40 protein-coding genes and 1 pseudogene are annotated in these 55,694 nt (G+C 73.1%); 33 read left to right on the top strand and 8 right to left on the bottom strand.

Going from position 1 to position 55,694, the window contains the following annotated elements; genetic code table 11:
* Window positions 1-122 precede the first annotated feature (122 nt).
* On the bottom strand, window positions 123-2,231 hold the full coding sequence (locus tag K304_RS29775; protein ID WP_051308596.1) for a glycogen debranching N-terminal domain-containing protein: 2,109 nt from the start codon (window positions 2,229-2,231) through the stop codon (window positions 123-125).
* Window positions 2,232-2,347: 116 nt separating this feature from the next.
* On the opposite strand from K304_RS29775, the gene K304_RS0118315 reads away from it, so the two are divergent.
* The 5 genes from K304_RS0118315 (at window position 2,348) to K304_RS0118295 (ending at window position 7,640) form a co-directional block, all read left to right on the top strand.
* Window positions 2,348-3,394 carry a LacI family DNA-binding transcriptional regulator gene (locus K304_RS0118315; RefSeq protein ID WP_027764942.1) on the top strand — a complete coding sequence of 349 codons (1,047 nt, stop codon included), beginning with the start codon at window positions 2,348-2,350 and terminating at the stop codon, window positions 3,392-3,394.
* 32 nt (window positions 3,395-3,426) lie between these two features.
* Window positions 3,427-4,662 carry an extracellular solute-binding protein gene (locus K304_RS0118310; protein ID WP_027764941.1) on the top strand — a complete coding sequence of 412 codons (1,236 nt, stop codon included), beginning with the start codon at window positions 3,427-3,429 and terminating at the stop codon, window positions 4,660-4,662.
* On the top strand, window positions 4,659-5,774 hold the full coding sequence (locus tag K304_RS0118305; protein ID WP_027764940.1) for a carbohydrate ABC transporter permease: 1,116 nt from the start codon (window positions 4,659-4,661) through the stop codon (window positions 5,772-5,774). Before K304_RS0118310 ends, K304_RS0118305 begins: the two co-directional genes overlap by 4 nt.
* The gene (locus K304_RS0118300; RefSeq protein WP_027764939.1) at window positions 5,771-6,691 is read left to right on the top strand and encodes a carbohydrate ABC transporter permease; all 921 of its coding nucleotides are present in this window, start codon (window positions 5,771-5,773) and stop codon (window positions 6,689-6,691) included. The genes K304_RS0118305 and K304_RS0118300 overlap by 4 nt, the downstream gene beginning before the upstream one ends.
* Window positions 6,692-6,779: 88 nt before the next feature.
* A complete protein-coding gene (locus K304_RS0118295; RefSeq protein WP_027764938.1) occupies window positions 6,780-7,640 on the top strand; it encodes a methyltransferase domain-containing protein in 861 nt (286 codons plus the stop codon).
* Window positions 7,641-7,667: 27 nt separating this feature from the next.
* Here the strand turns inward: K304_RS0118295 and K304_RS0118290 are convergent, their stop codons facing one another.
* Both K304_RS0118290 and K304_RS0118285 read right to left on the bottom strand, forming a co-directional pair.
* The gene (locus K304_RS0118290; protein ID WP_027764937.1) at window positions 7,668-8,846 is read right to left on the bottom strand and encodes a cysteine desulfurase family protein; all 1,179 of its coding nucleotides are present in this window, start codon (window positions 8,844-8,846) and stop codon (window positions 7,668-7,670) included.
* 96 nt (window positions 8,847-8,942) lie between these two features.
* Entirely contained in the window at window positions 8,943-9,419 is a 477-nt protein-coding gene (locus K304_RS0118285) for a Dps family protein (protein WP_027764936.1), read from the bottom strand.
* A gap of 181 nt (window positions 9,420-9,600) precedes the next feature.
* Here K304_RS0118285 and K304_RS0118280 point away from each other — a divergent pair, with 181 nt between their 5' ends.
* Window positions 9,601-11,322 (top strand): glycine/sarcosine N-methyltransferase, encoded by a 1,722-nt coding sequence (locus tag K304_RS0118280; RefSeq protein ID WP_078529326.1) that lies wholly within the window; start codon window positions 9,601-9,603, stop codon window positions 11,320-11,322.
* Between the two features lie 59 nt (window positions 11,323-11,381).
* On the opposite strand, the gene K304_RS29770 is transcribed toward K304_RS0118280, so the two are convergent.
* Entirely contained in the window at window positions 11,382-13,349 is a 1,968-nt protein-coding gene (locus K304_RS29770; protein WP_078529334.1) for an NAD(P)-binding protein, read from the bottom strand.
* Between the two features lie 94 nt (window positions 13,350-13,443).
* On the opposite strand from K304_RS29770, the gene K304_RS0118270 reads away from it, so the two are divergent.
* The 13 genes from K304_RS0118270 (at window position 13,444) to K304_RS0118210 (ending at window position 31,497) form a co-directional block, all read left to right on the top strand.
* Complete coding sequence (locus K304_RS0118270) at window positions 13,444-13,968, top strand: TIGR00730 family Rossman fold protein (RefSeq protein WP_027764934.1); 525 nt, start codon at window positions 13,444-13,446, stop codon at window positions 13,966-13,968.
* A 14-nt stretch (window positions 13,969-13,982) separates the two neighbouring features.
* Window positions 13,983-14,690, top strand: a complete 708-nt coding sequence (locus tag K304_RS0118265) for an SDR family oxidoreductase (RefSeq protein WP_037790977.1) — start codon at window positions 13,983-13,985, stop codon at window positions 14,688-14,690.
* A complete protein-coding gene (locus K304_RS0118260; protein WP_051308594.1) occupies window positions 14,687-15,733 on the top strand; it encodes a methionine synthase in 1,047 nt (348 codons plus the stop codon). The genes K304_RS0118265 and K304_RS0118260 overlap by 4 nt, the downstream gene beginning before the upstream one ends.
* 32 nt (window positions 15,734-15,765) lie before the next feature.
* A complete protein-coding gene (gene ligA / locus K304_RS0118255) occupies window positions 15,766-17,958 on the top strand; it encodes an NAD-dependent DNA ligase LigA (protein WP_027764931.1) in 2,193 nt (730 codons plus the stop codon).
* A 248-nt stretch (window positions 17,959-18,206) separates the two neighbouring features.
* The gene (locus K304_RS29765; RefSeq protein ID WP_051308593.1) at window positions 18,207-20,306 is read left to right on the top strand and encodes a bifunctional diguanylate cyclase/phosphodiesterase; all 2,100 of its coding nucleotides are present in this window, start codon (window positions 18,207-18,209) and stop codon (window positions 20,304-20,306) included.
* A 252-nt stretch (window positions 20,307-20,558) separates the two neighbouring features.
* The gene (gene gatC, locus K304_RS0118245; protein WP_027764943.1) at window positions 20,559-20,855 is read left to right on the top strand and encodes an Asp-tRNA(Asn)/Glu-tRNA(Gln) amidotransferase subunit GatC; all 297 of its coding nucleotides are present in this window, start codon (window positions 20,559-20,561) and stop codon (window positions 20,853-20,855) included.
* 5 nt (window positions 20,856-20,860) lie between these two features.
* Complete coding sequence (gene gatA / locus K304_RS0118240) at window positions 20,861-22,354, top strand: Asp-tRNA(Asn)/Glu-tRNA(Gln) amidotransferase subunit GatA (RefSeq protein ID WP_106965623.1); 1,494 nt, start codon at window positions 20,861-20,863, stop codon at window positions 22,352-22,354.
* Window positions 22,351-22,602, top strand: coding sequence for a hypothetical protein (locus K304_RS0118235; protein WP_027764929.1), 252 nt, complete (start codon window positions 22,351-22,353; stop codon window positions 22,600-22,602). The genes gatA and K304_RS0118235 overlap by 4 nt, the downstream gene beginning before the upstream one ends.
* Window positions 22,603-22,617: 15 nt before the next feature.
* The gene (gene gatB, locus K304_RS0118230; protein WP_027764928.1) at window positions 22,618-24,126 is read left to right on the top strand and encodes an Asp-tRNA(Asn)/Glu-tRNA(Gln) amidotransferase subunit GatB; all 1,509 of its coding nucleotides are present in this window, start codon (window positions 22,618-22,620) and stop codon (window positions 24,124-24,126) included.
* A 129-nt stretch (window positions 24,127-24,255) separates the two neighbouring features.
* The gene (locus K304_RS0118225; RefSeq protein ID WP_027764927.1) at window positions 24,256-25,515 is read left to right on the top strand and encodes an AAA family ATPase; all 1,260 of its coding nucleotides are present in this window, start codon (window positions 24,256-24,258) and stop codon (window positions 25,513-25,515) included.
* A 188-nt stretch (window positions 25,516-25,703) separates the two neighbouring features.
* Window positions 25,704-27,956, top strand: a complete 2,253-nt coding sequence (locus tag K304_RS29760) for an MMPL family transporter (protein ID WP_051308592.1) — start codon at window positions 25,704-25,706, stop codon at window positions 27,954-27,956.
* A 179-nt stretch (window positions 27,957-28,135) separates the two neighbouring features.
* Window positions 28,136-28,321 (top strand): hypothetical protein, encoded by a 186-nt coding sequence (locus K304_RS0118215; protein ID WP_027764926.1) that lies wholly within the window; start codon window positions 28,136-28,138, stop codon window positions 28,319-28,321.
* Between the two features lie 65 nt (window positions 28,322-28,386).
* A complete protein-coding gene (locus tag K304_RS0118210) occupies window positions 28,387-31,497 on the top strand; it encodes a helix-turn-helix transcriptional regulator (protein WP_486591720.1) in 3,111 nt (1,036 codons plus the stop codon).
* A 114-nt stretch (window positions 31,498-31,611) separates the two neighbouring features.
* On the opposite strand, the gene K304_RS0118205 is transcribed toward K304_RS0118210, so the two are convergent.
* The 3 genes from K304_RS0118205 to K304_RS0118195 form a co-directional block, all read right to left on the bottom strand.
* The gene (locus K304_RS0118205) at window positions 31,612-31,848 is read right to left on the bottom strand and encodes a DUF6191 domain-containing protein (RefSeq protein WP_027764924.1); all 237 of its coding nucleotides are present in this window, start codon (window positions 31,846-31,848) and stop codon (window positions 31,612-31,614) included.
* Between the two features lie 70 nt (window positions 31,849-31,918).
* Window positions 31,919-33,109, bottom strand: a complete 1,191-nt coding sequence (locus K304_RS0118200) for a PQQ-dependent sugar dehydrogenase (protein WP_486591719.1) — start codon at window positions 33,107-33,109, stop codon at window positions 31,919-31,921.
* Between the two features lie 96 nt (window positions 33,110-33,205).
* A complete protein-coding gene (locus tag K304_RS0118195; RefSeq protein ID WP_027764922.1) occupies window positions 33,206-34,201 on the bottom strand; it encodes an aldo/keto reductase in 996 nt (331 codons plus the stop codon).
* Between the two features lie 83 nt (window positions 34,202-34,284).
* Here K304_RS0118195 and K304_RS0118190 point away from each other — a divergent pair, with 83 nt between their 5' ends.
* From K304_RS0118190 to serA, 6 genes and pseudogenes are all read left to right on the top strand, one after another.
* Entirely contained in the window at window positions 34,285-35,274 is a 990-nt protein-coding gene (locus K304_RS0118190; protein WP_051308591.1) for a 2-hydroxyacid dehydrogenase, read from the top strand.
* 284 nt (window positions 35,275-35,558) lie between these two features.
* A pseudogene (locus tag K304_RS29755) lies at window positions 35,559-38,642 on the top strand (putative bifunctional diguanylate cyclase/phosphodiesterase); the annotation flags it as partial.
* Window positions 38,643-39,215: 573 nt separating this feature from the next.
* Window positions 39,216-41,072: an acetolactate synthase large subunit gene (locus K304_RS0118180; RefSeq protein WP_027764920.1), complete on the top strand. Its 1,857-nt coding sequence runs from the start codon at window positions 39,216-39,218 to the stop codon at window positions 41,070-41,072.
* A 20-nt stretch (window positions 41,073-41,092) separates the two neighbouring features.
* Entirely contained in the window at window positions 41,093-41,617 is a 525-nt protein-coding gene (ilvN, locus tag K304_RS0118175; RefSeq protein WP_027764919.1) for an acetolactate synthase small subunit, read from the top strand.
* 122 nt (window positions 41,618-41,739) lie between these two features.
* Window positions 41,740-42,738 (top strand): ketol-acid reductoisomerase, encoded by a 999-nt coding sequence (gene ilvC, locus K304_RS0118170; RefSeq protein ID WP_027764918.1) that lies wholly within the window; start codon window positions 41,740-41,742, stop codon window positions 42,736-42,738.
* Between the two features lie 545 nt (window positions 42,739-43,283).
* Complete coding sequence (gene serA / locus K304_RS0118165; RefSeq protein WP_027764917.1) at window positions 43,284-44,873, top strand: phosphoglycerate dehydrogenase; 1,590 nt, start codon at window positions 43,284-43,286, stop codon at window positions 44,871-44,873.
* A 73-nt stretch (window positions 44,874-44,946) separates the two neighbouring features.
* On the opposite strand, the gene K304_RS0118160 is transcribed toward serA, so the two are convergent.
* Window positions 44,947-46,281 carry a helix-turn-helix domain-containing protein gene (locus K304_RS0118160; protein WP_027764916.1) on the bottom strand — a complete coding sequence of 445 codons (1,335 nt, stop codon included), beginning with the start codon at window positions 46,279-46,281 and terminating at the stop codon, window positions 44,947-44,949.
* A 184-nt stretch (window positions 46,282-46,465) separates the two neighbouring features.
* On the opposite strand from K304_RS0118160, the gene K304_RS0118155 reads away from it, so the two are divergent.
* The 8 genes from K304_RS0118155 to K304_RS29745 form a co-directional block, all read left to right on the top strand.
* Complete coding sequence (locus tag K304_RS0118155) at window positions 46,466-47,392, top strand: proline dehydrogenase family protein (RefSeq protein WP_027764915.1); 927 nt, start codon at window positions 46,466-46,468, stop codon at window positions 47,390-47,392.
* A 114-nt stretch (window positions 47,393-47,506) separates the two neighbouring features.
* Complete coding sequence (gene pruA / locus K304_RS0118150) at window positions 47,507-49,138, top strand: L-glutamate gamma-semialdehyde dehydrogenase (RefSeq protein ID WP_027764914.1); 1,632 nt, start codon at window positions 47,507-47,509, stop codon at window positions 49,136-49,138.
* Window positions 49,139-49,211: 73 nt separating this feature from the next.
* Window positions 49,212-49,913: an HAD family hydrolase gene (locus tag K304_RS0118145; protein ID WP_027764913.1), complete on the top strand. Its 702-nt coding sequence runs from the start codon at window positions 49,212-49,214 to the stop codon at window positions 49,911-49,913.
* 304 nt (window positions 49,914-50,217) lie between these two features.
* Window positions 50,218-50,355 (top strand): hypothetical protein, encoded by a 138-nt coding sequence (locus K304_RS32990; RefSeq protein WP_106965622.1) that lies wholly within the window; start codon window positions 50,218-50,220, stop codon window positions 50,353-50,355.
* 141 nt (window positions 50,356-50,496) lie between these two features.
* Entirely contained in the window at window positions 50,497-51,534 is a 1,038-nt protein-coding gene (locus K304_RS0118135; protein ID WP_027764912.1) for a 3-isopropylmalate dehydrogenase, read from the top strand.
* A gap of 239 nt (window positions 51,535-51,773) precedes the next feature.
* A complete protein-coding gene (locus tag K304_RS0118130; RefSeq protein ID WP_027764911.1) occupies window positions 51,774-52,880 on the top strand; it encodes a branched-chain amino acid aminotransferase in 1,107 nt (368 codons plus the stop codon).
* A 402-nt stretch (window positions 52,881-53,282) separates the two neighbouring features.
* Window positions 53,283-54,926 carry a citramalate synthase gene (cimA, locus tag K304_RS29750; protein ID WP_051308590.1) on the top strand — a complete coding sequence of 548 codons (1,644 nt, stop codon included), beginning with the start codon at window positions 53,283-53,285 and terminating at the stop codon, window positions 54,924-54,926.
* A gap of 245 nt (window positions 54,927-55,171) precedes the next feature.
* The coding region (locus K304_RS29745) for a carboxyl transferase domain-containing protein (protein WP_486591718.1) at window positions 55,172-55,694 on the top strand (523 nt) is incomplete at its 3' end.

Below are 55,694 nucleotides of genomic sequence, written 5' to 3'. Positions count from 1 at the left end.
CGGCCCGTAAATCATGGGTTTCCGGGTCGTCGGCCCGGACCGCAGCCCACGCCCCCGACCCGCACCCACACACACCAGCCACCGCCCCGCGCCCACACCGAGCCCCAACACCCCCACCCCCGTCACCCCCGCCGAGAAGCGGCGGAAACCGGGGCCGCCGTCGTGGCCCGCACCTCACCCCCCACGTCGACAGCCACCGACAATGCGTGGCCCGCCACGGACAACCCCTCGGCCCGCAGCGGACGCCAGCACTCCGCGACGGAGTCCGCCACCCGGAGCGTGCCGCCCGGGACGTCGGCCTCCAGCCCGAGCAGTGCCCGCAGCAGGTGGACGGAGGAGGCGGCCGCCCACGCCTGGGGCCGGCAGGCCGCCGGGTACGGGGCGGGCCCCGTGTCGACTCCGCTGCCGTGTCCGGCGAACAGTTCGGGCAGGCGGGCGTCGAACGTCTCGGACGCCGCGAGCAGGCCGCGTACCAGGGAGTCGGCCTCGTCGGGGAAGCCGGCCCGCGTGAGGCCGTGTACGGCGATGGCCGTGTCGTGGGGCCAGACGCTGCCGATGTGGTAGCCGAGCGGGTTGAAGCCGGTGGCGCCGGTCTCCAGGGTGCGCAGGCCGAAGCCGCAGTCCAGTTCGGGGGAGGCGAGGCGGCGGGCGAGCAGCCCGCTCTCCTCGTTCGTGAGCAGTCCGGTGCCCAGCAGGTGCCCGTGGCTGGAGGTGTCCGTGTCGAGGGGGCGCTTCTGTCCGTCGAGCGCCGCCGCGCAGTAGGGGCCGCGCGCGTCGTCGAGCCAGAAGCGGTCGCGGAAGCGGTCGCGGAGCCGGGCCGCCCACTCCTCCCAGCGGTCCGCCGCCGGCCGTCCGAACGCCCGTAGCAGTGCCGCGCCGCCCACCGCGGCTTCGTGCGCGTAGGCCTGGACCTCGCTCAGGGCGACCGGGGCGACGGCCAGGCGTCCGCTGCGCCAGCGCATCGAGTCGCCGGAGTCCTTCCAGCCCTGGTTGGCCAGGCCCTTGCCGGTGCTGTCGACGTATTCCAGCAGGCCGTCGCCGTCGGCGTCGCCGTGTTCGGCCATCCAGGCCAGGACGCGTTCGGCGTGCGGGAGGAGGGCTTCCACCTCGGTCTCGGCGAGGCCCCAGCGCCACGCGTCGTGCAGCAGGGCGACCCAGAGGGGGCCGGCGTCGACCGTGCCGTAGTAGAGCGGGGGGAGGGTGGTGCCCTCGTCCAGCAGCTGCGACGTGCGGCGGACTTCGTGCAGGATCTTGCCGGGCTGTTCCTCGGTGGCCGGGATGTCGCGGGTGCCCTGGCGGCGGGCGAGTGTGCGGAGCGTGCCGGCCGCCAGGTCGGTGCCGAGCGGCAGCAGCATGCGGGCGGCCCACAGGGCGTCGCGGCCGAAGAGGGTGAGGAACCAGGGCGCGCCGGCGGCGAGGAAGGTGTCCTGCGGGTGTTCGGGGTCGGTGAGCAGGAGGCCGGCGAGGTCGTCGAGGGAGCGGTCGAGGAGGCGGGGGAAGCGGTGGTCCGGAACGCGCAGCCGCGGCCGGCTCCACGGGACCCGGCGGGTGGGTGCCGGGGCGAACGGGAAGCCGTCGCGGTCGACGGCCGCGCAGTCGAGGTCCACGCGGGCACGGCCGCCCGGCGGCAGCGTCAGCCGGTAGTGCGCGCGGACGGCGGTGCCGCCCTCGTGGTCGACGGAGTCGGGGGCGGGGGTGGAGGTGAGGCGGGACTCCCACTCCTGCCAGTGCCAGTGCAGTGCGCCGTCGGCGCGGCGCACGCCGGGGGGCGCGCCCCGACGGCCGGCCTTCACGTCGTCCATGGAGGCGAAGTCGGCGTCGAGGGAGAGGGCCAGGGGCACGGTGACGTCGAGGGGGCCGGCGTTGTGGAACTCGAACGACTCGCGCAGTCCGTCGGCGTGGACGGTGCGGGTGTGGCGGAGCGTCACGGCCGGGTCGGCGGTCTGCTCGCCGACGCCGCGCAGCACGGTGCGGAAGGCGGCCGTGGAGGCGTCGGAGTGTCCCGTGCGCACGGGGGCCAGGGGCACGCCTTCGACGTCGGCTACCAGGCGGGAGAGGAAGCGGCGGTCGCCGCGGAAGAAGCCGTCCGCGCCGGAGCGCATGGCGCCGGCGGGCCGGGAGAGCGCCACGGCGGGCGCGGCCAGCACCACGCAGGCGTCGTGCAGGAAGGGCTGCAGTCCTGACGCGGTGCCGGAACCCGTGGGCGCCTGACTCTTGACAGTGGTGTCCATCGGCGGCCAATCTCTTCGCTCATTGGATCGATCAAACCGCCCTGACGATATTTCCCCGTCCACGTATGGGGGAAGAGGTTTGATCGATCCAATTCAGACCACCGAGGAGGCCGGGCATGCCGAGGGACGACGTGAAGGGCGACGGGGGACCCGTCACGATGGCCACCGTCGCGGCACGGGCGGGTGTCAGCCGGCAGACCGTCTCCAACGCGATCAACACCCCCGAGCTGCTGCGCCCGGAGACCCTGGCGCGCGTCAACGCCACCATCCGCGAGCTGGGTTACCGCCCGCACCGGGCGGCGCGTTCGCTGCGCACCCGGTCGAGCCGGCTCATCGGGTACGCCGTGCGGCCGGTGGCCGCCGCCGTGCCGACCCCGGTGCTGGACCGCTTCCTGCACGCCCTCACCGAAAGCCTCGACGACGCCGGCTACCGGGTGCTGCTCTTCCCCTCGCCCGGCGGCGAGGAGGAGACCGGCACCTACGCCGAACTGCTCCGCGAGGACTCGGTCGACGCCTTCGTGCTGACCAACACCGTGGTCGGCGACCGGCGGCAGAGCTGGCTGCACGAACGCGGAGTCCCGTTCGTCGCGTTCGGCCGGGCCTGGGGCACCCGGGACGCCGGGGACTGGGTGGACGTCGACGGTGCGCACGGCACGACCGCGGCCGTCGACCATCTCGTCGCGCGGGGGCACCGGCACATCGCGTTCCTCGGCTGGCCCGAGGGCTCGGGTGTCGGCGACGACCGCGCGCGGGGCTGGCGCGAGGCCCTGGAGCGGCACGGACTGACGTCGGAGGGCCTGCGCGCCCGGGCGGACGGTTCGATCGAGGCCGCGACCGACGCGGCGCACCGGCTGCTGGACGACACCCCGGCCACGGCCGTCGTCGCCGCCAGCGACTCGCTGGCCATGGGCTGTTACCGCGCGCTGGACGTACGCGGCGAACCGCCCGCCCGGCTGGCCGTCGTCGGCTTCGACGACGCCCCTTTCGCCCCACTGCTGCGGCCCTCCCTGACCACCCTGCGGCAGCCGCTGGAGTTCCTCGGCCGCGAGTGCGTACGGCTCCTGCTGCAGCGCATCGGCGAACCCGACGCCCCCGACCGGCACGCGCTGGTCGCGCCCGAACTGGTCGTGCGCGACAGCTCACCGGCGCCTCCCACCGCCTGAACCGCCCACCCCCTTGTGACGGAGGAAGACCCATGCGACCCCCGATACGCACCGCCGCACTGCTCACCTGTGCCGCGCTCGTCCTCTCCGGCTGCGGATCGCAGTTCGGCAGCAACGAGAAGACCGAACAGGACGACTCGGCCCGGCAGAAGCTGGCGATGATGATCGCCGCCTCCACCGACGCCGAGGCCGACTCCCTCAAGAAGGCCGTCGCCCGCTGGGAGAAGAAGACCGGCCACCGGGTCAGGGTCCAGGTGGCGCAGGATCTCAACCAGCAGCTCGGGCAGGCCCTCGCGGGCGGCGAGCCGCCGGACGTCTTCTACGTCACCTCCGACCAGTTCGCCAACTACGCCGAGGGCGGCTCGCTGTACGCCTACGGCGACCAGGTGGAGGCGGACGGTTTCGTCGAGGGACTGCGCGCCTCGTTCAGCGACGAGGACGAGCTGGTGTGCGTGCCCAAGGACTCCTCCACGCTCGCCCTCGCCATCAACGACGACCTGTGGAAGAAGGCGGGGCTCACCGACGACGACGTCCCCACCGACTGGCAGGAACTGGAGGACGTCGCCGGGAAGCTGACCAAGGGCGACGTCACCGGCCTCGTCTTCGACCCGACCTACAACCGGGTCGGCGCCTTCATGCGGCAGAGCGGCGGCTGGATCACCGGCGACGGGCAGCAGAAGATGGCCGCCGACACCCCGGAGAACCTGCGCGCCCTGACCTACGTCAAGGACATGCTGCGCAGCGGCTCGCTGAAGTACTCCAAGCAGGTCGACTCCGGCTGGGGCGGCGAGGCGTTCGGCAAGGAGCGCGCGGCCATGACCATCGAGGGCAACTGGCTGACCGGCGCGCTGCGCAACGACTACCCGGACCTGGACTACCGGACGGTCGAGCTGCCCGGGGGCCCGGAGGGCAAGGGCACGCTCTCCTTCAGCACCTGCTGGGGCGTCGCCAAGAAGAGCGCCCACCACGAGGCAGCCGTCGAGCTGGTGGAGGCGCTGACCGCCCCGGACCAGCAGATGACGTTCGCCGAGGCGTTCGGCGTGATGCCCTCGCGCACCGAGGCGCTGGGGGAGTACGGGACGGCGTTCCCGGAGAGCGCCGCGTTCGTCGCGGGCACCGAGTACGCCGAAGGGCCGGTGACGCTGCCGGGGTTCGCCAAGGTGCTCCAGCAGTTCGACACCGACCTGGCCGGCCTGCGCACCGGCGATCCGGAGAAGATCCTCGCCGAGCTGCAGCGCAACGGTGAGCAGGCGCTGGCCGACCGATGAGCGCGCTCACCACACCGTCGGCCCGCCGTTCCGGCCCGCTCCCCGGGGGGCGGAACGGCGGCCGCCGCGGCCGCGAGGGCCTGTGGGGCTGGCTGTTCGTCACCCCGGCCGTCACCGTGCTGGGTCTCTTCCTGCTGGCGCCGATCCTGATGGCGCTGTGGGTGAGCCTCCTCGACTGGGACGGGCAGTCCAACCCCTTCACCGGCACGGAGAACTTCGTCGGCCTGGACAACTACGCCGACCTGCTGACCCGGGACGGCCTGGACCGCGAACAGCTGATGACGTCCCTGCGCAACAACTTCTTCTACGTCCTGCTGGTCGTCCCGCTCCAGACGGTGGTCTCGCTGTGCCTCGCCCTCGCGGTCAACCAGCGTGTGCTGAAGGCGAAGAGCGCCTACCGGACGGCCTTCTACTTCCCGTCGGTGACCAGCTCCATCGCCATCTCCACCATCTTCCTGTTCCTCTTCCAGGGCAGCGGTGCGGTCAACACCGTGCTGTCCCACGTCGGTGTGGACGGACCGAACTGGTTCACCGACGCCCGGGGCCTCACCTGGGTCGTCCTGGACGGCCTCGGCCTCGTCGACGCCGCCCGCCCGCCGCAGGCGCTGGCCGGCAACGAGGTGCTGGGGCTGAGCTGGTGGGACTGGCTGGCCGGGCCCTCGGTCGCGATGACCACCATCATCCTGCTCGCCGTCTGGACCACCTCCGGCACTTTCATGCTGATCTTCCTGGCTGCCCTCCAGGACGTTCCCGCCGAGCTGGAGGAGGCCGCCCGCATCGACGGCTGCGGCCGCTGGGGCGTCTTCCGGCACGTCACCCTGCCCGCCCTGCGGCCGGTGACCTTCCTCGTCCTCACCCTCGGACTGATCGCCACCTGGCAGGTCTTCGACCAGGTGTACGTGATGAGCCAGGGCGCCCCCGCCAACACCACCCTCACCCCCGCCTACCTCTCCTACACCGAGGGCTTCGACAACGCGCAGTACGGCAAGGGCGCCGCCATCGCCTTCCTGCTGCTCGCGATCATCCTGGTCTTCACCGCCCTCCAGCGGTACGTGCTGCGCGACCGGGACGCGGAAGGGACGACACGGAAGCAGAGGAGCCGCACCCGGTGAGCACCGACACCCCCACCCGCGCCCGTACGCGCCCGGCGGCCGCCCCCCGTCGCCGCCCCGTCGCCCGCGGCGCCTCCGGACGGCCGCTGCGCCTGGCCGGCTACCTGCTGATCACCCTGGGCGCGCTGCTGTACGTCTTCCCCTTCGCGGTCCAGGTCGCGACGTCCTTCAAGACCACCCCGGAGGCCGCGGCCGACCCGCTGTCCCTGATCCCCGGCGCCGCGACCCTGGACGCGTACCGGCGGCTGTTCGGGCTGGGCGGCGTCGACGGGGTGCCGTTCCTGCGCTGGCTCGGCAACTCGGTGGTCGTCACCCTGCTCGTCACGGCCGGCCGGGTGCTGTTCGACTCCGCGGCCGGATACGCCCTCGCCCGGCTCGACTTCCGCGGCCGCTCGCTGCTCTTCGCCGCGCTGCTGTCGGTGATGGCGGTGCCCGGCGTCGTCCTGCTCATCCCGAAGTTCCTGGTGTTCAACACGCTGGGCATCTTCGACAGCTACCTCGCCATGATCGTGCCGTTGATGGCCGACGCGGCCGGGATCTTCATCATGAAGCAGTTCTTCACGTCCATCCCGCGCGAGATCGAGGACGCGGCCCGGATCGACGGCGCGGGCGTCGTCCGCACCTTCTGGTCCGTCGTGCTGCCCATGGCCCGCCCGGCGCTCATCACGCTGACCATCCTGTCCTTCCAGGGCTCCTGGAACGAGTTCACCCACTTCCTCGCCGCCGCCCAGTCCCCCGAGTACGAGACCCTCACCACCGGCCTCGCACGCTTCGTCGCGGGCGGACTGGGACAGGGCACGCAGTACCCGCTCAAGCTCGCCGCGGCGCTGCTGTCCACGATTCCGGTGGCCCTGCTCTTCCTCTTCTTCCAGCGGCACTTCATCCGTGGCGCCAACGCCGGAGCCGTCAAGCAGTGAGCCCGGCGGCGCCCGTCGGTCTCCTCCGGTTGCCGGTGGCGGCTCAGGTGCCAGGCTGAGAGGAGGGGCCCTCGGCCAAGGAGGAGCCATGACCACCGGAGGAACCAGGGGAGCGGCCGCCGCCCCCGTCGACGACCGGGCGACGAAGGCGGCGCACCGCGAGATGTGGGCCCTGGGCGACTACCCGAAGATCGTTCGCACCGTCATCCACGAGTTCGGCCCGCGCCTGGTCCGCGCCTGCGGGATCGGGCCCGGCATGCGCGTGCTCGACGTCGCCGCCGGCACGGGCAACGTGGCGCTCCGGGCCGCCGAGGCCGGCGCCGACGTCGTCGCGTCCGACCTCACTCCCGCACTGCTGGCGGCCGGCCGGCAGGACGCCGAGGCCCGCGGCCTCACGCTGGAGTGGCGGGAGGCCGACGCGGAGGCGCTGCCCTTCGAGGACGGCGCGTTCGACGTGGTCACCTCGGCGGTCGGCGCCATGTTCGCGCCCCACCACGAGGCCGCCGCCGGCGAGATGCTGCGCGTGTGCCGCCCCGACGGCGTCCTCGGGATGATCAACTGGACGCCCGAGGGCACCATCGGCCGCTTCTTCCGCACCCTCGGCGCGTACGCGCCGCCGCCCCCGCCGGACGCCGAATCGCCGCTGCTCTGGGGCACCGAGGAGCACGTACGCCGGATGCTCGGCGGCCGGGCGCGTGCGGTGGAGACGACGCGCGAGGTGATCACCAGCGGTCCGTTCGAGGACCCGGAGGCGATGTGCGCGTTCTACAAGGAGAACTTCGGACCGGTGATCAACGTCTACCGCAGTCTCGCCGACGACCCGGCGCGCACTGCCGAACTTGACCGCGACTACCTGGAGTACGCCCGGAGCACCAACCGCGGCCGCCCCGGCGAACCGGCCCGCTACGAATTGGAGTACCTGCTGGTCGTGGCCCGCAGGGCGGGCTGAGCGGACGCGCCCCGGCCGCCGCGCGGCTCAGCTCAGGCCCGCGGAACGCGCCCGCTCCACGGCCGGGCCGATCACCGCCGCCAGCGTCTCCACCTCGTCCTTCGTCGAGGTGTGGCCCAGCGAGAAGCGCAGCGTGCCGCGTGCGAGGTCCGGTGCGGCCCCCGCCGCCAGCAGCACGTGACTGGGCTGCGCGATGCCCGCCGTGCACGCCGACCCCGTCGAGCAGGCGATGCCCTGGGCGTCCAGGAGGAGCAGCAGGGAGTCGCCCTCGCAGCCCGGGAAGGAGAAGTGCGCGTTCGCCGGAAGCCGCCCGGCGGGGTCGGGGTCGCCGTTCAGCACCGCGTCCGGCACGGCCTCGGCCACCGCCGCCACCAGCAGGTCCCGCAGCGCGCCGACGTCCCGGGCGAAGTCCGCGGTACGGGCGGTGGCCAGTTCGGCGGCCGTGCCCAGGGCGGCGATCGCCGGCACGTCCAGCGTGCCGGACCGCACGTCCCGCTCCTGCCCCCCGCCGTGCAGCAGCGGCACCGGCGCGTACTCCCGCCCCAGCAGCAGCGCCCCCACTCCGTAGGGGCCGCCGATCTTGTGACCGGTCATGGTCAGCGCGGCGACACCGGATCCGGTGAAGTCGACCGGTACCTGCCCCACCGCCTGCACCGCGTCGGAGTGCAGCGGGACGTCGAACTCGGCGCAGACGGCAGCCAGTTCGGTCACCGGCTGGAGCGTCCCGATCTCGTTGTTCGCCCACATCGCCGTCGCCAGGGCGACATCGGACGGATCGCGGGCGATCGCCTCGCGCAGCGCCTCGGGGTGCACCCGGCCCAGCGAGTCGACCGGCAGCCACTCCACCACCGCGCCCTCGTGGTCGGCCAGCCAGTGCACCGCGTCGAGCACCGCGTGGTGCTCGACCGGGCTCGCCAGCACCCGCGTACGCGCCGCGTCCGCCGCCCGGCGGGCCCAGTACAGGCCCTTCACGGCCAGATTGTCCGACTCGGTACCGCCCGCGGTGAACACCACCTCGCTGGGGCGTGCGCCGAGCGCGGCGGCCACGGTCTCCCGCGCCTCCTCGACGGTGCGGCGCGCCAGCCTTCCGGCGGCGTGCAGCGAGGAGGCGTTGCCGGTCACCGGGAGGTGGTCGGTCATCGTCCGGACCGCCTCCGCGTACATCGGAGTGGTGGCGGCGTGATCGAAGTAGGCGGAGTCAGCCATGATGCCCCCGATTCTACGAGCCACCGGGGGCGTGCCTCCGGCCCCCGGCGGCGGAAGAGTCCGCCACGGGGGCCGGAAGCCGGCAGGAGTGCCCTGTCAGCGCTGGTTCTCGGCCTCGAACATCCAGCGGTGCTTCTCGAGGTCACCGGTGAGCTGGATGAAGATGTCCTCGGTGACCGGGTCCACCTTGCCGACCGCCGTCATCCGCGTGCGCGCCCTGGTGATCACGGCGTAGAGGGCGTCGGCCATCGTCCGTACCGCGTCGGAGTCCTGGAGCCAGCCCTCCTTGACCGTGTCGATGGCGGTGCCCGAGGCGACCGTGGAGGAACGTCCGTCGGGCGCGACGCCGAGCGCGGACGCACGTTCGGCGACGGTGTCGGTGTACTCGCGGGCGTCCGTGACGACCTCGTCGAGCTGGAGGTGGATGGAGCGGAAGCGCGGGCCGACCACGTTCCAGTGGATCTGCTTGGCCACGAGAGAGAGGTCCACCAGGTCGGTGAGGGCACCCTGCAGCGCCTCGCCGACGACCTTGAGGTCTCCCTCCGGGAGCGTGCTCTTGACTGCGTACGACACGATGGTTCACTTTCTCTCGAACTGCACCCTTGGGTCTCTTTCGTCCCCCGGGTGCCCCGGGCGCCGCAGGCCGACACACCAGGGATTCGAAGGCATGGATCCACCCCGCACTGGACAGGGATCGCCTTGGGGCTCCCGGCGTGGTTCCCCGCGGACCTCCGGGTGAGGGCGGGCACGCGCGGTGCTCCCGCCGCCGTCGACAACCGGGAGGTTCGTCATTTCAGCGCGTCCCGCACAGGAATTCGGTGAGAACCCCGTGGAGGTCCGGGACACCGGGCACTACACCGAGGAGTACATTCCCGGTTTCGTCGAGAAATGGGACTCCCTGATCGACTGGGAGAGGAGGAGACAGAGCGAGGGAAGCTTCTTCGTCGACCTGCTGCGGAAACGCGGGGTGAAGAGCATCCTGGACGTGGCCACCGGCACCGGTTTCCATTCCGTGCGACTGCTCGACGCGGGATTCGAGACGGTCAGCGCCGACGGCAGCGCGGACATGCTGGCCCAGGCGTTCGACAACGGCGTACGCTACGGGAACCACATCCTGCGCGTCGTGCAGGCCGACTGGCGCTGGCTCAACCGCGACGTGCACGGCCAGTACGACGCGATCGTGTGTCTCGGCAACTCCTTCACGCACCTCTTCTCCGAACGCGACCGGCGCAGGGCGCTGGCCGAGTTCTACGCCATGCTGAAACACGACGGGATTCTCGTTCTCGACCAGCGCAACTACGACGCGATGCTCGACCGCGGATTCTCCACGAAGCACACCTACTACTACTGCGGCGAGGACGTCGCGGTGGAACCGGAATACCTGGACGACGGACTGTGCCGCATGCGGTACACCTTCCCCGACGATTCGGTCTACCACCTCAACATGTTTCCGCTGCGGAAGGACTACACGCGGCGGCTCATGACGGAGGTCGGATTCCAGCACGTCGAGACGTACGGCGACTTCCAGCACACCTACCGTGAGGAACAGCCCGATTTCTTCGTCCATGTCGCGGAGAAGGAGTACCGGATGGACACCGCGGACCTCGGCGCCGCCTACTCGCCGGCGGTGACCACCGCCCGCAGCTACTACAACTCGGAGGACGCCGACACGTTCTACGCCTCGGTGTGGGGCGGCGAGGACATCCACATCGGCCTCTACGAGCGCCCCGACGAGCCGATAGCCGACGCGAGCCGGCGCACGGTCGCGCGGATGGCCGCGCGGCTGGGCCCGGCCGGGGAGGAGGCGGGAACGGGCCTGGGGGAGAGCACGGTGGTCCTCGACCTCGGCTCCGGGTTCGGGGGCAGCGCGCGCCACCTCGCGTCGGAGTTCGGGTGCCGGGTGCTGGCGCTCAACCTCAGCGAGGTGGAGAACGCGCGGCACCGCGCGCTGAACGCGGAACGCGGCCTCGACGACCGGATCGACGTCGTCGACGGCTCCTTCGAGGCCGTCCCGTTCGAGGACGCGAGCGTCGACGTGGTCTGGTCCCAGGACGCGTTCCTGCACAGCGGCAACCGGCTGCGGGTCCTCCAGGAGGCGGCGCGCGTGCTGCGGCCGGGAGGGCAGCTGATCTTCACGGACCCGATGGCCGCCGACGGCGTGCCCAAGACCCGGCTGCAGCCGGTCCTGGACCGCATCCACCTCGACACGATGGGATCACCCGGCTTCTACCGCCGCGAGCTGGCGAAGCTCGGCTTCACCCCGGTGGGGGACGACGGCGGTTTCGCCGAGTACCGCGAGCAACTGGTCCGCCACTACGCGCGCGTGCTGGAGGAGACCGAACGCCAGGAGGCGGAGGGCCTGGGCACGAAGGTCGGCGCGGACTATCTGACGCGGATGAAGAAGGGGCTCGCCGACTGGGTCCGCGGCGGGCGCGCCGCCGACCTCACCTGGGGCATCCTCCACTTCCGCCGCTGATCCCCGGCCCCGCTCACGCCCTCGCCGTCGCGGTGTCCGGCCACGACGGCGGAGGGCGGTCAGGGCCGGGGCTGGCGGGGGAGGCCAGGAGGCCCCGCCGCGGCTTCGGGAGCCGCTTCGGCAGGCGCCCCCGCGAGCAGCGTCGCCAGGCCCTGCCGCGTGGCCGCCACGACCACCCGGTCGTCCGGCCGCAGCACGTAGCCCGGGTGCAGCCGCCAGGTCAGCTCGCCGACGCCGACCGCGTGCGACGCGCCGTCGTCGCTCGCGCCCGCCGGAGCGGTCCCCGGGGCGTCGGCCGGGCGGGGCGCGCCCTCGCGGGAGCGCTCCATGACGTCGAGCGCCAGCACCCGCCACGCGTCGCGGCGGAAGGCCTCGGCGACCGTTCGGCCCTCCAGGAGCGGGTTGCCCCGGACGTCGACGGCGGCGAAGACCAGGACCCGGCGCCCGACGGGGATCGCCCCGAGCACCTGCCGGCCCATCATGGCGCCGGCGAACGCGGGCGCGGCCAGCGCGGATACGGAGCGGCTCCTGGTCTGCGCCAGCGGGTAGGTGTCGCGCAGCGTCCGGTACACGGTGAGCGCGAAGTCGTCGTCGAACAGCCGCATCGCGACACGCAGTTCGGGCTTGACCTGGCGTGCGTACAGCACGGCCTCCAGGTTCGTGCCGTCGTCGCTGGTGAGCGCGAGCAGCGCGCGGGCGCGCTTTATCCGCGCCTCCTCCAGCACGCCGCCGTCCTCGGTGACGTCCGCGATCAGCGTCGGCACCCGCCGCGACCGGGCGAGCGCGATGCCCCGCGCCTCGGGGTCGCGTTCGATGCAGACGACGGGGATGTCGAGTTCGAGCAGCCGGTCCAGCACCCGGGTGCCGACCTTGCCGAGGCCGAGCAGCACCACGTGGCCGGAGAGCCCGCGCGGGGGACTGCGCAGCGAGGTGGCCCTGCGGAAGGCGCCGTAGCTCTCCAGCACGACCGCCAGCAGCAGCGGCAGCATCATCAGCCCCGCGAAACTGGCGAGGAGTTGCAGGACCTGCTGCGGGTCGGGCTCCTTGACGTTGGGCTCGTTGATGGCCAGGAAGTCGAGCAGCGTGAGGTACGCGGCCTGCAGCGGACCGCCGGTCCCGAAGCGCCAGTTGAGTCCGGCGAGCACCGTGACCAGGAGGGCCATGGTGCCGAGGGAGAACCGCAGCCGCGGGGAGAACAGGGTGCCCAGGTCGCCGACGGCGGGTAACCGGGGGAGGCGCCCGGTGGCCGGGTTGGGCCGGTCGCGGGGCGTGATGGCCTCCAGCACGACGGCGCCGCGGCCGGGCGCGAGGCCCTGCAGTTCGGCCTCGTCGGGCAGCAGGACGGGGCCGATCCCGTCCACGTCCTCCTCGGCCGCGTCCTCCGCGGCGTACTGCCTCGCCCGGGCGCCGCGCCGCCGCCCGCCCTCGGGAAGCAGCGCCAGGGTGCACAGGGGCTCGCGGTCGCCCCGGCCGCCGGGGCGGGAGACGGCCCCCAGCGCGCGTTCCTTGGCCCGCAGGAGCATCCCGTCGGCGTGGACGATCTTGTCGCTGCCGACCACGGCCGCGGCCACCAGCGACGGCGCGGCGGTGTCGGAGTCGGACAGCACGGTGGTGGAGGCGTCGACGGCGGAGGGGTCCAGCTCCGGGTGCGCGACCTCCACGGCGCGGTCCAGGAGCTTCTCCAGGTAGTCGCCCAGCGTCCGGTTGAACATCCGGATGACCAGCCGCAGCCGTGGGTTGAGTCGCCGTGCGCGCAGCGCGATGTGCACGTTGAGCTGGTCGTCGCCCGAGGTGAGGGCGAGTGCGGCGGCCTCCGCGACTCCGGCGGCGCGCAGCGCCGCGTCGTCCGGCACGCGTGCCTCGACGGCGGTGACGGAGGTGGCCGGGTCGCCGACGAGCGCCGCGATCTGCGGCCCGTGGTCACCGCCGCGCAACGACGGCAGCACGACGGTGACCCGCTGCTCGTACACCACGGCGAGTTCCCGGGTGAGCCGCTGGGCCAGCGCGTTGTCGCCGCACACCACCATGTGGCGGCGCTGCGCCGCCGGCACGCCTACGCTGCTGTCCATGGTCTCCACGGACAGTGCCTCCCCCCTGAAGCCCCCGCAGGGTCTGCGGCCGCTGAACATCTGCGTCTTCTGCTCCGCCGCCGAGCTCGACGAGGTCTACACCGACGCGGCACGCGAGTTCGCCGAGCTTATCGGCAAGCGCGGACACACGCTGGTGTGGGGAGGAAGCGACTGCGGCCTGATGAAGGTGGTCGCCGACGGCGTGCAGGGCGCCGGCGGGCGGCTGGTGGGCATCTCGGTGGAGTTCCTCCACCACAAGGCGCGGGACGCCGCCGACGAGATGATCATCACGGCGACGCTGGCGGAACGGAAGGCGCTGCTGCTGGAACGCGCCGACGCCGTGGTGGTGATGGTCGGCGGTACCGGCACCCTGGACGAGGCGACGGACATCCTCGAGCTGAAGAAGCACGGCATGCACGGCAAGCCGGTCGTGGTGCTCAACACCGCCGGCTTCTACGAAGGTCTGCGGCGGCAGATGGAACGGATGGACGCCGAGGGCTTCCTGCCGGTGCCGCTGCCGGGCCTGGTCACCTTCGCCGACGACGCCGAGGCGGCCGTCGCCGCGCTCGGCGCGTGAGGGACGATGTCGGCATGTCGACCCACACCTCCCCCGCCACCCACCTGATCACCGGAGCCGGCTCGGGCATCGGCGCCGCCGTCGCCCGCCGGCTGCTGGACCGCGGCGACGTGCTGTGGCTGCTCGCCCGCGACGCGGGCCGCGCGAAGGAACTGGCCGCCGAGTTCCCCGGCGCGCACACCGTCGTCGGCGACCTGGCCGAGCCGGAGCGGCTGTCCTGGGCGCTGAGCCACCAGACGCTGCCCGACCGGCTGGACTCGCTCCAGCACATCGCCGGAGTGGTCGAGCTGGGGTCGGTCGGCGACCTGACGCCGAAGGTCTGGAACGCCACGCTGGCCGCCAATCTGGTGGCCCCGGCGGAGCTGACCCGGCTACTGCTCCCGCAACTCCGCCTGGCCCAGGGCCACGTGCTGTTCGTCAACTCCGGCGCCGGTCTGCGCACGAACGGCGAGTGGGGGGCGTACGCGGCGAGCAAGCACGGCCTGAAGGCCCTTGCGGACGCGCTGCGCTGGGAGGAGAGCGGCAACGGCCTGCGCGTCACCTCCGTGTACCCCGGCCGCACGGCCACGCCGATGCAGGAGAAGGTGCACCGGCAGGAGGGCAGGGACTACGACCCGGAGCGCTGGATCACCCCGGACGCGGTCGCCACCACCCTGCTCACCGCCCTGGACCTGCCGCGCGGCAGCGAGGTCACCGACCTGTCCGTGCGCCCGACCGCATGAGCGCGCCCGACCGCACCGCCGGACACGTGTGGGGTCCGGGCGCGGCGACCGGCATCGGCTCGATGCCCGGCGGCGACGCGCGCGAGACCGCCAAGGCCGTCACGGGCACGCTGGAGGCGCTGCCGTACCTGCCCGAACTGCCCGCGCGCGGGCCGGGCTCCGACATGACCGGCCGGACCGCCGGGATGCTCGCCGAGCTGTACGCACAGCTGGAGCCCAGCGGCTGGCGCCTGGCCGACCGGCCGGGGCGCGACACCCGCCGGGCCCGCTCCTGGCTGCGCGAGGACCTGGACGCCCTGGAGGAGTTCACCCAGGGCCACACCGGCGCCCTGAAGGTCTCCGTGGTGGGGCCGTGGACGCTCGCCGCCGCCCTCCAGCTGCGCGGGGGCGAGGCCATGCTCACCGACCCCGGTGCCTGCCGGGACCTGGCCGCCTCACTCGCCGAGGGCGTGCGCGCGCACCTCGACGACCTGCGGCGACGCGTGCCGGACGGGCGGCTGGTGCTCCAGCTCGACGAGCCGTCGCTGGCCGCCGTGCTGCGCGGACGGGTGCCCACCGCGAGCGGCTACCGCACCTACCGGGCGGTGGACCGGGCCGTGGTGGAGGGGACGCTGCGCGACCTCGTGGGGGTGCACGACGGGCCGGTGATCGTGCACTCGTGCGCCGCGGAGGTGCCGTTCGCGCTCCTGCGCCGGGCCGGTGCGGCGGGCGTGTCGTTCGACTTCGGCCGGCTCACCTCCGGCGGCACGGACACGGAGAGTGTCGAGGACGCGATCGGCGAGGCCGCCGAGGCGGGCACGGCGCTCTTCGCCGGCGTCGTCCCGGGCGACGGCGCGGATGCCGCCTCGTTGTCAGACCCGGCGAGTAGCGTCATGGGTGTCAGGTCGCTGTGGCGCAGGCTGGGGCTGTCGCCGGCTCTGCTGACGGAGTCGGTGACGGTCACTCCGGCGTGCGGTCTCGCGGGCGCCTCCCCGGCGTACGCGCGGGCCGCCCTGGAGCACTGCGTACGGGCCGCGAGATCACTCGCTGACAACCCTGAGTGACGGGGCTACGGGACGCACGGGAGGACGAGACGGTGGTCGGCGCACAGCAGTCGGAGCAGAGCGGCATCCCCGCCGAAAAGCGGGAGCAGCACCAACTGCTCGCGGAGCAGATCGAGGAACACCGCTTCCGTTACTACGTCAAGGACGCGCCGGTCGTCAGCGACGCCGAGTTCGACCGGCTGCTGCGCACGCTGGAGGCCCTCGAGGAGGAGCACCCGGGGCTGCGCACGCCCGACTCGCCCACGCAGAAGGTCGCCGGGCAGTACGAGACGGAGTTCACCGAGGTCGCGCACCGGGAGCGGATGCTCTCCCTGGACAACGCCTTCGACGCGGACGAGCTGGAGAGCTGGGGCGACCGGCTGGCGCGCGAGCTGGAGGGCGTGCCGTACCGCTTCCTGTGCGAGCTGAAGATCGACGGCCTCGCCGTCAACCTCACCTACGAGCACGGCCGTCTCACGCGTGCCGCGACCCGCGGCGACGGCCGGACCGGCGAGGACATCACGCCGAACGTCCGCACCATCGCGGACATCCCGCAGCGGCTCACCGGCGCGGACGTTCCGGCCCTGGTCGAGGTGCGCGGCGAGGTCTTCTTCCCGATGGAGGGCTTCCAGGAGCTCAACGCCCGGCTGGTGGAGGCCGGTGACAAGCCGTTCGCCAATCCGCGGAACGCCGCGGCCGGCTCGCTGCGGCAGAAGGACCCGCGGGTCACCGCGTCCCGCCCGCTGCACATGGTGGTGCACGGCATCGGCGCCCGCGACGGCTTCCGTATCGACCGGCTCTCCGAGGCGTACGACCTGCTGCGCGGCTGGGGCCTGCCGGTCTCCCCGCACATCCGGGTGGTCGACGACCTGGCGGGGGTGCGGACGTTCATCACCGAGTACGGCGACCGGCGCCACTCCGTCGAACACGAGATCGACGGCGTCGTCGTGAAGCTGGACGAGATCCCGCTCCAGGGCCGGCTCGGCTCCACCTCCCGCGCGCCGCGCTGGGCCATCGCCTGGAAGTTCGCCCCCGAGGAGGTCAACACCAGGCTGCTCGACATCCGGGTGGGCGTCGGCCGCACCGGCCGGGTCACACCGTTCGCCGTGGTCGAACCGGTCACCGTGGCCGGCTCCGAGGTCGAGTTCGCCACCCTGCACAACCAGGACGTGGTGAAGGCCAAGGGCGTCCTCATCGGCGACACCGTGGTGCTGCGCAAGGCCGGTGACGTCATCCCGGAGATCCTCGGCCCGGTCGCCGACCTGCGGGACGGCTCTGAGCGCGCCTTCGTGATGCCCGCCGAGTGCCCGGACTGCGGGACGGCGCTGCGCCCGATGAAGGAGGGCGACGTCGACCTGCGCTGCCCCAACGCCCGGTTCTGCCCGGCCCAGCTCCGCGAGCGGATCTACTACCTCGCGGGCCGCAAGGCGCTGGACATCGAGCACTTCGGCTACGTCGCGGCCACCGCGCTGACGCAGCCGCTGGAGCCGGCCGAGCCGCCGCTGCGCGACGAGTCCGGCCTGTTCGAGCTGACCGTCGAGGAGCTGCTGCCGATCCGGTCGCACGTCCTGGACCAGGACACCGGGCTCCCCAAGCGCGACCCCGACACCGGCGAGGCGAAGGTCGTCACCTTCTTCGCCAACAAGCAGGGCGAGCCGAAGCGCAACACGCTCGCGCTGCTGGAGAAGATCGAGGAGGCGAAGCGGCGGCCGCTGGCCCGCATCATCACCGGGCTGTCCATCCGGCACGTCGGTCCGGTCGCGGCGGAGGCACTGGCCCGCGAGTTCCGGTCGCTGGACCGCGTCATGGCGGCGAGCGAGGAGGAGCTGGCGGCCACCGAGGGCGTCGGGCCGACCATCGCGGCCTCGCTGAAGGACTGGTTCGCGGAGGACTGGCACCGCGAGATCGTGGAGCGCTGGCGCGCCGCGGGCGTGCGGATGGAGGAGGAGCGGCCCGAGGGCGACGAGGGCGTCCGGGCCCTGGAGGGGATCACCGTGGTGGTCACGGGCACTCTCGCCTCGCACACCCGGGACGGTGCCAAGGAGGCCCTGCAGCAGCAGGGCGCCAAGGTGTCCGGGTCGGTCTCCAAGAAGACCGGATTCGTCGTTGTGGGTGATAACCCTGGCTCAAAATATGACAAGGCGGTCCAGTTGAAGGTGCCGATTCTCGATGAGGACGGCTTCGCCGTCCTGTTGGCCCAAGGCGCCGACGCCGCCCGGGAGGCGGCCCAGGCGCCACCCGAATAGCCCGCCCGCAGGCCCGTGCCGCCTGCGCGTTCGCCGGCACGCGGCCCGGCGGGGCGCCGGCAGGCGGCAGCTCGCGCAACGAGGTTTGGACACCACCCGATCGGCCTATACCAGAGGGGAGTCCACGACCGGACGGCATTCGGGCAACCGCGGCAGATCGGTGCCCCTGGCAGCCAGTTCCGGCCTACTGTTGAACGGTGAGCCTGTCGTGGCGGCGTCAGGCGCGGACGGTCGTGAGAGGGACGGGCATGCAGGAACCCCGCGGTGCCGAGACCGTGTCATGGCTACGGCGCGTCTTCCCGTTCGGCATGCCCGGTGCGGCGCCCGCCGTGGTCGGTGTCGCGGCCGTCGCCCTCGCGGCCGGCGTGTACCGGGTGCTGCACGGCGGACACGCCCTCTTCCCCGACGGCGCCGCCGGCTGGTCGTTCGCGATCCTCACCGGCCTCGTGGTGGTGCACCTCGTCGCCCTCGGACGTGACCGGTGGTGGGGCGGCACCGGCTCCGGCGCCGCCCTCACCCTGGCCATCCTGCTGCTGTACGGCTGGGTGCCCTCGGTGCTGGTGTCCCTGGCCGTCGTCACCCTGGTCGGTGCCGCACGCCTGCACCGGTGGCGCCAGGCGCTGGTCCACGGCGCCTCGGACATCTTCGCCGTCGGCGGCGCCGCCCTCACGCTGGGGCTCTTCCAGGTCAGCGCCTCCGTCGAGGAGCCGTGGACGCCGGCAGACTGGGACGCCTACGCGGTGCCCGAACTCGTCGGCGCCGCCACCGTCTACCTGCTCCTCAGCCGGGCCCTGCTGTGGTGCTGCTTCGCCTCCCCGGCCGCCGACCTCGTCGGCTGCGCCCGCACCGCGCTGCTGCGACAGGGCCTCGTCGTCGTCGCGTTACTCGGGATCTCCCCGCTGATCGTGGTCGTCGGCGTCCACATGCCGCTGCTGCTGCCGCTCTTCGCCGTCCCGCTGATCGCCCTCGACTCCACCCTGTGGATCGCCCGCGCCCGCGCCGAGGAGCAACTCCGCGACCCGCTCACCGGTCTCCCCAACCGCCAGTGGCTGATGCAGCGCGCCCGGACCGCGCTCGGCGAGGCCCGCCGCACGGAGACCCGCACCGCACTGCTGCTCATCGACCTCGACCGGTTCCGTTCCGTCAACGACACCCTCGGGCATCCGGCGGGGGACCGGCTGCTGCTCCAGATCGCCGACCGGCTCCGCACCGCCCTGCCGCGCGGAGCCGAGGCGGCCCGGCTCGGCGGCGACGAGTTCGCCGTCCTGCTGCCGAGGGTCGACTCCACCACCAGCGCCCAGCGCGTCGCCCGCCACGTGGTCGGCGCGCTCGGCTCCCCGCTCGACCTGGACGGCCTCACCCTCGTCCTCGAGGCCAGCGCCGGCGTCGCCGTCTTCCCCGAGCACGCCCAGGAGGCCGAGGGGCTGCTGCGGCGCGCCGACGTCGCCATGTACGAGGCCAAGCGCGACCGCTCCGGCGTCGAGGTGTACGAGGCCACCCGCGACGGCAACACCCCCGACCGCCTCGGTCTCCTCGCCGACCTGCGCCGCGCCCTGGACGCCGGCGAGGTCGAACTCCACTACCAGCCCAAGGTCGGCTTCGACGGCCGCGTCCTCGGCCTGGAGGCCCTGGTCCGCTGGACGCACCCGGACCGCGGCCGGGTCCCCCCGGACGAGTTCATAGCGATCGCCGAGACGTCCGGCCTGATGCCGCGGCTCACCGAGTACGTGCTGGAGACCGCGCTGGCGCAGGTCGCCCGCTGGCGCGCCGCCGGCCTCACCGTGCCGGTCGCCGTGAACGTCTCCCCGCGCGACGTGCGCAGCCCCGGCTTCGCCGGCGCCGTCGCCGCCCGCCTCGCCCGGCACGGCGTACCGCCCAGCGCCCTGCAGCTGGAGATCACCGAGCACGTGCTGCTGGAGGAGCCCCAGCGCGCCGCCGACACCCTCGCCGCCCTCGTCGGCCACGGGGTGCGGATGTCGCTCGACGACTTCGGCACCGGCTACTCGTCGCTGGTCCACCTGCGGCGGCTCCCGGTCGGCGAACTCAAGATCGACCGCTCGTTCGTGGCCCGCCTCGCCGTCGACCCGGAGGACGCGGAGATCGTGCGCTGCACGGTCGACCTCGCGCACTCGCTCGGGCTGCAGGTCGTCGCCGAGGGCGTCGAGGACGACGAGACGTGGGAACGGCTGCGTGACCTGCGCTGCGACGCGGTGCAGGGGTGGCTGGTGGCCGCTGCCATGCCGCCCGCGGAGGCCACCGCATGGCTGCGCTCGCGCGGCGCCGGCCCCGCGGAGCCGCGCGCCCTCCCGGCCGTGCCCCTCCGCGGCGCCGACCAGCCGGCCCTCTGAGGGCCCGCGCCCGCCGAGGCGCACCGGCCGGCCGGCGCCAGGCCGACCTGCGCCGGCCGAGCAGCATCCGTGCCCGCACCCGCGCCCGCGCACAGGCCGCGTCCGCAGCCGCCGCCCCGGTGCGCGCCGGCGGCCGACGCGGCCCCCGCCACGTCGGGGAGCCGCCGCCGGGCAAACGGTTTAGGCCACAGGCCGCGGTCGCCATAGGATTGGGCGGAGCCCACCACACGCAACTCACCCTCGAGGATCCGCATGCCTGGCATCACGCGCGAGGAGGTCGCCCACCTCGCCCGGCTGGCACGTCTGGAGCTGAAGGACGAAGAGCTCGACCACTTCGCCGGACAGCTCGACGACATCATCGGCGCCGTCGCCGCCGTGTCCGACGTCGCCGACGAGGACGTACCGCCGACCTCCCACCCGCTGCCGCTGACCAACGTCATGCGCCCGGACGAGATCCGTCCGAGCCTGACGCCCGAGCAGGCGCTCTCCGGCGCGCCCGCGCAGGAGCAGCAGCGTTTCAAGGTGCCGCAGATCCTGGGGGAGGACTGACCGCCATGAGTGAACTGATCAAGCTCACCGCCGCGCAGATCGCCGCGAAGATCGCCTCCGGCGAGGTCACCGCGGTCCAGGTCACCGAGGCCCACCTGGCCCGGATCGACGCCGTGGACGAGAAGGTGCACGCCTTCCTGCACGTGGACCGCGAGGGCGCGCTCGCCCAGGCGCGCGAGGTCGACGCGAAGCGGGAACGCGGCGAGAAGCTCGGCCCGCTGGCCGGCGTGCCCCTCGCCCTGAAGGACATCTTCACCACCGCGGGCATCCCCACGACCGTCGGGTCCAGGATCCTCGAGGGCTGGATCCCGCCGTACGACGCCACCGTGACCCGCCGCCTCAAGGAGGCGGACGTGGTCATCCTCGGCAAGACCAACATGGACGAGTTCGCCATGGGGTCCTCGACCGAGAACAGCGCCTACGGCCCGACCGGCAACCCGTGGGACCTGACCCGCATCCCCGGCGGCTCCGGCGGCGGCTCGTCCGCCTCCCTCGCCTCCTACCAGGCGCCGCTGGCGATCGGCACGGACACCGGCGGCTCGATCCGCCAGCCCGCCGCCGTCACCGGCACGGTCGGCGTCAAGCCGACCTACGGCGGCGTCTCCCGCTACGGCATGGTCGCCTTCTCCTCCTCCCTCGACCAGGGCGGTCCGTGCGCCCGCACGGTGCTGGACGCGGCGCTGCTGCACAGCGTCATCGCGGGCCACGACCCGATGGACTCGACCTCCATCGACCAGCCGGTCCCGGACGTCGTCGAGGCCGCGAGGAACGGCGGCGTCGAGGGCCTGCGCGTCGGCGTGGTGAAGGAGTTCCGCGGCGAGGGCTACCAGGCCGGCGTGATGCAGCGCTTCGACGAGGCCGTCGAACTGCTGAAGGAACTGGGCGCCGACGTCGTCGAGGTGTCCTGCCCGTCCTTCACCAAGGCCCTGGCCGCCTACTACCTGATCGCGCCGAGCGAGTGCTCGTCCAACCTGGCCCGCTTCGACGCGATGCGCTACGGCCTCCGCGTGGGCGACGACGGCACCCGTTCCGCCGAGGACGTGACCGCGCTGACCCGCGAGGCAGGCTTCGGCGACGAGGTGAAGCGCCGCGTGATGCTGGGCACCTACGCGCTCAGCTCCGGCTACTACGACGCCTACTACGGCTCCGCGCAGAAGGTCCGCACCCTCATCACGCGGGACTTCGAGAAGGCGTACGAGCAGGTCGACGTGCTCGTCTCGCCGACGACCCCGACCACCGCCTTCCCGATCGGCGAACGGGCCGACGACCCGATGGCGATGTACCTCGCGGACCTGTGCACCATCCCGTCCAACCTGGCCGGCAACGCCGCGATGTCGCTGCCCTGCGGCCTGGCGCCGGAGGACGGGCTCCCGGTGGGGCTGCAGATCGTCGCACCCGCCATGGCCGATGACCGTCTCTACCGTGTCGGTGCCGCCGTCGAGGCCGCTTACCAGGCACGTTGGGGACACCCGTTGCTCGAGGAGGCTCCGTCGCTGTGAGTGGAAAGCTGCAGAAGGCCAAGGGATTCAAGAAGTCCCGGACCGGCATGTACATCTCCATCGCCACCTCGCTCTTCGGCGTCGTGGGCACCGTGAAGCGTGCCAAGCAGGCCCGCGCGGAGGGTGACACCCTCCAGCTCGTCGACGTGGCCGTGTCGGCCGCCGGCATCGTCACGGGCGTCGCGCTGCTCGTCCGCGAACTGCGCCGCCTGGACCTGGAAGACGTCGTGGACGACGTCCTCGACTGAGAGGCTTGAATTTCCGTGACCGTCACTGAACTGGTGTCCTACGAGGACGCCCTGGCCGACTTCGACCCCGTGATGGGGCTCGAGGTGCACGTCGAGCTCGGCACCAGGACCAAGATGTTCTGCGGGTGCTCCACCGCCCTGGGCGCGGACGCCAACACGCAGACCTGCCCCACCTGTCTGGGGCTGCCCGGCTCGCTGCCGGTCGTCAACGCGACCGGCGTCGAGTCCGCCGTGCGGATCGGTCTCGCGCTGAACTGCGAGATCGCCGAGTGGTGCCGCTTCGCCCGGAAGAACTACTTCTATCCGGACATGCCGAAGAACTTCCAGACCTCCCAGTACGACGAGCCGATCGCCTTCGGCGGCTACCTCGACGTGCAGCTGGAGGACGGCGAGGTCTTCCGCGTGGACATCGAGCGCGCCCACATGGAGGAGGACACCGGCAAGTCCACCCACATCGGCGGCGCGACCGGCCGTATCCACGGCGCCTCGCACTCGCTGCTGGACTACAACCGGGCCGGCATCCCGCTGATCGAGATCGTCACCAAGCCGATCACCGGCGTCGGCGCGCGCGCCCCCGAGGTCGCCAGGGCGTACGTGGCCGAACTGCGCGAACTCATCCGTGCGCTGGACGTCTCCGAGGCCCGCATGGAGATGGGCCAGATGCGCTGCGACGTCAACCTGTCGCTGCGCCCGCACGGCCGGGAGACGTTCGGCACCCGCTCCGAGACCAAGAACGTCAACTCGCTGCGGTCCGTCGAACGGGCGGTCCGCTTCGAGGTGCAGCGGCACGCGGCCGTGCTCGGCGGCGGCCAGGCGATCGTGCAGGAGACCCGCCACTTCCACGAGGAGGACGGTTCCACCACCTCCGGGCGCGTCAAGGAGGAGGCGGAGGACTACCGGTACTTCCCGGAGCCCGACCTCGTCCCGGTCGCCCCGTCCCGCGAGTGGGTGGAGAAGCTCCGCGCCGAGCTGCCCGAACTGCCGCGCGTGCGCCGCAACCGGCTGCGCGAGGAGTGGGGCATCTCCGAGCACGAGATGCAGTCGGTGCTCAACGCGGGCGCGGTCGGCCTGATCGTCGCCACCATCGACGCCGGCGCCCCGTCCGACCAGGCGCGCAAGTGGTGGATGGGCGAACTGGCCCGCCGCGCCAACGAGCAGGAGGCCGAACTCGGCGACCTGCCCATCACGCCCGAGCAGGTCGCCCGGCTCTGCGTGCTGGTCGCCGAGGGGTCCCTCAACGACAAACTCGCGCGGCAGACCATCGAGGGCGTCCTCGCCGGCGAGGGCGGCCCGGACGACGTCGTGGACAAGCGCGGCCTCAAGGTCGTCTCCGACGAGGGCGCACTGGGGAAGGCCGTCGACGAGGCCATCGAGGGCAACCAGGCGATCGCGGACAAGATCCGCGGCGGCAAGGTCGCGGCGGCCGGGGCCCTCGTGGGCGCGGTCATGAAGGCCACCCGTGGCCAGGCCGACGCCGCGCGCGTGCGCGAGCTCATCCTCGAGCGGCTCGGCGTCGAGGGCTGAGCACCGCCGCGGGCATGTGAGCAGGACGGTGAAGGGCGGTTCCGCAGCAGCGGAGCCGCCCTTCCGCCACTCCGGGGGGCTAGGGTGGCGGTGGCTGTCCGCGCAGGTCCGTAAGGAGGAGGTGGAAACGTGATCACCCGGGTGGAGATCGACGGGTTCAAGTCGTTTCTGAATTTCGAGTTGGACGTACACCCGTGCACGGTGCTCATGGGCACCAACGGTTCGGGGAAGTCCAACCTGCTGGACGCCCTGGACTTCGTCCGCAAGGCCGTCACCAGCGGCTTCCCCTCGTCGCTGGGCACCGACCCGCCGCTCGCCCCGCGGCACCTGTTCCACCACGCCGCCGGCAGCGACGGCACGTACTCCTCCACCGTGATGAGCATCAAGGTCGGCATGATCGTGCCGTCCGCCGACGGTCCGCTGCCGATGGTCGTGTGGCTGGAGGTGGAGCGGGACACGCGGCCGCCCGAGTCGTCCCGCGCGACGCCGCTGCCGGTGCGCGCCAGCGTCTGGGTCAGCAGCATGGACCGCACCGGCTGGATGGGCCGCCTGGGCATGCCCGAGGAGCTGAAGGCCGCGCTGTCCGAGGCGCGCGAGAAGTTCCTCAAGCGCACCGGCACCGACTGGGTGTCGCTGGACGCCGAGTCCGCCGGGGCCGGCCGGGACGGTGCCGAACTGCTGGCCCTGCTGCACCGCGAGTGTGCCACCTGGCAGCCCATCGCCCTCGACCCGGCCGCGCTGCGCAGGCCGTTCGGCGGCAGCGAGGTCGCGCCGCTCCAGGCGGACGGCGGCAACCTGGCCGCCGTGCTGCACCGCGTCGGCCGCGACGAGCGCAGCGCCATGGAGGCTGACCTGGCCGCGCTGATCCCCGAGACCGACGGCATCCGGCCGCTGTTCGACGAGCGGCGCGGCGAGTACGACTTCGACGTGCTGTTCAGCCACACCGGCTGGACGTCGCCGCCGATGCTGTCCGGCGGCACGCTCCGCGTGCTCGCGCTCCTCGCCGCCTGGTACGACGCCCGGCGGGCCGGCGTCCTGGCCGTCGAGGAGCTGGAGAACGGCCTGCACCCGTCCCGGCTGCCGGAGCTGGTGCGGCGGCTGCGCCGCGGGGTCGACGAGTACGACGACCTGACCCGGCGGGCCACGCAGGTCAGCGGCTTCCGCCAGCTCATCGCGACCACGCACTCGCCCGCGCTGCTCTCGGCCCTGCGCGAGGAGACCTCCGGCGGGCTGGTCTTCCTGGAGCAGGACTCCCGCGTCGACGCGGACTCGCACGCGGTGTCCACGGTCACCCGGGCCCGCCCGGTGCGCGAGCGCCGCCCCGGCGAGGACGCGGACGCGACCGTCTCCGTCGACGAGGCGATCGCCCAGCTCGGCGCCACGGCCTGACCTCCGCCGGAAGGGGCGCTTCGCCCGGCTTCCCCCGGTTTCCCCCGGAATCCGCCCCGTGCGGGTCCGGGGGAAACCGTGTCGGACGGCACGTGTGACGAGCGGCACGAAAGCCGCAAACGATCACGTCCGGATGGCACAGTACGGCCCTGGGGAACCGCAACCGGAAATCCAGGAAAGCGCACGGTATGGCCGCTCTCGCCCGATGGTGTCTGCGACGCCGCCTCGTCGTCGCCGCGTTGTGGCTCCTCGCCCTCGCCGGCACCGCGGCCGCCGTCACCGCCGTCGGGACCGCGTACACCAGCGACTACGGCGTCTCCGGCACCGAGTCCTCCCGCGCCCACGACCTGCTGCGCCAGGGCTTCCCCGACACCGCCGGCGAGAGCGACACCGTGGTGTGGCACGTGCCCGCCGAGCGGGACGGGGACGGGGTCCGCGAACCGGCCGTGCAGGAACGGATGCAGCAGGCGCTCCGGCAGATCGCGGACGTCCCCACCGTCTCCGGCGTCACCAGCCCCTACGCCGAGAACCCCCGCGCGGGCGACCGGATCAGCCGCGACGGCGGGACGGCCTATGCCACGGTGCACTTCGACCCGGCCGTCGAGGAGGTGCCGCAGGCGGACACCGTACGCGTCGCCGACCTGACCGCGGCCGCGGCCGAGGACGTCCCCGGCCTCCGGACGGCCGTCGGCGGTGCGAACGTCCCGGAGGCCGACACCGGCTCCACCCGCCTCAGCGAGGCCATCGGCGTCGCCGCCGCGGCCGTGGTGCTGCTCTTCGCCTTCGGCTCCCTGGCGGCCATGCTGCTGCCGCTGATCACCGCCGTGGTCAGCGTCGGCACCGCCTACCTGGTCACCGGCCTGCTCGGGCACGTCATGACGCTGGCCGACTTCGCGCCCATGCTGGGCACCCTGATCGGACTCGGCGTGGGCATCGACTACGCCCTGTTCATCGTCACCCGGCACCGGCGCGGGCTGCGCCGCGGACTCACCGTCGCCGAGGCCGCCGAGGACGCCGTCTCCTCCGCCGGCCGGGCCGTGATCTTCGCCGGCGCCACCGTGTGCATCGCCCTGCTCGGCATGCTCGTGCTGCGGCTGGACTTCCTCGTCGGCGTCGCGGTCGCCGCCTCGGTGACCGTGCTGCTCGCCGTGCTCGCCTCGATCACCCTGCTGCCCAGCCTCCTCTCCGTCATCGGCGTGCGGGCCCTCAGCCGCCGCGAGCGGCGCAGGCTGGCGCGGTCCGGTCCGGCGGCCGAGGAGGGGACCGCCGGGCCGGCCGCGCGCTGGTCCGCGTTCGTCGAACGCCGCCCCCGCGTGCTCGGCGCGCTCGCCGCCGCCCTCATGGTGGTGCTCGCGCTGCCGGTGCTCGGCCTGCACCTGGGCACCGCCGACGGCGGCACCGCCCCGGCGGGTTCCCCCACCCGGCAGGCGTACGACCTGAGGGCCGACGGCTTCGGGCCCGGCATCAACGGGCCGCTCACCCTGGTCGCCGAGATCGACGGCCCCGAGGACCGCTCCGCGCTCGAACGGCTTCCGGGCGCACTGCGCGACGCGCAGGGCGTCGCCGGCGTCACCGGCCCCGCGGTGAGCGAGCGCGGCGGTGTCGGCACCGTCACCGTGCTGCCCGACTCGGCCCCGCAGGACGTACGGACCTCGCAGCTCGTCGAACGGCTGCGCGCCGACGTGCTGCCCCGGGCCCTCGACGGGGCGCCGCTCACCGTGCACGTCGGCGGGCTGACCGCGAGCTACGACGACTTCGCCGACACCATCCTGGAGAAGCTGCCGCTCTTCCTCGGTGTCGTCGTCGCCCTCGGTTCCGCGCTGCTCCTGCTCGCTTTCCGGAGCATCGGCATCCCGGTCAAGGCGGCGCTGATGAACGTGCTGGCCGTGTCCGCGTCGTTCGGCGTGGTGGTCGCGGTCTTCCAGTGGGGCTGGGGCAGCGAGGGGATGGGTCTGGGAGGCGCGGGGCCGATCGAGCCCTTCCTGCCGGTCATCATGATCTCGGTCCTCTTCGGCCTGTCCATGGACTACCAGGTCTTCCTGGTCAGCCGCATGTACGAGGAGTGGCGCCGTACCGGCGACAACCGGCGCTCGGTGCGGGTGGGGCTGACCGAGACCGGCCGCGTGATCAACTGCGCGGCGGCCATCATGATCGCGGTCTTCAGCGCTTTCGTGCTCAGCGGCGACCGGATCATCGCCATGTTCGGCATCGGCCTGGCGACGGCCGTCGCCCTGGACGCGTACGTGCTGCGCACCCTCCTGGTGCCCGCGCTGATGCACCTGCTCGGCGGCGCGAACTGGTGGCTCCCGAAGTGGCTGGACCGCATCCTGCCCCGGGTCACCATCGAGCCCCCGGAGCGGCCGGAGGCCGTCGAACCGGCCGCCGACGAGCCGGCGTTCGTCCCGCACCAGCGGGACGGGGACCGCGTCTCCTCCGGCTGAGCCCCGGCCGCGCCCACTCTGAGGCCCCCCGCAGCCCGCCTAAGACCTCCGCCCGCGGAACTAAGGCCCCCGGCGCCCCCGGAACGCGTCGGTCGCCCGATGTGCCGCACCCCCCTCACGGCGGAGGCTGGAGGTCGTCCGGGAGAACCGGACTCCGCACTCCAGGAGGGAAGCCCGACATGCTCGCTCAGGACTACGACCCGTACGCCGACGCACACCTGCTCCGCGCCGCCGACCTCCGGCGCCGGGCCGAGGCCGAGCGCCGCGCCGACGCGGCACGCGCCGCCCGGCGGGAGCGCCGGCTCGGCGACGAAGCGGAGGGGCGGGTGAGGCGGCTGCGCGACCGGTTCGTGCACGCGGCCTGAGGCCCGTCGTGACGGCCGCGCCCGCCACCGCCCCCGACCGGACGCCGGCATCCGGGCTCACCCGGATGCCGGCGTCCGGTGTCATGCTGGGGTCCGTGCTGAACGACATCGCCGGGAGCCCGGTCTTCGTCGGCCGCTCCCAGGAGCTGGCCGCCCTGCTCGACGCGCTCGCCCGGGCGGGGTCCGGCGAGCCGCAGGCGCTGCTCGTCGGCGGCGAGGCCGGCGTCGGCAAGACCCGCCTGCTGGACGAGTACCTCACCCGCGCCCGTGCCGCCGGGGCCGTCACAGCGGTCGGCGGCTGCCTCGAACTCGGCGCGGACGGCCTGCCGTTCGCGCCCTTCGCCACCGCCCTGCGCGCCCTGCACCGCACCCTGGGCGCGGACGCCCTGAGCGTCGCCGCGGGCGGGCGCGAAGCCGAACTCGCCCGGCTGCTGCCCGACCTCGCCCCCGCGCATCCCGGTGCCGCCGCGGAAGGGCGGGCCCTCCGGGAGGCGTGGGACGAGGAGGACGGCCGGGCCCGGCTCTTCGAACTCACCGCCCAGCTGCTCGAACGCCTCACCGCCGAGCGCACGGTCGTCCTCGCGCTGGAGGACCTGCACTGGGCCGACCGCTCCACCCGCGAACTCCTCGGCTACCTCTACCGGTCGCTCCAGGCGCCGTCCCGCCTGGTGCTGCTGGCCACCTATCGCGCCGACGACATCCACCGGCGGCACCCGCTGCGGCCCTTCCTCGCCGAGACCGACCGGCTGCGCGCGGTCCGCCGCATCGACCTGCCCCGGCTGAACCGGGACGAGGTGCGCGCGCAGATCGCCGGAATCCAGGGCGTGGCCGAGCCGCCCCGCGACCTCGTCGCGTCGGTCTACGCACGCACCGACGGGAACCCGTACTTCGTCGAGGAGCTGACCCACCACGGCGCGACCTGCTCGCTCAGCGACACCCTGCGGGACCTGCTGCTGGTCCGGGTCGAGGCGCTGCCCGAGGAGGCCCAGCAGGTGGTGCAGGTCGCGGCGCAGGGCGGCTCCGCGGTCGAGCACGCGCTGCTGGCCGCCGTCTGCGGGCTTCCCGCCGACGAACTGCGCGGCGCGCTGCGCGCGGTGGTCGGCGCCAACGTGCTGATACCGACGGACGACGGCGACGGCTACCGCTTCCGGCACGCGCTGCTGCGCGAGGCCGTCAGCGAGGACCTGCTGCCCGGCGAGGGCGCCGGGCTCAGCCGGCACTACGCCCGCGCCCTCGAGGCCGACCCGGCCCTGGTCCGCGCGGAGGTGCGCGCGACCCGGCTGGCCCACTACTGGTACCGGGGCCGTGACGCGGCGAAGGCGCTGCCCGCGGTGCTGGCCGCTTCCGTGGAGGCCCGCGCCCGACACGCCTTCGCCGAGCAGCACCAGCTGCTGGAGCGCGCCGTCGAGCTGTGGGACGACGTCCCGGAGGACGTACGGGCCGCGCTGCGGCCCGTCGACCACGCCGAGGTCTATCCGCCGTGTGCGGGCGATCCGGAAGAGGGGTCGCTGCGCTTCATGGACCTGCTCGCCGAGACGGTGGTCGCCGCCCGGGTGGGCGGCGAGCTGGAGCGGGCCCTGGCCGTCGCCAAGCGGGCCCTGGCGTTGCTCGACGAAGGCCGCGACCCGCTGCGCGCGGCCTGGTTCTGGGTGCAGCGCGCCCGTCTCGCCGAGGGGCTGGCACGGGGCGACGGCTGGGACGAGATCTCCCGCGCCCAGGAACTCGTGCGCGGCCTGCCGCCCTCGGCGGTGCACGCGGAGGTGCTCGCCTCGGCGGCCGGCTGGGGCATGAAGCACGATCCCGGGCCGGACACCCTGTCCACCGCCCTGCAGGCCGTCGGGCTCGCCCGCGTCGTCGGGGCCCGCCACATCGAGCAGAACGCCCGGATCACCCTGGGCGTGCTGATGGTGCAGGGCGGAGACGTGGGAGCGGGGCTGGCGGAGATCGGAATCGCGCAGGAACGGGCCGCCGGGATGGGCGAGTTCGGCCTGGTGATCCGCGCGGGGACCAACCTGGCCGCCGAACTGGAGTACGTCGGGCGGTCGGAGGAGGCCGTGGCCGCCGCAGCCGACGCGGCCCGTACCGCGGCGGCGCACGGACGCCGCAACCAGCGGGCCTTCGCCCTCGGCAACCAGGCGGAGTCGCTCCACGCGCTGGGCCGGTGGGACGAGGCGGCGGAGGTCGTCGAGGAGGCGCGGCAACTCGCGGTGTGGCCGCACACGCGCGCCTCCCAGGAGGTGCACGCGGGCGAACTCGCTCTGGACCGGGGCGACCTGGCCGCGGTCGAGGCCGCCCGCCGCACGGCCGCCGAGCAGTACGCGCGGCAGCGCCGGCCGGAGCCCCAGAGCGAACTGCCGCTGCGGCGGTTCGCCCTCGCCCTCGCCGCCGGCCGGGGTGACTGGCGGGCCGCGCGGGCGGAGACGACCCGGGTGCTGGACGCGGGCCTCCCGGTCGGGACGCACCCGTACGTCTGGCCGCTGCTGCACACGGCGGTCAGAGCGGAAGCGGACCTTCTGGGGCTGCCGGACGCCGAGGACGGCCGCGCGGAACTGCTGGCGCGGCTGCGGGTCGCGGCACGCAGGCTCCCGCATCCGGCGCCCGTGTGGACGGCGTGGTCGCTGCTGGTCGCCGCCGAACTCGACCGGGCGGAAGGCCGCTCGGACCCGGGGCGCTGGGCGGACGCCGTCGCGGCGCTCGCGTCGCTGGAGCGCCCCTTCCAGCTGGCGCAGGCCCGCCAGCGGCTCGCCGAGGCGCTGCTGGACGACGGCGGAGACCGTGCCGAGGCGGCCCGGCTGCTGCGCGCGGCGCACGGAACGGCGCGGCGCCTCGGCGCCCGGGGGGTGCTGGAGGAGACCGCACAGCTCGCCGCGCGGGCCCGCATCGCGGTGGACGGCGACACGCCCCGGGAGGACGGGCAGGAGCCGCCTTCCGGCGACCCCGCGGACTCCTTCGGGCTCACGGCCCGCGAACGCGACGTGCTCGGACTGGTCGCCGCGGGGCGCAGCAACCGTCAGATCGCGGAGCGGCTGTTCATCTCGCCGAAGACGGCCAGCGTGCACGTGTCCCGCATCCTGGCGAAGCTGGGCGTCGCAGGGCGCGGCGAGGCGGCGGCGATGGCACACCGGCTCCGGCTCGTGGGGCCGGAACCGGAGTCGGAGGCGGCCGCACGGCGCTGACCGTCGGACGGTTCCTGGCGGCGGGCGGCGCGGGACCGCACCTCGGGAGGCGCCCCGGCCCTTCGGACGCCGGGGCGTCCCGTCCCGGCGTCCGGGCGTTCGGCGTCGGGCCGTTCAGACCTCCGGCTCGTCCTCGTCGTCCTCGGCCTGCTCCTCCACCCGTACCTTCGGCGGAAGGATCATGCCGACGTCCGACGGCACCATCAGGACCGTGCCGGAATCGAGGTCGACCGGACCGCAGCCCGGCTCGTGGTCGCCCTCGGCGACGCGGGTGTGCTCCAGCCGCTGCCGCTCGTCCTCGGTGTGCTTGGCGCTCGGGTTGAACAGCTCGTTGACCGCACCCAGGTCCATGCAAGCCCTCCCCGTGCCCGCTGCGGGGCAACGTCGTGTGCGCGGGTCGTGTCCCCGGTCTCGTGTGCGCTCAGCGCACCGTCAACCTCAGGATACGGTCGTCACCCTCTTCGGGGGTGCCGCGCGTGTCCGTCTCGTTGGTGACCAGCCACAGCCCGCCGTCGCCGTCGGCCACGACCGTGCGCAGTCGCCCGTACTCGCCTTCCAGGAACGCCTGAGGGGCTGCCGACGGTTCCCCACCGTTCAGCGGGATGCGCCAGAGCCGTTCGCCGCGCAGGCCGGCCATCCACACCGAGCCCTCGGCGACGGCGACACCGCTGGGCGACGCCTCGGACGGACGCCACTGCGCGACCGGGTCGACGAAGCCCTCTTCGCCGGCCTTCCCCTCGACCTCCGGCCAGCCGTAGTTTCCGCCGGCCTCGATGCGGTTGAGCTCGTCCCAGGTGTTCTGCCCGAACTCCGCGGCCCACAACCGGCCGTCCTCGTCCCACGCGAGCCCCTGCACGTTGCGGTGGCCGGAGGAGTAGACGACCGAGTCGTCCCGGGGATTGCCCTTCGCGGGGGGCTCGCCCTCGGGGGTCATGCGCAGGATCTTGCCCGCCGGGGAGGACGCGTCCTGCGCGAGCCCCTCGTCGCCCGTCTCGCCGGTGCCGACGTACAGCATGCCGTCCGGGCCGAAGGCGATCCGGCCGCCGTTGTGGATGGCGCCCTTGGGGATGCCCTTGTAGACGGTGTCGGGGGCGCTCAGCCGTTCGCCGGCCGGCGCGCCGTCGTCGTACCGCATCCGCACCACGCGGTTGTCGGACGCCGTCGTCACGTACGCGTACAGGCTGCGGGCGTCGTCGCGGGGGAGGGCGATGCCCAGCAGGCCGCCCTCGCCGCCCGGTTCGGCGCCGGGCACGCCGCCCGCCGGGGTCTTCTTCCCCGTCTCCCCATCGACGTGCACGATCTCCCCGGTGTCCCGGGAGGAGACCAGCAGATCGCCGTTCGGCAGCGGCGCCAGACCCCACGGGGACCGCAGGCCGGTCGCGACGGTGCTCCCGACGTCGACCGAGCCCTTCGCCGGCGGCGCGTCGCCGGTCGGCGACGCCGACCCGGACGTCGTGGGCCCGCCCTGCCCGGTGCGGCCCTCGTCCGGCTGCCCGCCGTCCTCCGCGGAGCAGCCCGCCGCGAACAGCGTGAACGCCGCGAGCGCGGCCGCGCAGGCCGTACGGGTGCGTGGCCGGTCCGTCCCTCCGGCCGGTCGATGCGTGCCCACGATCAGTGCCTCCTGACGTCGCCGGGCGGTCACCGACGGTCCGTCACCGGTGAGCGCTTCCCCCTCCAGCAGACCACATGCCGCGGCACCGGGGCCGCGTCAGTCCCACGAGCCCTGCGCGGGCGGCAGCGTGTCGATCTCCAGCAGGTCCTCCGCGGTGAGGCGCAGACCGGCGGCGGCCGCGTTCTCCGCCGCCCAGTGCGCCTTCTTAGCACCCGGCACCGGCACCACGTGGCGCCCGCGCGTGAGCAGCCAGGCCAGCGCCACCTGCGCCGGCGTCGCGTCGCCGTGGCGCCGGGCGACCCTCCGGAGCCCGGCCACCAGCGGCTGGTTCGCAGCCATCATCTCGCCGGTGAACCGCGGATGCCGGGCGCGTACGTCGTCCGCCTCGAAACCGCCGCCGGTGGTCAGCGTGCCGGTCAGGTAGCCGTTGCCCAGCGGCATCGCGGCGAGGAAGCCGACCCCGCGCGACTCGCACCACGGCAGCAGCGCGTCCAGCGCCTCCCGCGACCAGACCGACAGCTCCGCCTGCACGCTGCTCACCGGGAAGACCTGCTGCACCCGGTGCAGCAGCCGCAGCGTCGCCTCGTGGATGACCGTGCCGGGGCGCCGGTCGGCGCGGGCGCCCATCGCGCTGAGCCCGAGTGCCCGCACCTTGCCCGCCCGCACCAGCTCCGCCATCGCGCCCCAGGTCTCCTCGACGGGAACCTCCGGGTCGGCGCGGTGCAGGTGGTAGAGGTCGATCACGTCCGTCTGCAGCCGGCGCAGCGAGGCGTCGCAGGCCCGTTTCACGTACCCCGGGCGGCCGTTGGCGACGATGTGCTGGTCGCCCACCAGCAGGCCGCACTTGGTGGAGACGAACGCGTCCCCGCGCCGCTCCTTCAGCACCCGCCCGAGCAGCAGCTCGTTCGTGAACGGGCCGTACATGTCGGCGGTGTCCAGCAGCGTGGACCCCCGGTCCAGGGCGGTGTGCACCGTACGCAGCGACGACTCGCCGTCCTGCTCCGAGGTGGAGTAGGCCCAGCTCATCGGCATGCAGCCGAGCCCGACGGCCCCCACCTCCAGTGCGGCGGCACCGATCGTCCTGCGCTCCACCTGGCCGCCACTCCTCCCCGCGTCCGCTCCGACGGCACCAAACTAGCGGGTGGCTCCGCCGACGTTTCGCATAGCCTCTGGCCATGGCTTCCGATACCTCCGCGACCATCGCACAGCAGGCCACGGACGTGTGGCTGCCCGTACCGCCCGCCGAGATCGACGGTCTGCCCGAGGGGCCGGCGTACCACTTCTGGGACGGCGCCGAGGAATTCCCCGCCGACCCGGCGCGCTGCGGCTTCTACGTGGTGCCGTACATGAAGGGCCCGGTCGTCGCCGCACGCCCGCTGCCGGACATGACGCACGTCCGAGTGGTGCAGACCCTCACCGCGGGCATCGACCACGTCGCGCCCGCCGTCCCGGGGCTGCCCGAGGGCACCGTGCTGTGCAACGCCCGCGGCGTGCACGACGCGAGCACCGCCGAACTCGCCCTCGCCCTCACCCTGGCCTCGCTGCGCCGCATCCCGGAGTTCGTCCGCGCCCAGCCGTCCGGCGACTGGCTCCAGGGCATCTACCCGGCGCTGGCCGACCGGACCGTGCTGATCGTGGGCTACGGCGCGATCGGCGCCGCCATCGAGGACCGGTTGCTGCCGTTCGAGGTCGCAGAGGTGCTGCGGGTGGCGCGCACGGCGCGCACCACGGCGCGCGGCCCGGTGCACGCGCTCGCCGAGGTGGTGGAACTGCTGCCGCGCGCGGACGTGGTGATCCTGTGCACCCCGCTGACCGACGAGACCCGCGGCCTGGCCGGAACGGGCTTCCTCGGCCGCATGCGGGACGGGGCCCTGCTGGTCAACATCGCGCGCGGGCAAGTGGTCGACACCAAGGCGCTGCTCGTCGAGCTGGAGTCCGGTCGGCTGCGCGCCGCCCTGGACGTCACCGACCCGGAACCGCTGCCCCCGGAGCACCCGTTGTGGCGGGCGCCCGGGGTCCTGATCAGCCCGCACGTGGGCGGTCCCACGAGCGCGTTCCTGCCCCGCGCGAAGCGGATGCTGCGGGCCCAGCTGACCCGCTGGGTCGCCGGCGAGCCGGTGGAGCACGTCGTCGCCACCGCGGGGAGGGAGCGGGGCGAGGGGTGACGGGGTGACGGGTGAAGGGGTGACGCCCCGCGCCCGCGCGCCTATCACGTCCCGCAGCACGGGAGCCGCTCATCACCCCAGGTCGTCACGTTCTGTATCGGAACTATGTCCCTGCGTGACGAATCTGGTGTATCGTCCCGACGGGGGCCGAACCAGGACACCGAGGGGGGCGACGGGCACATGCGGGACCGAGGGACGAACCGCCGAAGGCGGCACGCACGGTGCGGAGTACGACGAGCGCCCCTCCGGCACGGGACGACGCATCCACCGTCCCGGGAGGACCGGTGAACACCCAGGGCCGCCCCGGCACCTGGGTGCGGCCCAAGGCGCACGGTGCGGCCGGCGGGGACGGCGCTGACGTCCGTCCAACCCCCCGCTGCGGCGCCGGACCGCGACTCCTGCTCGCCGCCGTCTGCGGCGCCTACGCCACCGGCGCCGCCTTCGGCTGGGGCTCCCCCCGCATGGCCCTGATCATGGGGGACTTCGGACTCGCCGCAGCCGCACTGCTCGCCGCCGTCTCCTGCTTCTGGTACGCCCGCACGCACCGCAGCGGCCGCTTCCGCCCCGCCTGGTACCTCTTCGCGCTGTCCTCCGCCATGGCGGCGCTGGGCAACGGCGTGTGGGGCTGGTACGAGGTGGTGCTCGCGGCGCCCGTGCCGCACCCGTCCGTCGCCGACTTCTGCTTCCTGCTCTTCGCGCCGCCGGCCGTGGTGGGCCTGCTGGTGCTGGCCAAGCGGCCCGTGACCCGGGCCGGCTGGGTCTGCCTCGGCCTCGACGCCTGGCTCATCGGCGGCTCCCTGCTGACCGTCTCCTGGTCCCTCGCGCTCGCCCACACCGCCTCCCCGCAGGGCGACTCGGTGGCCTACGCGGCGCTCACGCTCACCTATCCGCTGCTCGACATCGTGCTCGTCAGCATGGTGCTGGCCCTGCACTTCCGCCGCACGGCCGCCGACCGGTCCGCGATCAACACCGCGATCGGCGCACTGGCACTGACCGTACTGTGCGACGCGTTGTTCACCTCGCCCCTGCTGCGTGAGCACTACAGCTCCGGGCAGCTCCTGGACGCCGGCTGGTTCGCCGGCTCGCTGCTCCTCGCCTACGCCCCCTGGGTCGGTGCCCGCCGCCCGGCGGGCGCTCCCGACGCGGTCGCCGGGGGTGCCCGTGCGCCGCAGGCCGGGGAACCGGCGCGCACCGACACCGGGGCCGGGCGTGCGGCCCAGGCACGTCAGCCGCAGGGCCGCCCCCTCGCCGGCTCCCTCGCGGCCCTCACTCCCTACCTGGCCGCGGCCGTCTGCACGCTCAGCATCATCTACAACTCCCTCGACGGGCGCGCCGTCGACCGGGTGGTGCTCCTGACCGGCTGCACCGTGGTCCTCGCCCTGGTGGTGCGGCAGGGCATCATGCTGCTCGACAACATCACCCTCACGCAGGAACTCGCCCAGAAGGAGAACCACTTCCGCTCCCTGGTGCAGGGCTCCAGCGACGTCATCATGATCGCCGCCTCCACCGGCGTGCTGCGGTACGTCTCGCCCGCCGCCGCCGGCGTCTACGGGCGGGACGGCGACCAGCTCGTCGGTTCCGAACTCGCCTCCCTGATCCACCCCGAGGACCTCGCGCGCGTGCTGCACGAGATCCGCCGGTTCCTGGCCGCGCCACCGGAGTCCGAGCACTCCACGCGCATCGAGTGCCGCTTCCGGCACGGCGCCGGCCACTGGCTCAACGTCGAGTCGACGGTCAACCGCTACCAGGGCGGGCTCATCCTCAACAGCCGCGACGTCACCGAACGCGTACGGCTCCAGGACCAGTTGAAGCACAACGCCTCGCACGACCCGCTCACCGACCTGCCCAACCGGGCGCTGTTCACCGACCGCGTCCGCCAGGCGCTCGCGGGACGCCGCGGAGGGGACGGGGACACCGCCGTCCTCTACATCGACCTGGACGGCTTCAAGGCGGTCAACGACACCGTCGGCCACCACGCGGGCGACGAACTGCTGGTGCAGGCCGCCCAGCGGCTGCGGGAGTCGGTGCGGGCCGGCGACACGGCGGCCCGGCTCGGCGGCGACGAGTTCGCCGCGCTGATCCTGGGCGATCCGGCCATCGCCCACGACACGGAGGCCCGCGAGCGCCGCGTCCTGGAGATCGCGGACCGGCTGCGGCTCACCCTCTCCCAGCCCTACCGGGTGCACGACGGCGCCGAGGTCCGCGTGGCCGCGTCCATCGGCGTGGCGTTCGCGGAGTCCGGCGTCACTCCGGCCGTCCTGCTGCGCCACGCGGACCTCGCCATGTACCGCGCGAAGCAGTCCGGAAAGAACCGCGTCGAGCTGCACCGCCCGCAGACTCCGGAGGCGACCCGGCATGCGGCGGCCGATGAGGGGCCGACCGCCAAGCCGAAGACCGCGGCAGTACCAGCCGCGGAAGTACCGTCCGCCGGAGCGCGAGCCTCCGGAGTGCCGTTGCTCCCGCAGCAGCCCGGCCCCGAGCGTCCCGTGGCCACCGGTCCGGCCACCGGTCCGGCCACCGGTCCCGCCGCCGTGCCGGCCGTCGCGTCGGCAGCCGTACGCACCGCCGCCGCGGCACCCGCACGTGCCGCCGGCTCAGCCCCCGAAGCGACCCGGGACGGCGGCTTCGCCCTGCTGCACCAGCCCGTGGTCGAGCTGAGCACCGGGCGCGTCACCGCCGTCGCGGCACAGCCGCGCTGGCGTTCACCGCAGGGCATCCTCTTCACTCCCGGCGAGTACCTGCGCACCGACGCGCGCCCCAGGCTGGAGAGGGCCGGGGAACGCGCCGCGCAGGGGAGCCGCCGCCTGCTCGCGGAGGCCGTCGCCCAGGCTGCCGACCGGCACCGCGCCGGCCTGACCGCCCCGGTGACCGTGCGGGTGTCCGCACGCGGCCTGACCGGTGCCGCACCGCCGGGCGGCGGCGTCGAGGAGCTGCTCGACCGGCACGGCCTGCCACCGTGCGGGCTGGTGCTGGAGATCTCCGTCGGCGACCCGCGCACCGCGCTCGACGAGCTGGCACACCGGCTGACCGGTCTGCGGGATCACGGCGTCCGGGTCGCGCTGGACGGCATCGGCAGCGGGTACGCGGCGCTCGCCGCGCTCCGCCGCCTGCCCCTGGACGTGCTCTGCCTCGACCAGGGTCTGGTCGAGGGGCTCGTGGAGTCCCCGCGTCTGCGGAAGATCACCTCCGGACTGCTGCGCATCGCCGACGACCTCGGACTCACCTCCGTCGCCGACGGCGTGGACCTCCCCGAGCAGGTGCTCGCCCTGCGCGCGATGGGCTGCACCCACGGCCGGGGCGCCGCGTTCTCCGGGGCGCTGGACGAGCACCGGCTGCGCCGCGCCCTGACCGTCGGCGGCTATCCGCTCCCCGCGCCGTCCGTGAGCGGAGTGGGTGGGACGGGCGGGGCGCACACGGGTGAACCGCGGGGAGCGGACACGCGCACGGGGGAGCCGCGCCGGGGTGAACCGCGAGGCGGTGACGCGCGAGGCGGTGACCCGCGGGGGCACCGTCCCGTCGTGGCGGCGGGCAGGCTGCCGGTCCGTCGCGGCGGCCTGAGCGGCCCCGACCCGCTCACCCACCACTCCGCGCTCGGCTCCCCGGGCGCACCGTCCGCCGGACCCTCCGGCGGACCACCGTACAGTTCACATACTGAGACACCCGTCCCACCCACTTGACACCCCGAGGGGGCCAGGAGGAAGGTCATGCCATGCGCACCCGAATTCTCGTACTTGGCAAGCGCGTCGGCTGAACGGGGCCTCGAAGACCCCGCGACCCTCACCGACGCGCTCCCCTCGCCTGCCTCACGGCACGAGGGGTTTTTTGTTGCACCGGTGCCCGGGAGCAAACCCCTCCCACCCGGCACAGACCCGTAGCAAACCCCACCGGCAACACCCACACCACGAGCGCCACCACCCTCACTCTCCGGGAAGAGAGAACCGATGACCGAGCAGGCCACCGGGGCCCCCAAACCGCAGCCGCGGCCCCGTACCGGCGGACAGCAGCAGCCGGCCGCACCGGCGCCCACCCCCGAGACCGTGACGGGCGCGCAGTCCCTCATCCGGTCCCTGGAAGAGGTCGGCGCCGACACGGTGTTCGGGATTCCCGGCGGCGCGATCCTGCCCGCGTACGACCCGATGATGGACTCCTCCCGGGTGCGCCACGTCCTCGTCCGGCACGAGCAGGGCGCCGGTCACGCCGCCACCGGCTACGCCCAGGCCACGGGCCGCGTCGGCGTCTGCATGGCCACCTCCGGCCCCGGCGCCACCAACCTCGTCACCCCCATCGCCGACGCGCACATGGACTCGGTGCCGCTGGTCGCCATCACCGGGCAGGTCGCCTCCCGGTCGATCGGCACCGACGCCTTCCAGGAAGCCGACATCTGCGGCATCACCATGCCGGTCACCAAGCACAACTTCCTGGTCACCGACCCGGCCGAGATCCCCCGGACGATCGCCCAGGCATTCCACATCGCCTCCACCGGACGCCCCGGCCCGGTCCTCGTCGACATCGCCAAGGACGCGCTTCAGGCTCGGACGACGTTCTCCTGGCCGCCGCAGCACGATCTGGCCGGCTACCGTCCCGTCATCAAGCCGCACTCCAAGCAGATCCGCGAGGCAGCCCGGCTGATCACCGAGTCCCGGCGCCCGGTGCTGTACGTCGGCGGCGGCGTCCTGAAGGCCGGCGCCACCACGGAGCTGAAGGTGCTCGCCGAGCTGACCGGCGCTCCGGTCACCACCACCCTGATGGGCATCGGCGCCTTCCCGGACAGCCACCCGCAACACCTGGGCATGCCCGGCATGCACGGCACCGTCGCCGCCGTCACCGCACTCCAGAAGGCCGACCTGATCGTTGCCCTCGGGGCCCGGTTCGACGACCGTGTCACCGGCAAGCTCGACTCCTTCGCCCCGCTCGCCAAGATCGTCCACGCGGACATCGACCCCGCCGAGATCGGCAAGAACCGCGCGGCGGACGTGCCCATCGTCGGCGACGCCCGCGAGGTCGTCGCCGACCTGATCGTCGCCGTCCAGGGCGAGCACGAGGGCGGACGCAAGGGCGACCACACCGCCTGGTGGCAGCTGCTCGAACGGTGGCGGGAGACCTACCCGCTGGGCTACGACCTGCCGGAGGACGGCTCCCTCGCCCCGCAGCAGGTCATCCAGCGCATCGGCCAACTCGCCCCGGAGGGCACGGTCTACGCCGCCGGCGTCGGCCAGCACCAGATGTGGGCGGCCCACTACATCGACTACGAGCGGCCCGCCACCTGGCTCAACTCCGGCGGCCTGGGCACCATGGGCTACGCGGTGCCGGCGGCGCTCGGCGCCAAGGTCGGCGTCCCGGACAGGACCGTCTGGGCCATCGACGGCGACGGCTGCTTCCAGATGACCAACCAGGAACTGGCCACCGCCGCGCTCAACGACGTGCCCATCAAGGTCGCGATCATCAACAACGGCGCCCTCGGCATGGTCCGCCAGTGGCAGACCCTCTTCTACAACCAGCGCTACTCCAACACCAAGCTGCACGACGGCGAGGGCAGCGAACCCTGCCGCGGCACCCGGGTGCCCGACTTCGTGAAGCTGGCCGAGGCCATGGGCTGCGTCGGCATCCGCTGCGAGGACCCCGAGCAGCTCGACGCGGTCATCGAGAAGGCCAACTCCATCAACGACCGCCCGGTCGTCGTCGACTTCGTCGTCCACGAGGACGCGATGGTCTGGCCGATGGTCGCGGCGGGCACCTCCAACGACGAGGTCATGGCGGCGCGCGGCGTGCGCCCCGACTTCGGCGACAGCGACGAGTGACGAGCGGAGCCACGCAAGCGATGTCCAAGCACACCCTGTCCGTCCTGGTGGAGAACACGCCCGGCATCCTCGCCCGGATCGCCTCGCTGTTCTCCCGCCGCGGCTTCAACATCGACTCCCTCGCCGTCGGCGTCACCGAACACCCCGACATCTCGCGCATCACCATCGTGGTGAACGTCGAGGACCTGCCGCTGGAGCAGGTGACCAAGCAGCTCAACAAGCTCGTCAACGTGCTGAAGATCGTCGAGCTGGAGCCCGGCGGCGCCATCCAGCGCGAACTCGTTCTGGTGAAGGTGCGGGCCGACAACGAGACCCGTTCGCAGATCGTCGAGATCGTGCAGCTGTTCCGAGCCAAGACCGTCGACGTCTCCCCGGAGGCCGTCACCATCGAGGCCACCGGCGGCAGCGACAAGCTCGAGGCGATGCTGCGGATGCTGGAGCCGTACGGCATCAAGGAACTCGTGCAGTCCGGGACCATCGCCATAGGGCGCGGCGCCCGCTCCATCACCGACCGCTCGCTGCGCGCACTCGAACGCAGCGCCTGACCCCGGACCGGGCGCCCCGCCCGCAGCGCCCCGTCCACGCTGCGGGCGGCCGCGCCCGTCGACCGCCGCCCCGCCGTACGGTGAGGCGGCACCCACCAGGAAGAAACAAGGAGAGACCCCAAGTGGCCGAGCTGTTCTACGACGCCGACGCCGACCTGTCCATCATCCAGAACCGCAAGGTCGCCGTGCTCGGTTACGGCAGCCAGGGGCACGCCCACGCGCTGTCGCTGCGCGACTCGGGCGTGGACGTCCGCGTGGGCCTGCACGAGGGCTCGAAGTCCCGGGCCAGGGCCGAGGAGCAGGGCCTGAAGGTGACCACGCCGGCCGAGGCCGCGAAGGAAGCCGACGTCATCATGGTCCTCGTGCCGGACCCGGTCCAGGCCAAGGTCTACGAGGAGTCCGTCGCTCCCCATCTCAAGGAGGGCGACGCGCTCTTCTTCGGCCACGGCTTCAACATCCGCTTCGGCTTCATCAAGCCCCCGGCCGGCGTGGACGTCTGCATGGTCGCCCCGAAGGGCCCCGGCCACCTCGTCCGCCGCCAGTACGAGGAGGGCCGCGGCGTTCCGTGCATCGCGGCCGTCGAGCAGGACGCCACCGGCAAGGCGTTCGAGCTGGCGCTCTCCTACGCCAAGGGCATCGGCGGCACCCGCGCCGGCGTCATCAAGACCACCTTCACCGAGGAGACCGAGACCGACCTCTTCGGTGAACAGGCCGTGCTCTGCGGCGGCGCCTCGGCGCTGGTCAAGGCCGGATTCGAGACGCTGGTCGAGGCCGGTTACCAGCCGGAGATCGCGTACTTCGAGTGCCTGCACGAGCTGAAGCTCATCGTGGACCTCATGTACGAGGGCGGCCTGGAGAAGATGCGCTGGTCCGTCTCCGAGACCGCAGAGTGGGGCGACTACGTCACCGGCCCGCGCATCATCAACGACCAGACCAAGGCGGAGATGAAGAAGGTCCTCACCGACATCCAGGACGGCTCCTTCGCCAACAACTGGATGAAGGAGTACAACGCGGGCCTGCCGAAGTACAACGAGTACAAGAAGGCCGACGGCGACCACCTGCTGGAGACCACCGGCCGCAAGCTGCGCAAGCTCATGAGCTGGGTCGACGACGAGGCCTGACGGCCTCCGGCCCGCCGGCCGAGGGCGCACCGGGGCACACCGCTCCGGTGCGCCCCGCCGCGGTGCACCGCCTCGGCGGGGCGGTCGTGGGCCGTCGCGGCGGGGCCTTCGGGACGGCGGTTCCGGAGGACGGGCCGCGGAGCGCGAGCGTCCGCTCTCCCGTGTGCCTGCCCGAGGCGCGGGCGGCCCCGGCTCCCGCCGCCGGGTCCGCCCCGGTGCCTCGTCTCCCGGCAGGGGCCCGAGGGCGGTCACCTCGTCCGCCCCGCCGTCGGGAGGGTGCATCCGCCCGCCGGCCCCCCGCCGTCGCGGGTGCCCGGACACCGCCCGACCGGGGCGGAGCCCCGGGGTCGCACGCGCGGGTGATCTTCGGCCGGAGGAGCGGCACAAGCCGCCCCGCCGCCGCTACACTGCGAAGCAGAAACGCGTCACAGGCTCACAGCGTCGTGTGTCTTACGCGGCTGCCAACCCTCCACCGCCTTCGGCCGTCGGGATCGGCCGTCTGCGAGGACATCGTCCGCAGAGGACAAGTGAGGACTGAGACCCCTGTGAGCAAGCCCGTAGTACTCATCGCCGAAGAGCTCTCCCCGGCCACCGTCGACGCGCTCGGACCGGACTTCGAGATCCGTCACTGCGACGGCGCGAACCGCGCCGAACTCCTCCCCGCGATCGCCGACGTCGACGCCGTCCTCGTCCGCAGCGCGACCAAGGTCGACGCCGAGGCCGTCGCCGCCGCGAAGCGGCTGAAGGTCGTCGCCCGCGCTGGCGTCGGCCTGGACAACGTGGACGTCTCCGCGGCCACCAAGGCCGGCGTGATGGTGGTCAACGCCCCCACGTCCAACATCGTCACCGCCGCCGAGCTGGCCTGCGGCCTGCTGGTGGCGACGGCGCGCAACATCCCGCAGGCGAACACCGCGCTGAAGAACGGCGAGTGGAAGCGCAGCAAGTACACCGGCGTCGAGCTGAGCGAGAAGACCCTGGGTGTGGTCGGCCTCGGCCGCATCGGCGTGCTGGTGGCGCAGCGCATGTCCGCGTTCGGCATGAAGATCGTGGCCTTCGACCCGTACGTGCAGCCCGCCCGGGCCGCGCAGATGGGCGTCAAGCTCGTCACCCTGGACGAACTGCTGGCGGTGTCGGACTTCATCACCGTGCACCTGCCCAAGACCCCGGAGACGCTCGGCCTGATCGGCGACGAGGCGCTGCGCAAGGTCAAGCCGGAGGTCCGGATCGTCAACGCCGCGCGCGGCGGCATCGTCGACGAGGACGCTCTGTTCGCCGCCCTCAAGGAGGGCCGCGTCGCCGGCGCCGGACTCGACGTGTACACCAGCGAGCCGTGCACCGACTCCCCGCTGTTCGCGTTCGACCAGGTCGTCTGCACCCCGCACCTCGGCGCCTCCACCGGCGAGGCGCAGGAGAAGGCCGGCATCTCGGTCGCCAAGTCCGTGCGTCTGGCGCTCGCCGGTGAACTCGTGCCGGACGCGGTGAACGTCCAGGGCGGCGTCATCGCCGAGGACGTGCGCCCGGGGCTGCCGCTCGCCGAGAAGCTGGGCCGCATCTTCACGGCGCTGGCCGGCGAGGTCGCCCACCGGCTCGACGTCGAGGTCTACGGCGAGATCACCCAGCACGACGTGAAGGTGCTGGAGCTCTCCGCCCTCAAGGGCGTCTTCGAGGACGTGGTCGACGAGACGGTCAGCTACGTCAACGCGCCGCTGTTCGCGCAGGAGCGCGGCGTGGAGGTGCGGCTGACCACCTCCTCCGAGTCCCCGGAGCACCGGAACGTGGTGGTCGTGCGCGGCACCCTCGGCAGCGGGGAGGAGATCTCCGTCTCCGGCACGCTGTCGGGCCCCAAGCACCTGCAGAAGATCGTCGCCGTCGGCGAGCACGACATCGACCTGGCCCTCGCCGACCACATGGCCTTCCTGCGCTACGGCGACCGCCCCGGCGTCGTCGGCACGGTCGGCCGTGCCCTGGGCGAGGCGGGCCTGAACATCGCGGGGATGCAGGTGTCCCGGTCGGCGGCCGGCGGCGAGGCGCTCGTCGCGCTCACCGTGGACGACACCGTTCCGGCGTCGGTGCTGGCGGAGATCGCCGAGGAGATCGGCGCCACGTCCGCCCGCACCGTCAACCTGGAGGACTGACCGCGCGGTTCCGCGCCTGACGAGGGGCCGGCGTGAGCGCGTCGGCCCCCCGTCCGGTTTCCGGAGGTCCGCCTCAGGACAGCCGGGCCGCCTTCAGCGCGACGTGCAGCAGCAGCCGGTCCGCGCCGTCGTCGAGATCCAGCCCGGTCAGCCGCTCCACCCGCCCCAGCCGGTAGTACAGCGTCTGCCGGTGGATGCCCAGGTCCGCCGCCGTCCGGCCGGCCTGACCGGCCCGGTCGAGGAACGCCTCGGCCGTGCGCGCCATCTCGCGGTGCGCCGGCTCCAGGAGTTCCCGCACCGAGGGGTCCCGTGCCGTGTCCGCGGGGAGCCGTCCGAGCAGGCGGTACGGCCCGATGTCCGCCCATTCGGCGACGGAGCCGAATCGCTCCGGCTCGGCCGCCGCCGCCCGTGCGGCGACCAGCGCCTCTCGCCACGCGGTGGGAGCCGCTGCGGCCAACTCGCCCCGCACCGCACCGATTCCGGCGGCCTGACGGGACGGGCCCGGCGCGCGCTCCGGGGCCGCCGGGCGCGCGGCCGGGCCCACGTCGTCCGAGGGCGGGAGACCCAGCAGGCGCCGCCCGACCGCGTGCGCCGGTGTGAGTACGGCGGCGGCACGCAGACGGGTCAGCACGGCCAGCGCGCCCCCGGCCTCGGCCGCGCCCGTCGCCCCGGCCCCGGACCCGCCCGCGGTGCCGCTCGGCCCGTCACCCGTCCGGGCGCCACCGGCGCCGGGCACCAGGCAGTGGGCCGCCACTCCGGGCCACTGCCTGGTGCCCGCCGCCGGTCCGCCGCCCGGCGAGGTGAGGGTTCCCGTGTCCGGGGCCGTGTCCGACGCCTCCCACGGGGACACCGCCACCACCGCCAGCGGCCCTTCCAGCGTGGCGCCCAGCGTGGTCCGCAGCTCCTCGGCCGCCTCCGCCCGCCCGGCAGCCGGGCCGGTGAGCAGCTCGCGCAGCAGTGCGCCCGCGTGGGCGCCCTGCTGCGCCTCGGCAGCCAGCAGCGCGCCGATCCGGGTCGCCGTCTGCTGGGCCCGGGCCACCCTCGGGTCGCGCAGGTCGAGCGCGCCGTCGTCCAGCAGCCAGACGTAGCCGTAGACCACGCCGCCGTGCCGCACGGGCAGGCAGAGCCGCCCGGTCCGCACCCCGGCCGCCGGGTCCGGCGGAATGCGTACCGGTTCCCGCGCCCGGGTGATGCCGAAGCTCTCGAACCACTTCCGTACCGCCGCCGTGGAACGCCGCTGGAGGATGGTCCGGGTGCGGACCTGGTCCAGGTCCGCGTCCGGACCGCGCTCCTCGTCGCCCTCGTGGGCGGCGAAGGCGATCAGGGTGAAGTCGCGGTCCTCCAGCGTCGCCGGGGTCCCGAGGGAGGCGGAGACGTCGTCGACCAGCGTCTGGTAGTCCTCGCGCATCCGGCCCCGCCTCCTGTCCCGTCCCCCGCGTGCTCCTCCGCTCATTCTCATACATCTGTCTGAGATCCGGGACACGGATACGTGACAGCTGTCGATGGCCCGGTACCGGAGCGATCCTTGACGATGCACGGTGGGCGGCTCACCCCTGTCGTCCGAGGAAACACCGTGAAAAGTGGAGGTGCCCGTGCTGGGTCCCGTGCTTCTCGCCGCCGCACGCAGCGACGCCATCCGTCGCGCGGTCTCGGCCGCGCCCGTCACCCGGCCGGTCGTCGACCGTTTCGTCGCGGGGGAGCTGCTCGACCAGTCGCTGGCCGCCGTGCGCGACCTCGCGGACCGCGGCCTGGAGGTGACCCTCGACCACCTCGGCGAGGACATCACGGACCGCTCGGAGGCCGTGCGCAACCGCGACGCCTACCTCGCCCTGGCAGAGGCCCTGGCCGGCGAGGGGCTGGGGGAGCGGGCCGAGATGTCCGTGAAGCTCTCCGCCTTCGGCCAGGCGCTGCCCGGCGGCGAGGACATCGCCTACGGCAACGTGCTCCCGGTCGTCGAGGCCGCCGCGGAGGCCGGCACCACGGTCACCCTCGACATGGAGGACCACACCACGGTCGACTCGACCCTCCGCATCCTCTCCGAGCTGCGCGGGCGCTTTCCGCAGACGGGCGCCGTCGTGCAGAGCTACCTCTTCCGCACCGAGGAGGACTGCCACGCGCTCGCCGGGGAAGGCTCCCGGGTGCGACTGGTGAAGGGCGCCTACAAGGAGCCCGCCGAGGTCGCCCACCAGGACAAGCGCGAGGTCGACCGGGCGTACGTCCGCTGCCTGAAGATCCTCATGGCGGGCAAGGGCTATCCGATGATCGGCTCGCACGACCCGCGGATGGTCGCCATCACGCAGGAGCTGGCGCGCACCACGGGCCGCAAGATCGACAGCTACGAGTTCCAGATGCTCTACGGCATCCGCGAGGCGGAACAGGAGCGGCTGGCCGCGGCCGGTCACCGCATGCGCGTCTACGTGCCCTACGGCACCGACTGGTACGGCTACTTCATGCGGCGCCTCGCGGAGCGCCCGGCGAATCTCGCCTTCTTCCTCCGGAGCCTCATCAGCCGCCGCTAGCGGCGGCTCGCCCCGGCGAGGGGCCGTTAGCCTCGAAGCGGGGCCGTCACCCCGGCCCCCTCCGCACCGACTTTGCCTTCAGACAACCTCGAACCGCGAAGGAGCACGCGACCCATGGACGCCGTGACCCACGTCCCCGCCCCGTACAACGAGCCGGTGCACACCTACGCACCCGGCAGCGCCGAGCGGGCCCGGCTGGAGAAGAAGCTCAAGGAGCTCTCCGAGAACCCGATCGACCTCCCCATGACCATCGCCGGGGAGAAGCGGATGGGCGGCGGCGAGCGCTTCGACGTCGTGCAGCCGCACGACCACAAGGCGGTCATCGGCACCTACGCCAACGCCACCCGCCAGGACGCCCAGGAGGCGATCGACGCCGCCCTGGCCGCCGCCCCGGCCTGGCGCGCGATGTCCTTCGACGACCGCGCGGCCATCCTGCTGAAGGCCGCCGACCTGCTGGCCGGCCCGTGGCGCGAGACCATCGCCGCCTCCACCATGCTGGGCCAGTCCAAGACCGCCCAGCAGGCCGAGATCGACGCCCCCTGCGAGCTGATCGACTTCTGGCGCTTCAACGTGCACTTCGCGCGCGAGCTGCTGACCGAGCAGCCCCCGATGCAGCCGCACGGCGTCTGGAACCGGCTGGACCACCGTCCGCTGGAGGGCTTCGTCTACGCCATCACGCCGTTCAACTTCACCGCCATCGCGGGCAACCTGCCGACCGCGCCGGCGCTGATGGGCAACGTCGTGGTCTGGAAGTCGTCGCCCACGCAGACGCACTCCGCCATCCTGCTCATGGAGCTGCTGGAGGAGGCGGGCATGCCCAAGGGCGTGATCAACCTCGTCACCGGCGACGGCAAGGAGGTCTCCGAGGTCGCGCTGCCGCACCCCGACCTGGCCGGCGTCCACTTCACCGGCTCCACCGCCACCTTCCAGTACCTGTGGAAGTCGGTCGGCGAGAACATCGAGAAGTACCGCTCGTACCCGCGCCTCGTCGGCGAGACCGGCGGCAAGGACTTCATCGTCGCCCACCCCAGCGTGGACCGCGCCGTGCTGAAGACCGCCATGATCCGCGGTGCGTTCGAGTACCAGGGCCAGAAGTGCTCGGCCGCGTCCCGTGCCTACATCCCGCGCTCGGTGTGGGAGGGCGGCTTCAAGGACCAGCTCGTCGCCGAGACCGAGGGCCTGACCATGGGCGACGTCAGCGACCTGTCGAACTTCGTCGGCGCCGTCATCGACGACCGCGCGTTCGCCAAGAACAAGGCCGCGATCGACCGCGCCAAGGAGGACCCGACCTGCGAGATCGTCGCGGGCGGCACCTACGACGACTCGGTCGGCTACTTCGTCCGCCCGACGGTCATCGCCTGCACCGACCCGGAGAACGAGCTCTTCTCCACGGAGTACTTCGGCCCGATCATCGGCGTCCACGTCTACGAGGACGCCGAGTGGGAGACGATGCTCGACCAGATGGAGTCCGTCTCCGCGTACGCCCTGACCGGAGCCGTGCTGGCGCAGGACCGGCAGGTGCTGGCCGAGGCGAGCGCCAAGCTGCGCTTCGCGGCCGGCAACTTCTACCTGAACGACCGTCCCACCGGTTCCATCGTCGGCCAGCAGCCGTTCGGCGGCGCCCGCGCCTCCGGCACCAACGACAAGGCGGGTTCGAAGTTCAACCTGCTGCGCTGGATGTCGCCGCGCTCCATCAAGGAGACGATGGTGGCCCCGACCGACTACCGCTACCCGCACATGGGCTGACCCCCACGGGCTCCGGCCCGTCGAAGGCCCGTGCCCCCATGGGGGCACGGGCCTTCGCGCTACCGTGGGCCGCATGCCGATCCGCGCCGTGCTCTGGGACGTCGACGACACCCTGTTCGACTACACCGGTTCCGACGCCGCCGCTGCGCTCGTCCACATCGAGGCGGAAGGGCTGCTGTCCCGGCACGCCTCGCCGGAAGCGGCGCTCGCCCGGTGGCGGACGGTGATGGAGGAGCAGTACGCCCGGTTCACCTCCGGCGAGATCGCCTTCCTCGACCACCGCCGCGAACGCGCCCGGCAGTTCCTCGGCGCACGGCTCTCCGACGAGGAGGCCGACGCCTGGTTCGGCCGCTACGTGACCCGGTACGAGGCGGCCTGGACGCTCTTCCCCGACACCGTCGCCGCACTGGACGCGCTGGCGCACAGCCACCGGCACGGCGTGCTCTCCAACTCCTCGGTGCGCAACCAGGAACGCAAGCTCACCCGCCTCGGCATCCGCGACCGGTTCGAGGTGCTCCTGTGCTCCGACCGGCTCGGCGTCGCCAAGCCGGACCCCGCCGCCTTCCTCGCCGCCTGCGCGGCCCTGGACCTGCCGCCGCACGAGGTGGCGTACGTCGGGGACCGGCTGGACCTGGACGCGGAGGCTGCCGTCGCTGCGGGGCTGACGGGCGTGTGGCTGGACCGGAAAGGCGGTACGGCCGCCGCCTTCTCGCCGCGCATCAGCGTCCTCACGGACCTGCCCGCCGTGCTGGAGACGGCGTCGCCGTCGCCCTGACACCTCGTCGGCCCTCCTCCGGTCACGGAGAGAAACCGCAGGTCGGAGCCTTCGGCGTCTCAGATAGTAGGAAGCCAAAGTAAAAACGAGACATCGGGGCTCCGGGCTCTTACCGTGGTAGCAGCCGATACGTTTCGTCGCTCCATCAGCGACCGGCGGACGAGGCGCGGTGCCCGTACGCAGGTGACCCCTGCCGCACCGTTCGCCCCCGCCCCTTCCGGCGCGTTGCATCCGCATCTCCAGCCCCGAGGCATGCCCGCCCCGGCGCTCCGCAGAACTCGACGCCTCGCAGAAGGAGCCCCCCATGCACGAGACAGCCCGCCGCCGCACCCGCCACGCCGCCGTCCGCCGCACCCGCCGCGACAGCGATCGCCAGAATGCCGCCGCCGCGCTCCAGCGCGCCCTGGACCGCCGGGACAACGGCGGCGCCACCGGCCACTGAACCGCCGTACCCCGGGCAGGGAGCACCCGTACCGGTACCGTCCCGGCGCGCACCTGTCCCGGAGCAGAACCACACGACACGACGCGTCCGGATGCTGGACGCGTCGTGTCGGTGGATGGGACGGAGAGTAGGGTCCCCGGTATGTCTCGCAGCCTCAGCCTCGCAGTGATCCCCGGTGACGGCATCGGCCCGGAGGTCGTCGCCCAGGGCCTCAAGGTCCTCGGCGCCGTTCTTCCGCCGGACGTGAAGCTGGAGACCCGGGAGTACGACCTCGGCGCCGCCCGCTGGCACGCCACCGGCGAGACCCTGCCGGACGCGGAGCTCGAACGGCTCGCCGGGCACGACGCGATCCTGCTCGGCGCCATCGGCGACCCGACCGTGCCGTCCGGCGTGCTGGAGCGCGGCCTGCTGCTCAAGCTGCGGTTCGCCTTCGACCACTTCGTCAACCTCCGCCCGTCGAAGCTCTTCCCGCAGACCGCGACGCCCCTTCAGGGCCGCCCGGACATCGACTTCGTCGTCGTCCGCGAGGGCACCGAGGGCCCGTACACGGGCAACGGAGGCAGCCTGCGCACCGGAACGCCGGCCGAGGTCGCCACCGAGGTGAGCGTCAACACCGCGTACGGCGTGGAGCGCGTGGTGCGCGACGCGTACGAGCGGGCCCGCGCCAGGCCGCGCCGGAAGCTGACCCTCGTCCACAAGAACAACGTGCTGGTGCACGCGGGCCATCTGTGGAAGAACACCTTCGACCGGATCGGCCGCGAGTACCCCGAGGTCACCACCGACTACCTGCACGTCGACGCGGCGACGATCTTCTTCGTCACCGATCCCGCACGGTTCGACGTGATCGTCACCGACAACCTGTTCGGCGACATCCTCACCGACCTGGCCGCGGCCGTCACCGGCGGCATCGGCCTCGCCGCCTCCGGGAACATCAACCCCACCGGCACGTTCCCTTCGATGTTCGAGCCCGTGCACGGCTCCGCGCCCGACATCGCGGGCACCGGACAGGCCGACCCGACGGCGACGATCCTCTCCGTCGCCCTGCTGCTGCGGCACCTCGGCCACGAGACCGAGGCCGTCCGGGTCGAGGACGCCGTGACCGCCGACCTCGCCGAGCGCTCCGGACCGCGCAGCACCGACGCGTCGGGCGACGCCGTCGCCGCCCGGGTCACCGGGTAGGTCCGACCGGGTACGGAGGAGTCCGCGGACGGGCGCCCGCCGCCCGTCCGCTGGGCAAGCACGCGGCCGGGTGTCACCATGCACCCAGGACCGCCACCCCCGTCAGCCGTACGGCGGCCCGCGCGCGATAATCGGATGCGGGACCGCGCAGGGAGGGAAGCTCGGACGTCCTACTACTCCCGGGAACAGGGGTAACGGCGTCGCGGTCCGCCACGACACTCACCGAAGGACGCGCTCACATGACGACGACGCCCCGCATCGACTTCGACCTGAAGCCCTCAGCGCAGCCGCTGTCCGCCGCCGAGCGCGAGGCCGTGCTCGCCGATCCCGGCTTCGGCCGCCACTTCACCGACCACATGGTCACCATCCGCTGGACCGAGGGCCGCGGCTGGCACGACGCGCAGCTCCAGCCGTACGCGCCGCTGTCCATCGACCCGGCGAACGCGACGCTGCACTACGCGCAGACGATCTTCGAGGGCCTCAAGGCCTACAAGCAGGCGGACGGCTCCATCGCCAGCTTCCGCCCCGACGCCAACGCGCGCCGCTTCCAGCGCTCCGCCCGGCGCCTGGCCATGCCGGAGCTTCCGGTCGAGACCTTCGTCGAGGCCTGCGACCTGCTGGTGAAGCAGGACCGCGACTGGGTGCCGAGCGAGGGCGAGCAGTCGCTCTACCTGCGCCCCTTCCTGTTCGCCACGGAGGTGGGGCTGGGCGTCCGCCCCGCGAACGAGTACCTGTTCATCGTGATCGCCTCGCCCGCCGGCGCCTACTTCCCGCGCGGCGTGAAGCCGGTCTCGGTCTGGCTCTCCGAGGAGTACGTCAGGGCCGCCCCCGGAGGCATGGGCGAGGCCAAGACCGGCGGCAACTACGCCGCCTCCCTGGTCGCCCAGAAGGAGGCCGCCGCGCAGGGCTGCGACCAGGTGGTCTGGCTGGACGCGCTGGAGCGCCGCTACATCGAGGAGATGGGCGGCATGAACCTCTACTTCGTCTACGGCAGCGGAGCGGGCGCCCGGATCGTCACGCCCGAGCTGACCGGCACCCTGCTGCCCGGCATCACCCGTGACTCGCTGCTCCGCATCGCCGAGGACCTGGGCCACAAGACCGCCGAGGCGCGCATCTCCACCGACGACTGGCGCCGTGGCAACGAGGACGGCACCCTCACCGAGGTCTTCGCCTGCGGCACCGCCGCCGTCATCACCCCGGTCGGTCACGTGAAGTCGGCCCGCGGAGAGTGGGCCGTCGGGGACGGTGAGCCCGGCGAGGTCACCATGAAGCTGCGCGAGACGCTGCTCGCGCTCCAGACCGGCCACGCCCCCGACCCGCACGGCTGGATGCACCGGCTCGGCTGAACGACGCCACGGCGCCGGACGCGCGGTCCCACCGCGCGTCCGGCGTGCTGTTCGGCACGTTGTGCGGCACGTTGTGCGGAGTGGTGTCCGGGACGGCGTCCGGGCGATGTCCGGATGATGAGATGCGATGGTGGGCCGGACCGACCTGTGCCAGGCTCGTCGCGTGCTCTCGTTCACCATGATTATCGGTGACAGCGCGCCGGTCCGCCGTGACCGCTGACCGCATCCGACCGGATGCGTCGGCGACCACCGTGTCCCAGACCCGCGCGCAGACCTCTCGCGACCAGCGAGGGGTCTTTTCGTTTTCCGGCCCACCCCGCAGGAAGCGGAGCGCGAGGGATGATGGGGACAAGTGGAACCGTGCCTTCCGGATCGCTCATCCCGACAGGAGCCCTGACCACCATGCCGCAGGACGCCCCCAGTGACGCCGTCCCCCGGGACGCCCTCCCCGGAGACGACTTCCACGTCTTCGACACCACGCTGCGCGACGGAGCGCAGCGCGAAGGCATCAACCTGAGCGTCGCCGACAAGCTCACCATCGCCCGGCACCTGGACGAATTCGGCGTCGGCTTCATCGAGGGCGGCTGGCCGGGGGCCAACCCGCGCGACACCGAGTTCTTCCAGCGCGCCCTGGCGGAGATCGACTTCCGGCACGCGCAGCTCGTCGCGTTCGGCGCCACCCGCCGTCCGGGCGTCGCGGCGGCCGACGACCCGCAGGTCGTCGCCCTCGCCGAGTCCGGTGCTCCGGTCGTCACCCTGGTCGCCAAGTCCCACGACCGGCACGTCGAACTCGCGCTCCGCACCACGCGGGAGGAGAACCTGGCCATGGTGCGCGACACCGTCGCCCACCTCCGCGGTCTGGGCCGCCGGGTCTTCGTCGACTGCGAGCACTTCTTCGACGGCCACCGCGCCGACCCCGCGTACGCCACGCAGGTCGTGCGGGCGGCGTACGAGGCGGGCGCGGACGTCGTGGTGCTCTGCGACACGAACGGCGGCATGCTCCCCGGCGACGTCCAGGCCGTGGTCCGCGCGGTGCTCGCGGACACCGGCGCCCGCCTCGGCGTGCACGCCCAGGACGACACCGGCTGCGCCGTCGCCAACACCCTGGCCGCCGTCGACGCCGGCGCCACCCACGTGCAGTGCACGGCCAACGGGTACGGCGAGCGCGTCGGCAACGCCAACCTCTTCCCCGTGGTGGCAGCCCTGGAGCTGAAGTACGGCCGCCGGGTACTCCCGGAGGGTGCGCTCGCCGAGATGACCCGCATCTCGCACGCCGTCGCCGAGGTGGTGAACCTGACCCCGTCCACCCATCAGCCCTACGTCGGCACCTCCGCCTTCGCGCACAAGGCGGGCCTGCACGCCTCCGCCATCAAGGTCGACCCCGACCTGTACCAGCACATCGACCCCGAACAGGTCGGCAACTCCATGCGGATGCTGGTCTCCGACATGGCCGGCCGGGCCTCCGTCGAACTCAAGGGCAGGGAACTGGGGTACGACCTCGGCGGCGACCGCGACCTCGTCGGCCGGATCGTCGAACGGGTCAAGGAGAAGGAGCTGCGCGGCTACACCTACGAGGCCGCCGACGCGTCCTTCGAACTGCTGCTGCGTGACGAGGTGCACGGCGGGCCGGACCGCAGGGCCGAGCGGTTCTTCCGGCTGGAGTCGTGGCGCGCCATCGTCGAGGACCGCCCCGACGGCTCGCACGCCAACGAGGCGACGGTGCGGCTGTGGGCCAAGGGCGAACGCGTCGTCGCCACCGGAGAGGGCAACGGCCCGGTCAACGCGCTGGACCGCGCGCTGCGCGTGGGCCTGGAGCGCATCTACCCCGGACTCGCCCGGCTGGAGCTCGTCGACTACAAGGTCCGCATCCTGGAGGGCACGCACGGCACCGAGTCCACCACCCGCGTACTGATCTCCACCTCGGACGGCGCCGCCGAGTGGTCCACGGTCGGCGTCGCCGAGAACGTCATCGCGGCCTCCTGGCAGGCGCTGGAGGACGCCTACACCTACGGACTGCTGCGCGCGGGTGCGACACCGGGGGAGTAGGGTCCCGACAACGCCCGGCGGGCTCGGGCGCGTACGGGTGCGGCCAGGGAGGTGAACCCCCGCGCGCCACCCGGACGCGCACCGTCCTGTAGGGATCCCACAGCTACGGCCCCCTGTCGTGGGAGAGTTCGCTGTGTCGCGTGGCGGGAAGCGCCAGGTTCTGTTCGTGGCGGCCATTTATCCGGCGCGGAGACTGTACGAATCTGACGACGGCGCGACGCGGGGTCGTTTCGTAGGGTCTGCACATGACCGATTTGCCTCAGGACTCCCGCGGCCGAGTGGCCGAGCTGCACGCGATCCGTGACGAGGCCCTTGGGGGGCCGAGTGAGCGGGCGACGGAGGCGCAGCATGCGAAGGGCAAGCTGACGGCTCGGGAGCGGATCGATCTGCTGATGGATGCGGGGTCGTTCCGTGAGGTGGAGACGTTGCGGCGGCATCGTGCGTCGGGGTTCGGGCTGGAGGCGAAGCGGCCGTACACCGATGGTGTGGTGACGGGGTGGGGTGAGGTCGAGGGGCGGACGGTGTTCGTGTACGCCCACGATTTCCGGATCTTCGGTGGTGCGCTGGGGGAGGCGCATGCGGCGAAGATTCACAAGATCATGGATATGGCGATTGCGGCGGGTGCGCCGTTGGTGTCGTTGAACGACGGTGCGGGGGCGCGGATTCAGGAGGGTGTTTCGGCGCTGGCGGGGTATGGGGGGATTTTTCAGCGGAACACGCGGGCGTCGGGGGTGATTCCGCAGATCAGTGTGATGCTGGGGCCGTGTG

Source organism: Streptomyces sp. CNS606 (assembly GCF_000426325.1).
This window is presented reverse-complemented; position numbering and strand designations above follow the sequence as displayed.

Bases quoted from the DNA above. Each gene is read 5' to 3' on its own strand.
- K304_RS0118265 (WP_037790977.1), top strand. From the start codon at position 13,983: ATGTCGACCCACACCTCCCCCGCCACCCACCTGATCACCGGAGCCGGC.
- K304_RS0118205 (WP_027764924.1), bottom strand. From the start codon at position 31,848: ATGGACCTGGGTGCGGTCAACGAGCTGTTCAACCCGAGCGCCAAGCAC.
- K304_RS0118180 (WP_027764920.1), top strand. From the start codon at position 39,216: ATGACCGAGCAGGCCACCGGGGCCCCCAAACCGCAGCCGCGGCCCCGT.
- K304_RS0118190 (WP_051308591.1), top strand. From the start codon at position 34,285: ATGGCTTCCGATACCTCCGCGACCATCGCACAGCAGGCCACGGACGTG.
- K304_RS0118160 (WP_027764916.1), bottom strand. From the start codon at position 46,281: ATGCGCGAGGACTACCAGACGCTGGTCGACGACGTCTCCGCCTCCCTC.
- K304_RS0118135 (WP_027764912.1), top strand. From the start codon at position 50,497: ATGTCTCGCAGCCTCAGCCTCGCAGTGATCCCCGGTGACGGCATCGGC.
- ilvN (WP_027764919.1), top strand. From the start codon at position 41,093: ATGTCCAAGCACACCCTGTCCGTCCTGGTGGAGAACACGCCCGGCATC.
- K304_RS0118130 (WP_027764911.1), top strand. From the start codon at position 51,774: ATGACGACGACGCCCCGCATCGACTTCGACCTGAAGCCCTCAGCGCAG.
- K304_RS0118305 (WP_027764940.1), top strand. From the start codon at position 4,659: ATGAGCGCGCTCACCACACCGTCGGCCCGCCGTTCCGGCCCGCTCCCC.
- pruA (WP_027764914.1), top strand. From the start codon at position 47,507: ATGGACGCCGTGACCCACGTCCCCGCCCCGTACAACGAGCCGGTGCAC.
- K304_RS0118310 (WP_027764941.1), top strand. From the start codon at position 3,427: ATGCGACCCCCGATACGCACCGCCGCACTGCTCACCTGTGCCGCGCTC.
- K304_RS0118215 (WP_027764926.1), top strand. From the start codon at position 28,136: ATGCTCGCTCAGGACTACGACCCGTACGCCGACGCACACCTGCTCCGC.
- gatC (WP_027764943.1), top strand. From the start codon at position 20,559: ATGCCTGGCATCACGCGCGAGGAGGTCGCCCACCTCGCCCGGCTGGCA.
- K304_RS0118210 (WP_486591720.1), top strand. From the start codon at position 28,387: ATGCCGGCGTCCGGTGTCATGCTGGGGTCCGTGCTGAACGACATCGCC.
- K304_RS0118295 (WP_027764938.1), top strand. From the start codon at position 6,780: ATGACCACCGGAGGAACCAGGGGAGCGGCCGCCGCCCCCGTCGACGAC.
- K304_RS29765 (WP_051308593.1), top strand. From the start codon at position 18,207: ATGCAGGAACCCCGCGGTGCCGAGACCGTGTCATGGCTACGGCGCGTC.
- K304_RS32990 (WP_106965622.1), top strand. From the start codon at position 50,218: ATGCACGAGACAGCCCGCCGCCGCACCCGCCACGCCGCCGTCCGCCGC.
- K304_RS0118290 (WP_027764937.1), bottom strand. From the start codon at position 8,846: ATGGCTGACTCCGCCTACTTCGATCACGCCGCCACCACTCCGATGTAC.
- K304_RS0118260 (WP_051308594.1), top strand. From the start codon at position 14,687: ATGAGCGCGCCCGACCGCACCGCCGGACACGTGTGGGGTCCGGGCGCG.
- K304_RS0118315 (WP_027764942.1), top strand. From the start codon at position 2,348: ATGCCGAGGGACGACGTGAAGGGCGACGGGGGACCCGTCACGATGGCC.
- K304_RS29775 (WP_051308596.1), bottom strand. From the start codon at position 2,231: ATGGACACCACTGTCAAGAGTCAGGCGCCCACGGGTTCCGGCACCGCG.
- cimA (WP_051308590.1), top strand. From the start codon at position 53,283: ATGCCGCAGGACGCCCCCAGTGACGCCGTCCCCCGGGACGCCCTCCCC.
- K304_RS0118145 (WP_027764913.1), top strand. From the start codon at position 49,212: ATGCCGATCCGCGCCGTGCTCTGGGACGTCGACGACACCCTGTTCGAC.
- K304_RS29760 (WP_051308592.1), top strand. From the start codon at position 25,704: ATGGCCGCTCTCGCCCGATGGTGTCTGCGACGCCGCCTCGTCGTCGCC.
- K304_RS29770 (WP_078529334.1), bottom strand. From the start codon at position 13,349: ATGGTGGTGTGCGGCGACAACGCGCTGGCCCAGCGGCTCACCCGGGAA.
- gatA (WP_106965623.1), top strand. From the start codon at position 20,861: ATGAGTGAACTGATCAAGCTCACCGCCGCGCAGATCGCCGCGAAGATC.